Raw genomic sequence first — 57,671 nt, 5'->3', positions numbered from 1 at the left:
CTGAACTATGATGTTGGTAAAGGGAGGGAGGTGGATAAAGAGACTCAGTATCGCATTTCTGCTCATTATCCTGCTGCTGGTCGGGGCTTTGGCGGGTTTGTTGGGCACCACCAGTGGTCTACATTTTGTGATAAACAGTGCCGCACGTTGGGTTCCCGGGCTGGATATCGCCAGTGTCAGTGGGGGGTGGCGTGACCTCACCTTAAAAGGCATTCAATATCAAATGCCGGGTGTCACTGTTAAAGCAGGGCAGTTCCATCTTTCATTACAGCTCTCTTGTCTAAAACGCAGTGAGTTGTGCATTAATGCCCTGACGGCACAAGATATTGATGTGGTGGTGGATACCAACGCCATGCCGCCTGCGGCCCCTGCTCCTGCCAGTAGTGAACCGATGGGGGAACTTAGTACTCCGTACCCCATTACATTGCGTATGCTGTCGCTGAATAATGTCAAAGTCACTATTGATGACACCGCGATTTCACTGGATGAATTCCGCACTGGAGCACATTGGCAACAGCGCGCACTGGCACTAATGCCGACCAAAATCAGTGGGTTATTGATAGCTTTACCAAAAACGGTGCCAGCGATGGTGCCGGATGCGGCTAAACCTGCGGTTGAAACGGCTATCGCGGTAAAAGAAGCGGTTGAGCAACAGGCAGCCGCGCCATCAGAGCAGGAAGCTCCGCTAGGTGAAACGTTAAAAGCGCTGTTTGCTAAACCGTTACTGCCAGAATTGCCGGACTTCCGTTTGCCGCTGGATTTACAGATTAAAGAGATCTCAGGGCAACAACTCCGGCTTACAGGTGATACCGACGTACTTATCAGTAGTCTTTTGCTGCAAGCCAGCACGCAACAAAACCAAATAACACTGGATAAGCTGGAGATTAAATCGCCACAGGGTGGGCTGTCAGCACAGGGTGACGCCACGCTGGCCGATAAGTGGCCAGTGAGTATGGTCATCAATAGTGCGCTGAACATTGAGCCGTTGAAAGGCGAAAAAGTAAAATTAACTGTCGGTGGTGCGCTGCGTGAAAAACTCAACGTGGCACTCAATCTGTCAGGCCCGGTGAGCGCGCAACTGGATGCAGAAACTGCGCTGGCACAGGCTGGTTTGCCACTGGCGTTAACTCTACAAAGCAAGCAACTGCGTTGGCCGTTGAGTGGCGAACCTCAATATCAAATTAATAATCTTCGAATGCGCCTCAATGGGCAGGCGACAGATTACGCACTCTCGATCCGTTCTGATTTTAAAGGCACTGACCTGCCACCGGCAGTGTTCACTCTTGACGGTAAAGGGAGTGTTGAGCAATTCAATCTGACCCGTTTACGTCTGGCGGCATTGCAAGGTAACACTGACCTGACTGGCGTAGTGGATTGGAGTAAAGCAATCAGTTGGAACTCGGTATTAACCTTATCGGGTATTAACACCGCGAAGCAGTGGCCGGAGTGGCCAGCAAAACTGGATGGTAGAATTGTCACCCGTGGCAGTATCCACGGTGGTAGTTGGCAATTACAAGTACCGGAGCTGGCACTGGACGGGAATGTGAAACAAAACCGTGTGACGGCCCGTGGCTCCCTGACAGGGAATGCGGCAGGCCAGTGGCATATTCCGGGCATTAATCTGGCATTGGGCCGTAATAGGTTAGATGTGAGAGGCAACCTTAGTGACACCTGGCAGCTCGATGCCACTGTGGATGCGCCACAACTTGATGGTGCGTTACCGGGATTGGGAGGCGTGATGAAAGGGGCGCTGAAATTGCGCGGCAACCTTACAGCACCACAACTGCTAGTGGACCTCACCGCCAGCCGCCTGCAATGGCAGGAACTGACCATTAACCGGATTAAGATTGATGGCGACGTTCGCTCCACGGATCAGATTCAGGGTCAGTTGGCCGTTAGGGTTGAGCAACTCAAGCAAGCGGAGTTGGTTGTAAGTTTATTGACGCTAGATGCCCGAGGTAGCGAAAAACAGCATCAGGTGCGCCTGAATATACAAGGGGAACCAGTTTCCGGTCAGTTGGCGCTGGATGGGAGCTTCGATCGCCAACAAGAACGTTGGCGCGGTTCGCTTAATAACACGCGTTTCGATACGCCGGTAGGTGAATGGCGTTTAAGCCGTGCGATGGCATTGGATTACCAAAATAGCTTACAGCGGGTCACCATCGGACCCCACTGTTGGCTTAACCCAAATGCAGAACTTTGTGTTCCTCGGGCCATTGAAGCTGGCCCTAGTGGGCAGGCGAGTGTGGTTCTCAATCGCTTTGATTTAGCGATGATAAAACCATTCCTTGGGCCGGATACCACCATGAGTGGCGTGTTCACTGGCCGGGCCGATGTCAGTTGGACGGCCGGTGGTAACCTGCCAGATGTACGGGTATCGCTCAGTGGCAATGGGGTTAAAGTGCAGCAAGTAGTGCAAGGTAACCCGTTACCGATTGCTTTTGAAACGCTGAATCTCAATGGTGGCCTAACCAATGGGCAAGTGCGGGCTGATTGGTTGATTAAACTGGTGAATAACGGCCAGTTCTCCGGGCAGGTTCAGGTTGCTGATCCACAAGGGCGGCGCAATTTGTCCGGTAACATTGCTATCAGTAATATTTCTTTGGCAATGATTAACCCGATACTGAGTGATGGTGAAAAAGCCGCTGGCACATTAAACGCCAATCTGCGTTTAGGGGGGAATGCGAAGAGCCCGCTAGTCTTTGGTCGTTTGGCGCTGGATAATGTCGATGTTGATGGTAGCTGGATGCCATTTGATATTACCGAAGGGCGTCTGGTGATGAACTTCGACGGTATGACCTCAACATTGGAGGGGTTAATTCGGACTTCTCAAGGGCAGCTCAATCTCTCCGGTGATGCCGATTGGCGTGATATCAATGCCTGGCGTGCCCGAATCGCCGCAAAAGGCAATAAGTTGCGGGTTACGATCCCACCAATGGTACGGATTGATGTTTCACCGGACATTGTTTTTGAAGCGACACCGCAGTTGTTCACCCTCAATGGTTCGGTTGATATTCCATGGGCGCGGATAACGGTGCAGGAAGTGCCGGAAAATGCGGTGGGTGTCTCATCAGATGAGGTGATGCTCAATAACGATCTGAAACCTATCTCCCCACGGACGGCCAGTATTCCAATCAACAGTAATCTGGTGATTCGGGTAGGTAATGATGTGCGTCTGAATGCATTTGGTTTGAAAGCCCGTTTGCAAGGTAATTTGAAAATGATCCAGGATCAGCGCGGGCTGGGCTTGAACGGGCAAATTAATATTCCGTCGGGTAGCTTCCGTGCTTATGGTCAGGATTTAATTGTCAATAAAGGGATATTGCTGTTCTCCGGCCCGCCGGATCAACCGCTACTCAATATTGAAGCGATACGTAATCCAGATGCTACGGCAGACGGTGTTACTGCTGGTGTGCGGGTTACCGGGATGGCTGATGCTCCACGGCTAGAAGTGTTCTCGGATCCGGCTATGTCACAGCAGGAGGCGTTATCATACCTGTTGCGTGGTCAGGGGTTGAGTAATTCGGGGGCTGACAGTGGCATGATGACCTCAATGCTTATTGGCATGGGGGTTGCGCAGAGCGGTAAACTTGTGGGTAAAATCGGCGAGGCATTTGGTGTCAGTAATCTGGCACTAGATACGCAGGGAGTCGGTGATAGCTCACAAGTCGTGGTAAGTGGTTATGTCACTAAAGACCTGCAAGTAAAATACGGTGTGGGTATATTTGACTCGCTGGCGACGTTAACATTACGTTATCGATTGATGCCAAGGTTGTATCTGGAAGCGGTGTCTGGTATTGATCAGGCATTAGATGTGCTTTATCAGTTTGAGTTCTAACCATGCGAATTATTGTCTACGGTAGTTTACGGCGCAAGCAAGGTAATAGTCATTGGATGACGGACGCCCAGTGGTTGGGTGAACATGACCTTGAAGGCTTTGATATGTACAACTTAGGTCATTATCCGGCGGTTATCCCCGGAGACGGCACTGTGCATTGTGAGGTTTATCGGATTAACTCATCTATTATGAATGAGTTAGATGAACTTAAAAGTAATACTAAGGATTACCGACGCGAGCTGATTCAGACGCCTTATGGTAGCGCGTGGATATACCTTTATCGCTTACCGCTCGAAGGTGTGCCACGTATCTACAGTGGCGACTGGCTAAAACGCCATGAAGAGAGCGACAAGCCATAAAATTAAGCTGTTATTAGCAAAAAAAAACACCGCTCACAGGGCGGTGTTTTTACGTTTCGCGCTTAAAGCATCCTCAAGAGGCGCTTTTTGGCATGCGAAACGGGAAATTACTTCTTCGCACGTTCGAAAGAGGCCAGGATCTCGGCTTTAGCTGCGGCGGCATCTTCCCAACCATCCACTTTCACCCACTTGCCTGTTTCCAAGTCTTTGTAATGTTCAAAGAAATGTTTAATCTGCGCTTTCAGCAGTTCTGGCAGATCATTTACATCTTTAACGTGGTCGTATTCTTTGGTCAGTTTGCTGTGTGGAACCGCAACCAGCTTGGCATCTTCGCCCGCTTCGTCAGTCATTTTTAACACGCCAACCGGACGGCAACGAATCACGGAACCTGGTTGCAACGGATACGGTGTTGGCACTAGTACATCAACCGGGTCGCCATCTAATGACAGGGTGTTGTTGATATAACCGTAGTTACATGGATAGAACATGGCAGTAGACATGAAGCGGTCTACAAACAGCGAGCCAGTCTCTTTATCGATTTCATATTTGATCGGATCCGCATTCGCAGGGATTTCGATCACTACATAGATATCTTCTGGCAGGTCTTTACCTGCGGGTACTTGGTTCAAGCTCATGTCGGTTTCCTTTTATCAAACCAGAAATGGAGTGCTGGCTATTATAGCCAACTCTTTTGTGAATTCCCGCCCTTTTCACTGTCAGATAGCGGTGAGATTGCCTGAGTGAGGGCCATTTCAGTGAGATAAAATCCCGTCATTCGCTAAATGTATCTATTTTGAGCTGTTTTTCCGGTGAGAGTTCAAGCTGACATCTGTATAGCCGATAACTTAATCAAACAATAAGACCGTCCGCTGTAATGCTAACGCTTTGTAATCTTAACCATTTGCACATAACCGGAAAAAAACCGATGTTAAAAAAGATTACCATTAAGAATGGGCTTATTGCCCAGCTAAGCTTTATGTCGTTGATTTTATTAGTTGTCAGTGTTATCGGGATTAATTCAATTCAGGAAAGTTCGCGCTCGTTGCAAATAATAAATCAAATCCAGGGGGAGGAGCTGGGTCTCTATCTAATAGCTTTAATGCCACGTTAAGCGCCAGAACTGAAGCAGCTCTGGCGATCCATCAGTTAGAAATTGGTCTGATTGAGGAATCATTACAAACGGCAAAACAGGCTGAAGGTTCACTAGCATTATCGCAAAAAGAGATGGCACGTTTTGTCAGTGCGGTATCTGACCGGGGAGACGGGCAGGGATTGGCGATAAATATCCAGAAAAGTTATAAAAATTATATTGATAAGGGCGTAATACCCATGCTGACCGCGATCAAGGCGGGGTATGCTGACGAGTATTACGCTGTATTGGAAAAGAGTATTACCGACATTAGTAAAGCCTTTAACAATGATGTCACTGCTTTTCGCAGCTATGCACTGGATGCTGGTCAATTGCAAATCGCCAACGCAAACAATGCCGCCAAAATTAAACTGACGATCATTATAGCTGCAGGGGTGATCACGTTGATCTCTGCGGTACTGGCATGGTTTGCGCTCAAATACATTATTTTGCAGCCGTTGGTGCAATCAATTCATCAGTTGGAATATATAGCTGCTGGTGATTTAACTCACAGTATCAATAGTGAGGGCAACACTGAATTGGCCCGATTGGCAAAGGCGTTACAGACGATGCAGCAATCGCTGGTGGCGTCAGTGAGTAATGTACGGGATGTGGGTGGGCAGATTGGTATTGGCTCGCGGGAATTAGCTGTCGGTAACAGTCATTTGGCTGAACGTACAGAGGAGTCGGCGTCTTCTTTGGAACAGACTGCGGCCAGCATGGAGCAGTTGACCTCAACCGTAAAAATGAATGCTGAAAACTCGGATCAGGCTAATCGTTTGGCGATGAGTGTATCGGATATTGCCAATAAGGGCAGTGAGGCCGTGAGTCATGTGGTTGATAAGATGCAGGCAATTACCACTAGTTCGCGCCGTATCTCCGATATTATTGCCGTAATTGATGGCATTGCGTTTCAGACTAATATTCTGGCACTTAACGCTGCGGTTGAGGCCGCCAGAGCCGGTGAACAGGGGCGTGGTTTTGCTGTGGTTGCGGGTGAGGTACGTAATCTGGCACAACGCAGTGCGCAGTCGGCGAAAGAGATCAAAGATCTGATTGTTGAGTCGCAAAGTCGGGTGAAGGAGGGCGCAGACATGGCCGAATCGGCAGGGAAAACCATGCATGAGATCGCAGATGAAGTTAGCCGAGTAACGGCATTGATGCGTGAGATCTCAGCCGCAAGTTATGAACAAAGTAGCGGTATTGAGCAAGTGAATGTAGCTATTGCGCAAATGGATCAGGTTGCCCAGCAGAACGCCGCATTGGTTGAACAGGCCGCCGCAGCGACGCGATCATTAGAAGAGCAAGCCAATGCATTGTCAGCCAGCATGGCAGTGTTTAAATTGCACAATCATGAGTTGGCGGTTGGAGCATAAAAAAGCAGCGGCTTAGGGGCCGCTGCTCTCTTTTTTAACTGTATTTACCCAAATTACTTGGCTTCTTCATCCGGGAATTTGGCAATAAAACCTTCCGCATCTTCCACCATGGATTTGGTACCGACAAAGAAAGGTGCGCGCTGATGCAGTTTCTCTGGCACGATATCCAAAATGCGGTTCACCCCATCCGTCGCCTTACCACCGGCTTGTTCTGCCAAGAAGGCCATAGGGTTGCATTCGTACAGTAAACGCAGTTTCCCTTGTGGGTGGCTAGCGGTGCTTGGGTAAATATAAATACCGCCTTTCAACAAGTTACGATGGAAGTCGGCAACCAGTGAACCAATGTAGCGTGAGGTATACGGGCGCTTGGTGGCTTCGTCTTGCTCCTGGCAGTACTTGATGTATTTCTTCACACCCAATGGGAATTTAATGTAGTTCCCTTCGTTGATGGAATACATGCAACCGGTTGCGGGATAACGCACTTTTTCGCCGGATAAACAGAAAACGCCCAGCGACGGATCATAAGTGAAAGTATGGACACCGTAACCTGTGGTATAGACCAGCATCGTTGAAGAACCGTAGACGACATAACCTGCGGCAACTTGTTTAGTGCCAGGTTGCAGGAAGTCAGCTTCGGTAATCGGAGTACCAAATGGGGTAATGCGGCGATAGATGGAGAAAATAGTACCGACGGATACATTCACATCGATATTTGAAGAACCATCCAGCGGATCCATCAGAACGACATATTTGGCATTTTCTGCCCGGCCACCATCAAAGATAACAATATCATCTTCTTCTTCGGAGGCGATACCGGCAACTTCGCCACGCGCTTTTAGGGCCGCTTTTAATTTTTCATTGGCAAACAAGTCCAGTTTCATCTGGTCTTCGCCCTGAATATTGGAAACACCGCTGGCACCTAAAATATCAACCAGACCTGCTTTGTTGATATCGCGATGAATAATCTTCGCGCCGAGTTTGATTGCTGAAAGTAATGCAGTTAATTCGCCGGTGGCGTGAGAGAAGTCTAGCTGTTTCTCAACGATGAATTCGCCTAACGTTTTCATGACTCAATCCCTGGATCTACGGTTAAATATCGATTTATTAACAAACAACACACCTGATGGCAGCAGTGTAGCCCAAAGGTGAGAATGATTCATAGGCAATTCCATTTCTTCTCTTTGATTCTGAGCGGTAGAATGGTTACAAACTCGAAGCTTATTAATACGGAAAATTTATGCGCATTCACATATTAGGTATCTGCGGCACTTTTATGGGCGGCCTGGCAATGCTGGCCCGCTCATTAGGTCATGAAGTGACAGGAGCGGATGCTAACGTGTATCCACCAATGAGCACGTTGCTGGAGAATCAAGGGATCGATTTAATTCAGGGATATGATCCAGCTCAACTGAGTCCCACCCCGGATTTAGTGATCATTGGTAATGCCATGAGCCGTGGTAACCCTTGTGTTGAAGCAGTATTAGAGCAAGGCATCCCTTATGTTTCCGGCCCACAATGGTTACATGACCATGTATTGCCAGAGCGTTGGGTATTAGCGGTGGCGGGTACACACGGAAAAACCACCACTGCGGGTATGGTGACCTGGATTCTGGAAGCCTGTGGTTATGAACCGGGATTCGTCATTGGCGGAGTGCCGGGTAATTTTGATGTATCAGCACGTTTAGGTAATAGCCCATTCTTTGTCATTGAAGCTGATGAATATGATTGCGCCTTCTTTGATAAGCGCTCTAAGTTTGTTCACTACAGCCCAAGAACGCTGGTTATGAATAACCTTGAGTTCGATCATGCGGATATTTTTGACGATCTGAAAGCTATCCAGAAGCAATTCCATCATCTGGTACGTTTAGTGCCAGGGAAAGGGAAAATCATCGTGCCGGATAATGATAATCACCTGAAGCAAGTGATGGCGATGGGCTGCTGGAGTGAGCAAGAGTTGGTCGGCGAAACTGGCAGTTGGTCGGCGCGCAAAGTATCGACCGATGCCAGTGTTTATGAAGTGTTTCTTGATAATAAATTAGTGGGCGAGGTCAGTTGGTCACTGGTGGGTGAACACAATATGCATAACGGTTTGATGGCGATTGCCGCTGCCCGTCATGTCGGGGTTTTACCCGCCGATGCTTGCAAGGCACTGGGTGATTTTATTAATGCTCGTCGCCGGCTGGAATTGCGGGGTGAAGCTCATGGTGTCACGGTTTATGATGATTTTGCTCATCATCCTACCGCTATTCTTGCCACTCTGGCGGCACTGCGCAGTAAAGTGGGTGGGACTGCACGTATTCTGGCCGTTTTGGAGCCACGTTCTAACACCATGAAATTAGGGCTATGTAAAAATGAGTTGGCACCTTCATTAGGTCGTGCGGATGAAGTGTTTCTGTTCCAGCCGCAGCATATCCCTTGGCAGGTAGTGGAGGTGGCTGAAGCATGTATTCAGCCTGCGCATTGGAGTGCTGATATTGATGCGTTAGTCGATATGATCGTGAAAACAGCACAACTGGGCGATCACATTCTAGTGATGAGTAACGGTGGTTTTGGTGGGATTCATAACAAATTGCTGAGCGCTTTGGATAAAAAAGCGGAGCAATAAGCTCTATCGCAGGATTAAGTCGGATAAAAAAAGCCCCCGCGATAGCGGGGGTAAAGGGTTCGTCGGATAGACGAGGGATTATTCGGATGTGAGCTGACTTCAGCCAATACTTTGTTGCAATCAATACTCTATTCAATAAGCTAAAAATTAGTATTTATCTTTATTTTCAGTCTATTGAATAAATTATCAAGGTACGAAAGTATGCCCCTCTGAGCGGGGCATTTACTTTCACTGCTGGCGCTTAATCTTATTTGTAAATCTTAGCTGTGGCGTGCCAACCATTGTCTTGATGCATACCAATGATTTTGTATGCCGTAGCGCCTTCACTATCAGCTTTTTTCGCGATGGCCTGCTCAATATCAGAAGGAGCACCGGTAATCGCGCTCACACTGACTGCGCCTAAATCAGTCATTTTGCTTGCTTGGGCGGCATTGATTGATTCCGCAGCAGATGCGCCGAAAGCAACAACAGAAAGTAAACTCAGGGCTGCCAGAGTAGTTTTGATTTTCATGATTTTTCCTTAATCAGATTCAACAATCCAAAAGTACTTTTAATGATTCTGGTACTTTTAGTTTATTGTTTTTACTGTTTATTTAATTTTTTCGATTTGGGCTTCACGCCATTTTTGATCTATCTATTGCGAATTACTGGTAAATCTTGGCAGTGGCATGCCAGTTATTTTCTTCTCGCACTTCGATCACTTTGTAAGCTTTAGCGCCCATAGCATCAGCTTTATCAGACAGCGCCTGACGAATATCGGATGGTGCGCCGTTAAGGCCACTGACGGTAATGGTGCCCATTGGTTGTAATTTTTCAGCCTGACTCTCATTGATAGAATCCGCTGCAAAAACACCAAATGACAGTGCAGAGAGAATGCTGGCAGTTGCGATGGTAGTTTTAATATTCATGTTATTGCCTCTATTTATTCTTTATCACTTCGCATGAAGTGTGATTTACGTCACGAAAATGAGTATACATCTAGTAACTGAGAATATTAATAGCAAGCTAATAATATTTAAGGTCACTTTATCGCTAGTGACTACTTTTTAAGAACTAAAAGGAATAAAAAGTGATTAAAAAACAGCACGTTCAAGTAAAAACTTAATGTTTTCAATTGAGTAAGCGTTTTTGACTAAAAGTGCGTTAGTCAGTGGTAGGTTTGACTGTAAGGGAGAGATAAGCAGAATTATTTTGTGGTTTAGACCGAAATCAGTAGTTATATGCCCTGGTTAAAGGCTATGAAGGTATGATTAATCGGATAACGGTGACAGGGATACAGTGCGGCGCAGAAGGCCGCATCTATATACATCAGACATAAAGATGTGGAATTAAAGCTCTTGTTCGAATAGCCCAAGAATGGCTTCATGCAGTTGTTTAACCGTAAAACCTCTGGCAGGCGTTGTGAAAATGGTATCGTCACCAGCAATACTGCCTAAGATCCCTTCAGCCTTACCTAATGAATCCAGCAGGCGGGCGATCAGCTGTGCCGCACCAGGGCTGGTATTAATCACAACGACTGAATCATTATAATCGACATCCAAGACCAGATTTTTTAGTGGGCTACTGGTTGTTGGCACCCCCAATTCTGCGGGTAAGCAGTAAACCATCTCCATTTTGGCATTACGCGTTCTAACCGCACCGAATTTGGTTAGCATACGTGAAACTTTGGATTGGTTGATATTTTCGAAGCCTTCTTCCTGCAAGGCCAAAACGATCTCACCTTGAGAACTGAATTTCTCTTCTTTCAATAACGCTTTAAACGCTTTGATAAGATCTTCTTGTTTTGCGGGATTACGCATTTTCTGTGCCTTGATCAGTCAATAGTGAATAGGATTATTATGCATATAAATGAATTTTTATTCAACATGACTATGGAGTATTGGCGATAAAAGCACTGATATCAAGGTGTGGTGAAATTTTCACATCATCTTACTGTTACGATTATGCTAAATCAGTTTTTATCAACATTCGGCGCGAGTAACTAAAATGTTATTAAAATGATGTTGTTCTGATGTAACGGAAGGGTGTAATGTAACCGCCGATTAACCTGTCATGAATACTTCAGTAAATTTTAGAATAATGTGCGCTATATCATTAATGAATAAGCGATTTACTCTAAAATGCATACGTCTTATGCGCCTTTTTGATGCGTGATATCTCAATCTGACTGTTAATAGATTGTGTTTAAAATCACAATAAATTAAGGTGCCTAAATAGATGAATTCACGGCAAATTTAAATTAAATATAAAAAGGAGTATAGGATGAAAGTTGCAGTTCTCGGTGCCGCTGGTGGTATCGGCCAGGCCCTCGCTCTTCTACTCAAGACCCAGCTTCCTTCAGGTTCAGACCTCTCATTATATGATATCGCGCCAGTGACTCCCGGTGTTGCGGTTGACCTGAGCCATATCCCGACCGCTGTTAATATTAAAGGCTTCAGCGGCGAAGATGCTACCCCAGCCCTTAAAGGGGCCGATATTGTTCTGATTTCTGCGGGTGTTGCACGTAAACCGGGCATGGATCGTTCAGATCTGTTCAATGTTAATGCTGGCATCGTCCGTAATCTGGTTGAGCAAATCGCGCGTACTTGCCCGAAAGCATTAATCGGTATCATTACCAACCCAGTTAACACGACAGTAGCGATCGCCGCAGAAGTACTGAAAAAAGCCGGTGTTTACGACAAGAATAAATTATTTGGCATTACGACACTGGATACCATTCGCTCTAATACCTTTGTTGCTGAACTGAAAGGTAAGCAACCTCAAGATATCGAAGTGCCGGTTATCGGTGGCCACTCTGGTGTTACCATTTTGCCATTGTTGTCACAAATTCCAGGCATTAGCTTTACCGAGCAAGAAGTGGCTGACCTGACTAAACGTATCCAGAATGCGGGTACTGAAGTTGTTGAAGCAAAAGCCGGTGGCGGGTCAGCGACTCTATCTATGGGGCAGGCTGCGGCACGTTTTGGTCTTTCTCTGGTTCGTGCTCTACAAGGCGAAAGCAATGTTGTTGAATGTTCTTACGTTGAAGGCGACGGTAAATATGCCCGTTTCTTTGCTCAGCCAATCCTGTTAGGTAAAGAGGGTGTTGCTGAACGTAAAGACATTGGCAAATTGAGTGCGTTTGAACAGCAAGCGCTAGAAAGCATGCTTGATGTATTGCACAAAGATATTGAGTTGGGCGAGCAGTTCGTCAATAACAAGTAGTAGCAGGGGCTTAAAGCTGCCCCTGAGATAATATTATCAACCGCCGAAGCTATGCATCGGCGGTTTTTTTATGCCCGAAGAATAGCCGGCCGTATCCTCACTTTTCGGTCAAGAAGAACCCCTGTTTTCGGATCAAAATAGCGTGTTGGCCAAATTTCGGAAGGATGAATCTCTAAACATTCGGCAATCAACCATTCCCCCTTTGGCCAAGGACGAGTTAACGCATTGGCAAGAGTCGAGGAACTTAACCCTGCCTCACGAGAGAGGGCGGCTAAAGTTGTGCCTTTTTTACGTAGTGCGGCAATGATGTCTGCTGGGTGCCAATCAGATTTCCTTAAAATCATCTTTAATCCTTTTTTTTTCTAAGCAGCTGACGTGTTAGTGATATAAATAACAGTACATTGTTAATCGTACTGTGAACAGAAAGTGACCATTTAGAAAGTTCATACCATTTATTTTCTAAAAGATTTTAAATGTTTTCTAAATATTCCTTTTTTGTGTCACAACGCATATTAGGAAGCAACACCATGAAAAAAGAGTGGTTTGCCGCTAAGGAACTGGCAGGTCTTGAGGGATTACCCTCATCACCACAAGGCATTAACCTCATGGCGAAACGTGAGGGATGGGAACAGCGCCGTCGTCGTGGCGTTCAAGGGAAGGCGGTGGAGTATCATGTTGAAAGTTTACCTTCCACCATACTGAATTCATTACATTTAAGAGAAGAGCCGGCACAGTATACGCCAGCACGGCAAGACCCATTAGCCCTATGGATAGAGGCTTACTATCGTTTTACGGAGGTTGAACGGGAGCAGATTATTACCTTTATTTTTCGTGAAGGAGCTAAAAGCCTGATCGAGCAATTGAGAATCGATTAAGCCCGCCAGATGTGCACTTTGTGCCAGGAAATTGCTACAGCAGCTCATTGATAGAGAATTGATATGAAAAAACAATGGATTACCGCTGCTGAGCTTATTGGTATTGGCGGATTGCCTAACACGCCTGCAGGGGTTAATGGTCGAGCCAGAAAGGAAGGTTGGGAACGCAGACGTAAACTTGGGGTGCAGGGAAAGGCGGTAGAATACGCTATCGAGGGGCTACCATCTGATGTACTGTGTGTTTTACGCTTGAAAGAAACCCCCCCGGAATATGTTGTGCGGCGCAATGACCCATTGGCTATATGGATTGAAGCTTACAATCAACTCACTGATGCTGAGCGCTCGCGAGCTATTGCATTTTTGCTACGGGAAGGGGTAGGAACACTGATGAAACGTTTGGATTAATAGCAGAAAAGATAAACCCGGGCGGTAAAGCACGGGTTTCTTAATGATTTCTCAAAAGGCGCGTTGTACTGCAATGTGCGCTAAACCCTCAAGAGCCAGGCGGTATTCACTTTCAGGGAGAATCTGTAACGCAGCAATGGCTTTGTCGGCCTCTTCCTCTGCACGCCGACGGGTATAGTCAAGTGAGCCACACTGCTGCATTGCAGCCAATACGGGTTCGAGTAAATGGCGGCCATTGCCTTGTTCAATTGCTTGTCGAATCATGGCTGCTTGTTCCACGGTGCCATTACGCATGGCATGCAGTAGGGGCAATGTAGGTTTACCTTCATTGAGGTCGTCACCGGTATTCTTACCCAAAGTGGTGCCATCAGAGCTGTAATCGAGCAGGTCATCAATTAGCTGGAATGCAGTACCCAGATAACGGCCATAATTCTGTAACGCCAACTCCTGCGTTTCAGTGGCATCCGCCAGCACGGCCGCAGATTGTGAAGCTGCCTCAAACAAGCGAGCCGTTTTGCTGTAAATAACCTGCATATAGTTTTCTTCAGTGATGTCTGGGTTATTACAGTTCATTAACTGTAAGACTTCACCTTCAGCAATAACGTTTGTGGCTTCTGACATCAAAGTAAGAACGCGCAGTGATTCGAGGCCGGTCATCATCTGGAATGAGCGCGTATAGATATAGTCGCCCACCAATACACTGGCGGCATTACCAAATGCCGCATTAGCCGTCGCTTTACCACGGCGCATATCAGATTCATCGACCACATCATCATGCAGCAAGGTCGCTGTGTGGATAAATTCAATCAATGCCGCGACGGTGATATGCTTACTGCCCTGGTAGTGCAACGCACGGGCCACCAAAACGGCGATCATAGGGCGAATTCGTTTCCCGCCACCACTGATAATGTAATGGCCCAATTGATTGATGAGAACAACATCAGAGTTCAACTGGTCGAGAATTGTTGTGTTTACTGCCGCCATATCCGGCGCGGTTAACTCGATAATCTTTTCTAGGTTCATTGTTATATTCAGCTGTTTTTCTCTTTAACTGCGATGAGATTACCGCCCACATTATTACATGACGTTCCCTGAGACTATGATTGTACTTGAAAAATCCATCAAATAAACATGATGTAAGAAACTGTGCTTTTTTTCTTCGCTTGGGCTGATTATATACTTGTCATTCACTACATTTTTGCGTAGAATTCGCGCCCTATTGTGAATATTTATAGTGCGCTCTGGACTACAAAAGTGGAGTGCACGGAAAGCGGAGTTTTATATGTACGCGGTTTTCCAAAGTGGTGGTAAACAACACCGAGTAAGCGAAGGTCAAACCATTCGCCTGGAAAAGCTGGACATCGCAACTGGTGAAACTGTTGAGTTTGACCAAGTTCTGATGATTGCTAACGGTGAAGAAATCAATATCGGCGCTCCTTTAGTCGATGGTGGCAAGATCAAGGCTGAAGTAATTGCTCACGGTCGTGGCGAGAAGATTAAGATTGTTAAATTCCGTCGTCGTAAGCATTACCGTAAGCAGCAAGGTCATCGTCAGTGGTTCACTGATGTTAAAATCACCGGTATCAGCGCTTAAGATTTAGGAGAGCGGATAAATGGCACATAAAAAGGCTGGTGGCTCGACTCGTAACGGTCGTGACTCCGAAAGTAAACGTCTTGGCGTAAAACGTTTTGGCGGCGAAGCAGTTCTGGCAGGCAGCATCATCGTTCGTCAACGTGGAACTAAGTTCCATGCAGGCACCAACGTAGGTTGCGGTAAAGACCATACTCTGTTTGCTTTGGCTGACGGTAAAGTCAAGTTCGAAGTTAAAGGCCCGAAAAACCGTAAATTTATCAGCATCGAAGCTGTATAAGTTTTTCGCGTCCTGTAAATAGATGTAAGCCCTGCAATTTCGTTGCGGGGCTTTTTACATTTCAGGGTTAACCCCTTCGGTAAAAAATGGATACGAAGCAGCAGGCTGGTTTAGGTATTTTTTTGGCACTAACCACTGCCGTATTCTGGGGTGCCTTGCCGATCGCAATGAAGCAAGTGCTTGAGGTGATGGAGCCTTTTACCATTGTTTGGTATCGCTTCACGATGGCGGCTATCGGCTTGGGGATTATTCTGGCTTCGCGTCGTCAGCTACCCTCGCTTAAACTTTTTCGCCAACGTCGCTGGCTGGTATTACTGATAGTTGCGACGTGTGGCCTACTGGGGAATTTCATCTTCTTCAGTTCATCATTACAATATCTAAGTCCGACGGCATCCCAGGTTATCGGGCAATTATCACCAGTCGGTATGATGGTTGCCAGTGTGCTGATTTTAAAAGAGCGGATGCGCATTACCCAGGTTATTGGTGCGGGTATGCTGATTTGTGGCTTGTTGTTATTTTTTAATACCAGTCTGCATGAAATCTTTACCCGTTTGACTGATTATACGCTTGGCGTGGCATTGGGAGTCTGTGCAGCGGTTGTTTGGGTCAGCTATGGTGTCGCCCAGAAGGTGCTATTAAGGCGTATGGCATCGCAACAAATTCTATTATTGTTGTACACTTTATGTGCAATTGCATTATTCCCAATGGCGAAACCAGCCGTTATTTTTCAGCTAAATGGGTGGCAGTTTGCCTGTTTACTATTTTGTGGGGTTAATACCCTAGTGGGTTACGGTGCTTTGGCTGAGGCCATGGCGCGCTGGCAGGCAGCTCAGGTAAGCGCACTTGTCACATTGACACCGTTGTTTACCTTGTTTTTTTCAATTCTATTGGCGCTGGCCTGGCCAGAAATGTTTGCCGCACCGTCCCTCAATCTTGTGGGATACGCAGGCGCATTCGTGGTAGTGGCCGGCGCAATGTTTTCCGCAATTGGACATCGTTGGTGGCCACGTCGGACAGAAATAAACCTGGTTGCTCCGCAAAAGCAGCGGCCCGGTGAATGATTTACGGAGAAAGTAAATGAAGTTTGTTGATGAAGCTACGATTTTGGTTGTAGCCGGTGACGGTGGTAACGGTTGTGTCAGCTTCCGCCGCGAAAAATATATCCCTAATGGTGGCCCTGATGGTGGTGATGGTGGTGATGGCGGCGATATTTACCTGCTGGCCGATGAAAACCTTAACACGCTGATTGATTACCGTTTTGTGAAGTCTTTCCGTGCTGAACGTGGGCAGAATGGCCAGAGCCGTGACTGTACCGGCAAACGTGGTAAAGATATCACCATTAAAGTCCCGGTTGGTACCCGCGTACTGGATCAGGGAACGGGTGAGATTGTGGGTGATATGACCCGCCATGGTCAGGTTCTGATGGTCGCGAAAGGGGGGTTCCATGGGTTAGGGAACACTCGATTCAAATCATCGGTAAACCGTGCGCCACGCCAGAAAACCATGGGTACTGAAGGCGAAACACGTGAATTGATGCTTGAGTTGTTGCTGCTGGCTGATGTGGGGATGTTAGGTTTGCCAAACGCGGGTAAATCCACCTTTATTCGTGCGGTCTCTGCGGCTAAACCAAAAGTAGCCGATTATCCATTTACGACATTGATCCCAAGTCTGGGTGTTGTACGAATGGATCATGAGCAGAGCTTTGTGGTTGCCGATATTCCCGGTTTGATCGAAGGCGCATCAGACGGTGCTGGTCTGGGTATTCGCTTCCTGAAGCATCTGGAACGTTGTCGTGTACTGTTGCACTTGGTTGATCTGGCTCCGATCGATGAATCAGATCCGATTGAGAATGCCAAAGTCATCGTTAATGAGTTACAGCAATACAGCGAAAATCTTGCAGAGAAGCCACGCTGGCTTGTTTTCAATAAGATTGACCTGATAGGTACAGAAGAAGCTGAGGTTCGCGCTAAAGCCATTGTAGAAGCGCTGGGATGGGAAGATAAGTACTACATGATTTCCGCAGCAAATCGCGACAATGTAAACGCGCTGTGCTGGGATGTCATGAAATTCCTCAACACCCAACCTAAAGCTATGGCCATTGCAGAAAGTGCACCAGAAAAAGTTGAATTCATGTGGGATGATTATCACCGTGAACAACTGGCTGAAGTGGAAGCGGCAGCGGTAGAAGAAGATGACGACGATTGGGATGAGGAAGATGATGACGGCGTAGAGTTTATCTACGAACGTTAAATTTCCGGTTGTTGTGAGTCATAACGTTGTTATGAGTATAAATGAGGGCTGCCACTTCACCTGTGGCGGCCCTTTTATTTGAACACCTAATGGGCGACACTAGCTAAATGGAGGTAACGCCGTGCCATGGGTGACGGCAGGTATCCAGCATTGCGCCTGCAGTCCTGAACGGTCTGGGCGGTTCTCCAGTGTTAACCTGCCTTGGTGCAGTTGCACAATACGGATCACGATATTTAGCCCTAACCCACTGCCGCCATAGCGTTGATCCATACGACGAAACGCTTGAGTCAATTCACCCGCCTGTTCTGGTTTTATTCCCGGCCCTTCATCCATCACTTGCAGAATGGCACCCAAGTTTTCAGTAACGAGTTTGACTGAAATCTGGCTACCAACCGGGCTATAACGATGGGCATTTTCAACTAGATTTCGCAACATCAGGCGCAGCAGCGTGGCGTCACCTTCTGTCTTGGCATAAGGCGGGAATTCCCACTGGATAGTTTGTTGCCGAAGATCACACATTTCCTGTAATTCATCTTGCAGTGGCTGCACCACATTTTCAGTCCAATCAAGAGATTGATATAGGCCACTAGCAAAATTTTGGCCTGCTCTGGATAGTGTCAGTAACTGTTCAATAGTATGCATCAATAAGTCGATGCGACTAATCAATGATTTACTTTCAGTGATCCCTTGTTGTTCCATCAACTCAAGGTGCAGACGAATCCCGGCCAGAGGTGTGCGTAACTCATGTGCGGCATCGGCAGTGAACAGGCGTTCTTGCGCAATAGTATTAGAGAGCCGGAATAACAACTGGTTAAGTGTCGATGTTACAGAGACGATTTCTTGCATATCGCTCTTAACAATCACTGGGGTGAGATTATCGGCTGAACGTTCAGCCAGCTTTTTTTGCAATTGATCAAGTGGACGAATAATCCAACTGATCGCCCAGAAAGAGAGCAAAAGGGTGATGGCCATCATGATGAGCGACGGCGCAAGCAGTGATGCAATGGCTTCCGCTATTTCCGTATCAACCCGCTCATTACGCGCTTGTGCGCTAAGGGTTTCATCAACCAGGAAGCTGATTTGTTCCTGACTTTCATGCCATAACCAAAAGGCACTAATCAACTGGGTAACCAATAATATTAACGCCAGCATTAAAATCAGACGGCGTCGCATACTGATCATGATTGTGCCTCCAGACGATAGCCAATACCCCTTACGGTACGAATACGATCTTTGCCTAATTTGCGGCGAAGATTATGGATATGCACTTCTAGCGTGTTGGAGCCGAGATCATCATTCCAGGTATACAGATCCTGCTGTAATAACTCACGGTTAACGGTTTGGCCGGCCCGCATAATTAAGCGCGAGAGGATCGCAAACTCTTTGGGTGTGATTTCCAGCGGCTGATCCTGCAAACAGACTTGCTGTGTTGATAAGTTAAGGCTCAGGTCATCTTGTTGCACCAAATTGTCACTTTGCCCCTGATAACGACGAATCAATGCGCGAACGCGTGCCAGTAACTCGGCTAACGCGAAAGGTTTGATAAGGTAATCGTCAGCACCGGCATCCAGCCCGTCAACCCGATCTTCCAGTGCATCACGGGCGGTGAGGATAAGTACCGGTAAGGTGACATGCTGGCGCCGCCATTGACGCAACAACACGGCACCATCTTGATCCGGCAGGCCGAGATCGAGGATTACCATGCTGTACTGACTGGTGTGTAATAAACTGTGCGCTTCGGCTGCGGTACCGGCACAGTCACAGGCATAGCCCTGATTGGTCAGGGCCATAGCTATCCCGCGTTGCAGCAGTTCATCATCTTCAACAATCAGTAGTTTCATAATTTTTAATTATTCTGATAGATGTCTTTATACAGGCGGCTTTCGAAGCGAACCAAAGGTGCCCGACGATTTTTTTGATCTTCAGGTGGTACGGCGTAACCCGACAAGAATTGGACAAATGCCATGCGCTGCCCACTGGCGGTAGTAATAAATCCGGCCAGATTGTATACGCCTTGTAGTGCCCCGGTTTTGGCCGAAACTTTGCCATCAACACCCGCTTCATGCAGGCCACCACGATAACGTAATGTACCGTCATAGCCCGATAATGGCAGCATTGAGATAAAATTAAGTTCTTGATCATGTTGAGCTATATATTGCAAAGCTTGCATCATGGTTGCCGGCGAAATGAGATTATGACGTGACAAACCCGACCCATCCACGACAATACTGTTCCCCAGATCCACACCGGCCTTCTGGCGCAGAACCTGACGTACCGCATCGGCACCAGCGCGCCATGTGCCCGGTACACCAAATCGCTGATGACCAATGGTCCTGAACACGGTATCGGCAATCATGTTGTCAGACTTTTTCAACATGATTTTCAGTAAGTCATGTAACGGTGCTGACTGTGCTTGGGCTAGCACGGTGCCAGCGGCATTGGGGGTCGTCTGCCGACGTAGGCTGCCGTCAATCTGAATATCCGCTTTTTTTAGTTCATCTTTCAAGATGGCACCGGCATAGCTGGCACCATTTTGTACTGCAAAGGCCAGAGGCAGCGGTTCACTGCGTTGTGTCAGGCATCCGGTAAGCGTGAATCGGTTTAATTCGCCTGGAACGACATCTAACTCGCAATATTGCGCATCTGGTGAACCTTTAGCTAAAGTACGTACTTCACTGAACATCTGCACCGGATAATAGGATGCAACTCGGATAAATGCCATGTCGCCCGGATTAGGCGCGCTGTATAGTGAGACTGAAAAACAGTTACGATCGACAATGGCCGCCGCAGGTGGGGCACTAAAACATTGTGTCATATCGTTCCACGGCCAACCGGGTGCTTTGTCGTGGCTGGCAAAAACCGACGTATCAATGATCAAATCACCTGCAACTTGTTTTACACCGGCTTTTCTTAGCGTAGCCACCATATTACGCAACTGCTGGCGTGTTAAAGTGGGGTCACCGTCAAAACGTGCAATTAAATTGCCGCGCAACACACCGTCGGTGATCGGGCCGTGACTTTCTAGTGTGGTATTGAAGCGAAAATCAGGTCCAAGCTGTAGCAAAGCGGCCAATGCGGTCAGGACTTTTTGCGTACTGGCGGGTAAGGCCATCTGCTGAGCGTGATAGTCTATTGCTGGAGTCGTAGCCCCGATTTTTTGTACTACTAACGCAAGATTTGCCCCATCAGGCAGATACTGTGTGTAATTTTCGACCTGAGCCGCATTGGCGTTAGATATGCTGATATTGATCGCAATAGCACAGGCCAATCCACTGACAATTCGTGAAAAATGCATAATTTCGGTATAACTGCTGAATAACGTGTTGCCATACTACGGTGCAACGAGGGCGAAAGTAAACGATGACCCTAAAGGAACTCTACGTTAAAATGCATATCAAAATGCAGAATTGATCCTGACTTGGGGTTTTGGCTCCGGGGTGATTTTTTTTGTTTATCGCCTGGAGGCGGGTAGGCTATCAAACTAGCCGCATTTTCATTCGAAAACGTTAGGATGACGGTTTTTTGAACAGGATAGATTTAGAGGTATTTAAAAGATGAAACAGATTCCGATGACGGTAAATGGCGCAGAGAAACTGCGTGAAGAGCTGGATTTTTTAAAAGGCGTTCGTCGCCCTAAAATTATTGCTGATATCGCCACTGCCCGCGAACACGGTGACTTGAAAGAAAATGCGGAATATCATGCAGCCCGCGAGCAACAAGGGTTCTGTGAAGGCCGGATTCAAGAAATAGAAGCAAAACTCTCTAATGCGCAGGTGATTGATATCACCAGAATGCCTAATAATGGCCGCGTTATTTTTGGTGCCACGGTTCGTGTATTAAATGTGGATAGCGAAGAAGAGCAGCAATACCGGATTGTGGGTGATGATGAAGCGGATTTTAAACAAAATCTTATTTCGGTTAACTCACCTATCGCTCGTGGCCTGATTGGTAAGGAAGTTGATGACGTCGTTGTTATTCGAACTCCAGGCGGCGAAGTAGAATATGAAATTCTTAGCGTGGATTATGTGTAATACTTGTCCATCTGAGCAGCTATTACGCGTTATTTCTCAAAAATGAAGTTGTAAAGAAAAGTAAAAGGCCGCTTGCGGCCTTTTATCAGAACAAAGTGCATGGCACCTTTTCTCTAAAACAAGCGTCATTAACGCGGTAAAATAATTTTCCGCTCTTTCGCTGGGCGATAGAGCACTAAAATATTACCGATGATTTGGACGTTAACGGCACCGGTCTCACGCACGATGGCATCAGCAATTAGGGCTTTGGTTTCACGCTCTTCAGCAGTGATCTTCACCTTAATAAGTTCATGATGTTCCAGCGTTTGTTCGATTTCAGCCAGCACCCCTTCGGTTAACCCGTTATTGCCCAGCATGACTACTGGCTTTAATGGATGGGCCAGGCTTTTCAGGTGCTGTTTTTGTTTGTTATTCAGATTCATCGTCTTTTTTGCTTAAGTTGGGATTGAAAACGGTTCATTCTACCGCCATCTCATGTGTATCACCAAATCGGTCTACGTCGATGGGGAGTTTACGCGAGCTAAGCAACAGATGCGCGGGCTCTTAATTAAGATAGTTGGAAAAAGAGATGTCTAATAAAAAGCGTTCGGCTAGCTCTAGTCGCTGGTTACAAGAACACTTTAGCGATAAATATGTAATTCAGGCACAGAAAAAGGGGCTACGCTCTCGCGCCTGGTTTAAACTTGATGAAATACAACAGAACGATAAACTTTTTAAACCCGGTATGACAGTAGTCGATTTAGGCGCTGCACCCGGCGGTTGGTCCCAATATGCAGTAACCCAAATAGGCGGTAAAGGGCGGGTCATCGCATGTGATCTTCTACCAATGGATCCTATCGTTGGTGTCGATTTCCTTCAGGGCGATTTTCGTGATGAACTAGTCCTGAAAGCTTTACTTGAGCGTGTTGGGGATAAAAAAGTTCAGGTGGTCATGTGTGATATGGCCCCGAATATGAGTGGTACTCCGGCAGTCGATATACCTAAATCAATGTATCTGGTTGAATTAGCTTTAGATATGTGTCGTGATGTACTTGCGCCAGGCGGAAGTTTCCTGGTGAAGGTGTTTCAGGGAGATGGCTTTGATGAATACCTACGGGAAATTCGCTCCCTGTTTACGAAAGTTAAGATTCGTAAGCCAGACGCTTCTCGTGCGCGATCGCGTGAAGTGTACATTGTAGCGACAGGGCGGAAACTGTAGTACCCTAACGCTGTTTGTTAACACAGTTGTAATATGAGGTTAATCCCTTGAGTGACATGGCGAAAAACCTAATTCTCTGGTTAGTTATTGCAGTCGTACTGATGTCTGTATTCCAGAGCTTTGGACCCAGCGAATCGAATGGCCGTAAAGTGGATTACTCTACTTTCATGTCCGACGTAACCCAAGAACAGGTTCGTGAAGCGCGTATTAATGGGCGTGAAATTAACGTCAGTAAGAAAGATAACAGCAAATATACGACTTTCATTCCGGTCAACGATCCAAAGCTGTTAGATACCTTATTGACTAAAAATGTGAAAGTTGTTGGTGAGCCACCGGAAGAGCCGAGCTTGCTGGCCTCTATCTTTATTTCCTGGTTCCCAATGTTGTTGTTGATTGGGGTCTGGATCTTCTTTATGCGTCAAATGCAAGGTGGCGGCGGCAAAGGGGCGATGTCCTTTGGCAAGAGCAAAGCTCGCATGCTGACAGAAGATCAAATAAAAACCTCTTTTGCTGATGTGGCCGGTTGCGACGAAGCAAAAGAAGAAGTCAGTGAATTGGTTGACTATCTGCGTGAGCCAAGCCGCTTCCAGAAACTGGGCGGTAAGATTCCGAAAGGCGTATTGATGGTTGGTCCTCCAGGGACAGGTAAAACCTTGCTGGCGAAAGCCATTGCAGGTGAAGCTAAAGTGCCATTCTTCACTATTTCTGGTTCTGACTTCGTAGAAATGTTCGTTGGTGTGGGTGCATCCCGTGTCCGTGACATGTTTGAGCAGGCTAAAAAAGCCGCACCTTGTATCATCTTTATCGATGAAATCGATGCGGTAGGCCGTCAACGTGGCGCTGGTTTGGGTGGTGGTCATGACGAACGTGAACAGACACTGAACCAAATGCTGGTTGAAATGGATGGCTTTGAAGGCAATGAAGGCATCATCGTCATCGCAGCAACTAACCGTCCAGACGTTCTTGACCCGGCGTTACTGCGTCCAGGTCGTTTTGACCGTCAGGTTGTGGTTGGTTTACCTGATGTCCGTGGTCGTGAACAGATTCTTAAAGTTCATATGCGCCGCGTGCCATTAGATACCGATATCGATGCTTCAGTTATTGCACGTGGTACACCAGGCTTCTCTGGTGCTGACCTGGCTAACCTGGTCAACGAAGCCGCGTTGTTTGCTGCTCGTGGTAACAAGCGTGTTGTTTCGATGGCTGAGTTTGAGAAAGCGAAAGATAAAATTATGATGGGTGCGGAACGTCGCTCCATGGTAATGACAGAAGCACAAAAAGAATCAACGGCTTATCATGAAGCAGGCCATGCGATCATCGGTCGTCTGGTACCTGAACATGACCCAGTACATAAAGTGACCATTATTCCCCGTGGTCGTGCGTTGGGTGTAACATTCTTCCTGCCGGAAGGTGATGCTATCAGCGCTAGCCGTCAGAAACTGGAAAGCCAGATCTCTACCTTATACGGTGGTCGTCTTGCTGAAGAGATCATTTACGGGCCGGAAAAAGTCTCTACCGGTGCATCGAATGATATCAAAGTTGCCACGTCTATCGCGCGTAACATGGTGACGCAGTGGGGCTTCTCCGAAAAACTGGGGCCGTTGCTGTATGCTGAAGAAGAAGGCGAGGTATTCCTTGGCCGTTCTGTGGCAAAAGCCAAGCATATGTCTGATGAAACTGCGCGTATTATCGATCAGGAAGTTAAGTTACTTGTCGAGCGTAACTATCAGCGTGCACGTACATTGCTGATGGAAAATATGGATGTTCTGCATACCATGAAAGATGCTTTGATGAAGTATGAAACGATTGATGCACCGCAGATTGATGATTTGATGAATCGCAAAGAAGTTCGCCCGCCAGCGGGCTGGGATGATGCGACCAAGAATAAATCATCTGACAATGACAGCACACCAAAGGCACCAACGCCGGTTGATGAGCCAAATGTACCAACGCCAGGCAATTCAAATACCATGTCAGAACAGTTGGGCGATAAGTAAGTCAACTGTTGGCATCTATACTCTAAATAATTCGAGTTGCAGGAAGGCGGCAAGTGAATGAATCCCGATGAGTTGACGCCAGTCAATGATTCGGGTGAGAGAGAGCAGCTAACGCACATGCAGCTTGAAGTATACCGAGTATAAAGCGTTGTGATTAATATAAACCTCGGGCTTGCCTGGGGTTTTTCTTTTTCTAAGATATAAAATTGACGTGAACTGCCACTTTTAAGGTGCGATGACATGCATTTAACTGCCAGAGATCGGGTTCTGGATCTCTCTCTCCCACACGTTATGGGTATCTTGAATGTCACCCCGGATTCGTTTTCGGATGGTGGACATCACAATAATATTGATAAAGCATTACAGCATGCCCAATTGATGTTATCAGCAGGTGCTACGCTGATTGATATTGGTGGCGAGTCCACCCGCCCTGGTGCTGCACAAGTGAGTGAGCAGGAGGAGCTTGATCGGGTAGTGCCAGTTGTCGAGGCATTAGCCAAGCGCTTTGATACTTGGTTATCTGTAGATACCTCTAAAGCGGCGGTTATCACTGAATCTGCTCAAGCTGGTGCCCATCTGATTAATGATATCCGCTCATTACAAGAGCCAGGTGCGCTCGACGCTGCGGCAAAAACCGGTCTGCCGGTGTGCCTGATGCATATGCAGGGGCAACCGCAAAGTATGCAGCAGTCACCGCATTACGATGATTTACTGGCTGATGTAAACCAGTTCTTTGAATACCATATTGCTCGCTGTGTTGCGGCCGGTATCGCAAAAAGTAAATTGTTACTCGACCCAGGCTTCGGTTTCGGCAAAAATTTGGCGCATAATTACCAGTTATTGGCGCGACTGGCTGAACTGCATCATTTTGGGTTGCCATTGTTAGTGGGAATGTCGCGAAAATCGATGGTGGGTCAGCTATTACATGTTCCGCCACAACAGCGGGTCATCGGGAGTGTCGCTTGTGCTGTCATTGCCGCTATGCAAGGCGCACAGATTGTCCGAGTGCATGATGTCAAAGAAACTGTCGAGGCGATGCGTATCGTCGAGGCAACACTTTCAGCGAAGGGATAAATAAAAATTATGAGTAACCGTAAATACTTTGGTACAGATGGCATTCGCGGCAAAGTGGGTGAGAGTCCGATTACGCCTGATTTTGTATTAAAGCTCGGCTGGGCTGCCGGTAAGGTTCTGGCTCGACATGGTTCTCGTAAAATTATCATCGGTAAAGATACGCGTATTTCCGGCTACATGCTGGAATCGGCGCTGGAAGCCGGCTTGGCCGCCGCTGGGCTATCGGCATCATTTACCGGCCCGATGCCGACCCCTGCTGTTGCTTATCTGACCCGAACTTTCCGCGCTGAAGCGGGTATTGTTATTTCAGCGTCCCATAACCCTTTCGAAGATAATGGCATTAAATTCTTCTCAATTGATGGCACCAAACTGCCTGATGATGTGGAGGAGGCTATTGAAGCAGAAATGGAAAAACCATTAACCTGCGTTGAATCTGCCGAATTGGGTAAAGCTAACCGTATCGTGGATGCGGCCGGGCGCTACATTGAGTTCTGTAAAGGCACATTCCCGAGCGAACTTAGCCTGAAAGAGTTAAAAATTGTGGTCGATTGCGCCAATGGTGCCACCTATCACATCGCCCCAAGTGTATTACGTGAACTCGGGGCAAATGTTATCACCATCGGCTGTGAACCTGATGGCATGAATATCAATGAAGAATGTGGTGCCACGGATGTTCGCTTGCTGCAAGCGCGTGTGCTGGCTGAAGATGCACATGTTGGCCTGGCATTTGACGGTGATGGTGACCGCTTGATGATGGTTGACCATCTGGGCAACAAGGTTGATGGCGACCAGATTTTGTATATCATCGCGCGCGAAGGCTTGCGTCAGGGTCAACTGAAAGGCGGTGCGGTTGGTACGCTAATGAGTAACATGGGTTTACAGCTGGCTCTAAAAGAACTGGGTATTCCGTTTGTTCGTGCCAAAGTGGGTGACCGCTACGTACTGGAAGCCATGCAAGAGAAAGGCTGGCGCATTGGTGCTGAAAACTCAGGTCATGTAATTTTACTGGATAAAACTACCACCGGTGACGGCATTGTTGCTGGTTTGCAAGTGCTTACTGCTATGGTACGTAATCACATGAGCCTGCATGATTTATGCAGTGGCATGAAGCTATTGCCACAAATCCTGGTGAACGTACGTTTCTCTGGTGAACACAATCCTCTTAAATCTGAGGCAGTTGAAGAAGTGACTCGCCAGGTTGAAAAAGAATTGGGTGATCGTGGCCGCGTTCTGTTGCGTAAATCAGGTACCGAACCATTAATCCGCGTGATGGTTGAAGGTGATGCTGAAGAATCATTGATTGCTGAAATGGCAAACCGGATCGCAGATGCGGTGAAAGCGGCAGGTTAATGGTGTTTTTATGGGGGAGGGTGTGACTCTTTCCCCCATAAATTGCGCTGAAGTTGAATAACTTGACGCTTTTTTCTGCAAATGAACTCGTGTTGTGAAATTGCCCTTGCGTGTACTATGCGCTTTGGTTAGTATTCACACCCGCTTAAGTGGGTGAATAAGTCCCCGCTGATGGGTGAAAAGCATTTGGCATGCGGTGAATCCGCAAGGATACAGGTACAACTATGTACGAAGCTCTTCTGGTATTTTTCTTGCTGATTTCGATTGGGCTAGTTGCTCTGATCATGTTGCAGCAAGGTAAAGGCGCGGATATGGGAGCCTCATTCGGAGCAGGTGCGTCTGCAACTCTGTTCGGTTCGAATGGTTCCGGTAACTTTATGACTCGCATGACGGCTTTATTGGCGACGCTGTTCTTCGTCATTAGCTTGATTCTGGGCAATATGAGCACCAACCAGGGCCATACAGGCAGCGAGTGGGAAAACTTGGGTACGCCTGCAAAAACTGAGCAGACTACAGCTCCAGTAGCACCAACTAAGCCAAGTAGCGATATCCCGCAGTAATGTTTTGCCAGCAGTAAGTAGTAACGATAGAAAAAAGTTTTAAAATGGTTGTGACGACTTAAATAGTAAAAACAACCAGTTGAATCAGTGCCGGGGTGGTGGAATTGGTAGACACGCTACCTTGAGGTGGTAGTGCCCGATTGGGCTTACGGGTTCAAGTCCCGTCCTCGGTACCAAATCAGTCAGATAACTTGCTTTTTTGTCGTTATCAACGTAATATTTGCCACGTTTTCGGACGCGGGGTGGAGCAGCCTGGTAGCTCGTCGGGCTCATAACCCGAAGGTCGTCGGTTCAAATCCGGCCCCCGCAACCACTTTCCTAAAGTGTTTTTTTTCAAATGTTGTATTCGGTAGACCTCAGATACTTTCGATTTCAATTTGAAAAAAATACTTGTCAGAAAGTTGTACCGAAGCCGCTTTGCGGCAAACAGGGTCCAGTTGCATAAAGCCCCGAATTTCGGGGTTTTTTGTTATTTGACAGCAGAATCACTGGGCTATTAGGCCCTTTTTTTATGTCTTGGGGGTGGGCTTGTCCACATTAGAACAAAAGTTAACAGAGATAATTTCAGCACCGGTTGAGGCCTTAGGCTATGAATTAGTCGGCATCGAGTTCATCCGGGGGCGCCAATCGACGCTACGAATCTATATTGATAGTGACGACGGAATCACTGTTGATGCTTGTGCTGATGTCAGCCACCAGGTCAGCGCTGTATTGGACGTAGAAGATCCAATTACGGTCGCTTACAACTTAGAAGTTTCCTCTCCGGGCCTTGATCGCCCTATGTTCACCGCTGAACACTATACTCGTTACCTCGGTGAAGAAGTCACTTTGGTTTTGCGTATGGCAATGCAGAACCGCCGTAAATGGCAGGGCATTATTAAAGCCGTTGATGGTGAAATGATCACGGTTACTGTGGATGGAAAAGATGAAGTGTTCGCGCTGAGCAACATCCAGAAAGCGAACCTGGTACCCCACTTTTAAAGTTTGGATGAGGCAACTAGGATGAACAAAGAGATTCTGGCTGTTGTAGAAGCAGTTTCCAATGAGAAATCCCTTCCGCGCGAGAAGATTTTTGAGGCGTTGGAAACCGCTCTAGCGACAGCGACCAAGAAAAAATACGAACAAGAAATTGAAGTTCGCGTCAGCATCGACCGTAAAACCGGTGATTTCGACACTTTCCGCCGTTGGGTCGCAGTTGACGAAGTTACCATGCCAACGCGTGAAATCACGTTGGATGCGGCTCAATATGAAGATCCAACCCTCCAGTTGGGTGATTATGTCGAAGACCAGATTGAATCTGTTACTTTTGACCGTATCACAACCCAAACAGCTAAACAGGTCATCGTACAGAAAGTACGTGAAGCCGAACGTGCTATGGTGGTTGATCAGTTCCGTCAGTATCTGGGCGAAATTGTTACCGGTGTGGTGAAAAAAGTTAACCGTGACAGTATTGCACTGGATCTGGGTAACAATGCTGAAGCCGTTATTGGCCGTGAAGACATGCTACCGCGTGAAAACTTCCGTCCAGGCGACCGTATCCGTGGTGTTCTGTATGACGTGCGTCCAGAAGCTCGCGGTGCTCAGTTGTTTGTCAGCCGTTCACGTCCTGAAATGCTGATCGAACTGTTCCGTATTGAAGTGCCAGAAATTGGCGAAGAATTGATCGAAATTAAAGCTGCCGCCCGTGATCCTGGCTCGCGTGCTAAAATTGCGGTCAAAACCAACGACAAACGTATCGATCCAGTCGGTGCTTGTGTCGGTATGCGTGGTGCCCGAGTTCAGGCTGTTTCCAGCGAGCTTGGCGGCGAGCGCATTGATATTGTATTGTGGGATGATAATCCAGCCCAGTTTGTTATTAATGCCATGGCGCCAGCTGATGTTGCGTCTATTGTGGTTGATGAAGACAGACACACGATGGATGTTGCCGTTGAAGCCAGCAACTTGGCACAGGCAATTGGCCGTAACGGCCAGAACGTACGTTTAGCAGCACAACTGAGTGGCTGGGAACTGAACGTAATGACGGCGGACGATCTTCAGGCGAAGCATCAGGCCGAAGCTCATGCCGCTATTGATACCTTCACCAAATATCTTGATATCGATGAGGACTTTGCCACCATATTGGTAGAGGAAGGTTTCTCTTCTCTGGAAGAATTGGCTTACGTGCCAATGAAAGAACTTCTGGAAATCGACGGTCTTGACGAAGATACGGTTGAAGCGCTGCGTGATCGCGCCAAAGCTGCATTGACCACGCTGGCCCTGGCACAAGAAGAAAGTCTTGGCGACCAAAAACCCGCTGATGATCTGCTGAACCTGGCGGGTCTGGAACGTAGCATGGCATTCAAATTGGCTGCGCGCGGTGTGTGTACGCTGGAAGATCTTGCCGAGCAGGGTATCGACGATCTGGCAGATATTGAAGGGCTTAGCGATGAGCAAGCCGGCGAGCTGATTATGGCTGCACGTAATATCTGTTGGTTTGGCGATAACGCGTAATAAACTGTAGCAGGAAGGAACAGCATGACAGATGTAACCGTAAAATCGCTGGCAGCTGAGATTCAGACCCCAGTTGATCGCCTGGTACAGCAATTTGCTGATGCAGGGATCAAGAAGTCTGAAGTAGACTCAGTTACCCAGCAAGAAAAAGAAACATTGCTGGCGCACTTAAACCGTGAACACGGTAGTGCGCCTAATAAACTCACGTTGCAACGCAAAACGCGTAGCACCTTGAATATTCCGAGCACCGGCGGAAAAAGTAAATCGGTGCAAATCGAGGTCCGCAAGAAACGCACTTATGTAAATACGCCGGAAGCTGAACAAGCTAAAGCGGAAGAGCAGGCACAGCGTGAAGCGGAAGAGCAGGCACAACGTGAAGCGGAAGCAGCAGCGCAGAAAATCGCTGAAGAAAAAGCTAAACGTGCGGCCGAAGAACAAGCCAAACGTGAGGCCGCTGAAAAAGCTAAACGCCAAGCAGCGGAAAAAGAAAAAGTGACGAATCAACAAACCGACGAAAAAATCAAGCCAGCTCAGACCGATAAAGCACGCCGTGAAGCTGAAGCTGCCGAGCTGAAACGCTCAGTAGAAGAAGAAACACGCCGTAAGGTCGAGGAAGATGCTAAACGCGTTGCTGAGGAAGCCCGTAAAATGGCAGCCGAAAACGAAGGTAAATGGCCAGCACCTGTGGCTGAGCAGACTGAGTCTGCTGACTACCATGTAACCACCTCACAACATGCGCGCGCCGCGGAAGACGAAAACGACGCCAAAGTTGAAGGTGATCGCCGTAGCCGCACTCGTGGTGGTAAAGCAACTAAGCAGAAAAAAGGCAATAAACTCTCCGAGTCTAAAGCTGATCGTGAAGAAGCACGTGCTGTTGGCCGTAAAGGCAAACGTAAACCAAGCACACTGCAACAGAGCTTCAACAAGCCTGTTGTTGCGGTTAACCGCGATGTTGTGATTGGTGAGACTGTAACAGTTGCTGAACTGGCAAACAAAATGGCTGTTAAAGGCTCTCAGGTCATCAAAGCAATGATGAAACTGGGTGCTATGGCAACCATTAACCAGGTTATCGATCAAGAAACAGCACAGATGGTTGCTGAAGAGATGGGCCACAAAGTGATTCTGCGTCGTGAAAACGAACTGGAAGAAGCTTTGATGAGCGACCGTGATACTGGTGCTGAAGCCGCAGCCGAGCACCGCGCTCCGGTTGTGACCATCATGGGCCACGTTGACCACGGTAAAACCTCTCTGCTGGATTACATCCGCTCCACGAAAGTGGCGTCAGGTGAGGCCGGTGGTATTACACAGCACATCGGTGCTTATCACGTTGAAACTGAAAACGGCATGATCACCTTCCTGGATACCCCAGGACACGCCGCGTTTACTTCAATGCGTGCCCGTGGTGCTCAGGCGACTGATATCGTGGTGTTGGTTGTTGCAGCCGACGATGGCGTGATGCCACAGACTATCGAAGCTATTCAGCATGCCAAAGCGGCGAAAGTGCCGGTTGTGGTTGCAGTGAACAAAATCGATAAGCCAGAAGCTGATCCAGACCGCGTTAAAACCGAGCTGTCTCAGTACGGTGTCCAGCCAGAAGAGTGGGGCGGTGACTCTCAGTTCATCAACGTATCTGCGAAAGCTGGTATCGGTATTGATGAATTGTTGAACGCAATCCTGCTGCAAGCTGAAGTTCTGGAACTGAAAGCAGTTCGTACTGGCATGGCAAACGGTGTGGTTATCGAATCCTTCTTGGATAAAGGCCGGGGCCCTGTTGCTACCGTGCTGGTTCAGAAAGGTACCTTGAACAAAGGTGATATCGTACTGTGTGGCTTTGAGTATGGCCGTGTACGTGCGATGCGTGACGAGTTGGGCCGTGATATCACGTCTGCTGGTCCGTCTATTCCGGTTGAAATCCTGGGTCTGTCCAGTGTTCCTGCTGCCGGTGATGAAGTGACCGTGGTTCGTGATGAGAAGAAAGCTCGTGAAGTTGCACTGTACCGTCAGGGCAAATTCCGCGAAGTCAAACTGGCTCGTCAGCAGAAATCTAAGCTGGAAAACATGTTTGCTAACATGACCGAAGGCGAAGTTTCTGAACTGAACATCGTAATCAAGTCTGACGTACAGGGTTCTTGTGAAGCTATCTGTGATTCACTGGAAAATCTGTCTACCGATGAAGTGAAAGTGCGTATTGTTGGCTCAGGCGTTGGTGGTATCACCGAAACTGACGCAACACTGGCCGCAGCTTCTGGCGCAATCATCCTTGGCTTTAACGTTCGTGCTGATGCTTCAGCCCGTCGTGTCGTTGAAACTGAAGGTCTGGATCTACGTTACTACTCAGTAATTTATAGCCTGATCGACGAAGTCAAACAGGCGATGAGTGGTATGTTGGCACCTGAGTACAAACAACAAATCATTGGTCTGGCTGAAGTTCGTGATGTGTTTAAATCACCGAAATTTGGCGCCATTGCAGGTTGTATGGTTACTGAGGGTGTGATTAAGCGTAACAATCCAATCCGTGTTCTGCGTGACAACGTGGTTATCTATGAAGGCGAGCTGGAATCTCTGCGCCGCTTCAAAGATGACGTTAACGAAGTTCGTAATGGTATGGAGTGTGGTATCGGCGTTAAGAACTATAACGACGTCCGTACTGGTGATGTGATCGAAGTCTTCGAAATTATCGAAATCAAACGTACTATCGATTAATCGCCTCAGATCTGCTTATATCCATTTGGGGGGCCTTGGCCCCCCAATTTGTCTGGAGAATCCAAATGGCAAAAGAATTCAGCCGTTCTCAACGTGTTTCGCAGGAAATGCAAAAAGAGATCGCACTCATCTTACAACGCGAAATCAAAGACCCACGTGTTGGCATGGCTACCGTATCCGGTATCGAGCTGTCCCGTGATTTGGCTTACGCTAAAGTCTTTGTGACCTTCCTGAATGTGTTAACCGATAACGCAGACCCGGATACAGTTAAAAATGGCATTAAAGCACTGCAAGATGCCTCTGGTTATATCCGCACTCTGCTGGGTAAAGCGATGCGCTTGCGTATCGTACCGGAACTGACCTTCGCTTATGATAACTCATTGATTGAAGGCATGCGGATGTCTAACCTGGTGACTAACGTCATCAAAAATGATGTAGAACGTCAGGTTAATCCAGGTAACGACGAGGAGAAGTAATGGGGCGTCCACGTCGTCGCGGCCGTGACATTAACGGCGTTCTGTTATTGGATAAGCCGCTGGGCCTCTCCTCTAATGACGTTTTGCAGAAAGTAAAACGTCTCTTTAGCGCTAACCGCGCAGGCCATACCGGTGCACTCGATCCACTGGCGACCGGTATGTTGCCTATCTGTCTTGGTGAAGCGACCAAATTCTCTCAATTCTTGCTGGATTCTGATAAGCGCTACCTGGTGGTTGCCCGTTTGGGCCAGCGCACAGATACTTCGGATGCCGAAGGTGCGTTAATCAGTGAGCGTGAAGTTAACGTCACTCAGGCGCAGATGGATGCTGCTCTGGATAGTTTCCGCGGCGATAGCCAGCAGATACCTTCCATGTATTCGGCACTGAAGCATCAAGGTAAACCGTTGTATGAATATGCCCGGCAGGGGATTGAAGTAGAGCGCGACGCCCGTAGCATTACCGTGTATGAATTGCTGTTTATCCGCTGGGAAGGCAATGATCTTGAGCTGGAAATTCATTGCTCAAAAGGTACCTACATTCGCACTATTGTTGATGATTTGGGTGAATTATTAGGCTGTGGGGCACATGTTAGCTATCTGCGTCGTTTGCAAGTGGCCGCTTACCCAAGTGATCGCATGGTGACTTTAGAGCAGTTGACTGCCATAGTTGAAGTGGCACAGGCAGAAGAGCGCTCACCAAATCCAGAGCTGGATTTACTGTTGCTACCGATGGACAGTGCAGTATTAAACTTCCCTGAAGTCAATCTGTTACCTGCTGTTGCAGCCTATGTAAAGCAAGGGCAACCGGTGCATGTTGCTGGCGCGCCAAGCGAAGGTATGGTCCGTATCACTGAAGGCGAAGAGCGTAACTTCATTGGTATCGGCACTATCGCAGAGGATGGCCGTGTTGCACCCAAACGCCTGGTAGTAGAGGCGCAGGAAGATGCACTGTAGGCCATACTCTATATAATTCGAGTTGCAGGAAGGCGGCTACCTTGCGATTCCGCAGTGCAAAGAGTAGAATAGTGCGGCTTACATATTGGGTTGCTGAATTAGAGATCGGCGCCTGTTTTAATTTATCTATATATTTGGAGTTGTATCATGTCTCTAAGTGTTGAAGCGAAAGCTAAAATTGTTGCTGACTTCGGTCGCGGTACCAATGACACCGGTTCAAGCGAAGTTCAGGTTGCTCTGTTGACTGCTCAAATTAACCATTTGCAAGGTCACTTCTCCGAGCACAAAAAAGATCACCACAGCCGTCGTGGTCTGCTGCGTATGGTATCCACGCGTCGTAAGCTGCTGGACTACCTGAAGCGTGAAGATGTAGCACGTTATGCTTCCCTGATCGAGCGTCTGGGTCTGCGTCGCTAAGTCTGCGAGTTTCGGGAGAAAGGGGCCAAATTGGCCCCTTTTTTCTAAGAAGCAATGATAAAATACGTTAGTATATTGTTGTTGTTCTATAGGATTTGTCTACCCAATAGATTTCGAGATGTAGGAAGGCGGCAAGCGAAAGAGTCCCGATGAGCTTACATAAGTAAGTGATTCGGCTGATTGAACGCAGCCAACACAGCTACATATCGAAAGATGACGGGTATAAATAGGATCTTCCGGTGCAGAGGTTCGCGCGGCTAATGAGAGACTTTAACTCAATTAGAGTTAAGGATTGTCATTAGTCGCGAGGATGCAGTGTGAAGATATTAGTAACAGGTGGATGAGGTCGTCAATACGATCCGGCACCGCATAGTATAAGGATACTATTTTGCTGACTCCGATTATTCGTAAATTCCAGTACGGTCAACATACCGTTACCATTGAAACCGGTATGATGGCTCGCCAGGCAACGGCTGCTGTAATGGTAAGCATGGACGACACCGCAGTATTTGTGACTGTTGTTGGCCAAAAGAAAGCCAAGCCAGGTCAGAGCTTCTTCCCTCTGACCGTTAATTATCAGGAGCGTACTTACGCTGCTGGCCGTATCCCAGGTAGCTTCTTCCGTCGTGAAGGCCGCCCAAGTGAAGGCGAAACACTGACTTCACGTCTGATTGACCGTCCGATCCGCCCACTGTTCCCAGACAGCTTCTTGAACGAAGTGCAGGTGATTGCGACCGTTGTTTCTGTTAACCCACAAGTTAACCCAGACATCGTGGCACTGATTGGTGCCTCAGCGGTGCTGAGCCTGTCAGGTATTCCATTTAACGGCCCAATTGGTGCTGCTCGTGTTGGTTACATCAACGACCAGTATGTGCTGAACCCAACGACCGATGAGCTGAAAGAGAGCCGCTTGGATCTGGTTGTTGCCGGTACTGCTGACGCAGTATTGATGGTTGAATCAGAAGCACAGATTCTGTCTGAAGATCAAATGTTAGGCGCGGTCATCTTCGGCCACGAACAACAACAAGTTGTGATTGAGAATATCAACGCTCTGGTTGCTGAAGTTGGCAAACCTAAGTGGGATTGGCATGCAGAGCCAGTTAACGAAGCGCTGCACGCGCGTGTTGCTGAGCTGGCAGAAGCTCGTCTGGGTGATGCTTATCGTATCACTGAGAAACAAGAGCGCTATACTCAGGTTGATGCTATTAAAGCTGACGTCACTGAAGCGCTGTTGGCACAAGATGAATCTTTAGATGCTAGCGAGATTCATGACATTCTGGGCGATGTTGAGAAAAACGTCGTTCGTAGCCGCGTATTGCGTGGCGAGCCACGTATCGATGGCCGCGAAAAAGACATGATCCGTGGTCTGGATGTGCGTACTGGTGTATTGCCACGTACCCATGGTTCTGCGTTGTTCACCCGTGGTGAAACTCAGGCGCTGGTTACTGCAACACTGGGTACTGCCCGTGATGCGCAAAATATTGATGAGCTGATGGGTGAGCGTACTGACTCATTCCTGCTACACTATAATTTCCCTCCATATTGTGTTGGTGAAACAGGTATGGTTGGTTCACCTAAGCGTCGTGAGATTGGCCATGGCCGTCTGGCGAAACGTGGTGTACTGGCAGTAATGCCAAGCCCGAGCGAGTTCCCTTACACTGTTCGTGTGGTTTCTGAAATCACCGAGTCTAACGGTTCTTCCTCAATGGCTTCTGTTTGTGGTGCTTCTTTGGCCCTGATGGATGCAGGTGTGCCAATTAAAGCCGCTGTTGCGGGTATCGCGATGGGTCTGGTTAAAGAAGGCGAAAACTTTGTTGTTCTGTCTGATATTCTGGGTGACGAAGATCACTTGGGCGACATGGACTTTAAAGTGGCCGGTAGCCGTGACGGTATTACTGCACTGCAAATGGACATTAAAATTGAAGGTATTACCCGCGAAATCATGCAGGTGGCTCTGAACCAGGCCAAGGGTGCGCGTCTGCACATTCTGGGTGTTATGGAACAGGCTATCAGCACACCTCGTGGTGATATCTCTGAGTTTGCTCCACGTATCTACACCATGAAAATCAATCCTGAGAAAATCAAGGATGTGATCGGTAAAGGTGGTTCTGTGATTCGTGCGCTGACTGATGAAACTGGCACTACCATTGAAATCGAAGATGATGGCACCATTAAGATTGCAGCAACCGACGGCGATAAAGCGAAACACGCTATCCGTCGTATCGAAGAAATCACTGCTGAAATCGAAGTGGGCCGTATCTATGCGGGTAAAGTAACTCGTATCGTTGATTTCGGTGCATTTGTGGCAATCGGCGGCGGTAAAGAAGGTTTAGTTCATATTTCTCAAATCGCTGACAAGCGTGTAGAGAAAGTGACTGACTATCTGCAAATGGGCCAAGAAGTGCCAGTTAAAGTAATGGAAGTTGATCGCCAGGGCCGTATCCGCCTGAGCATCAAAGAAGCCACTACTCCTGACGCAGAAGCTCCGGCACCAGAAGCAGCAGAGTAATAAAGTATTCCATAGCTCCTTACCTCTGGTGAGGGGCTGTGTTATCTCGAGGGCAGGATGCTCTTGTGTTAAACAAATGGATGAAAGGATATTTATCCAATGTTTGTCTTCGGGAGTAGGAAATGAAGCCTTTCTTGCGCTGGTGTTACGTTGCGACAGCACTCATGCTGGCAGGATGCAGCAACCATGATTGGCGTAAAGACGAGGTGTTGGCTATCCCGTTGCAACCTACGTTGCAGCAGGAAGTGATTCTGGCTCGCATGGAACAAATCCTTGCAAGTCGGGCACTTACGGATGATGAGCGCGCGCAGCTTTTATATGAGCGCGGAGTGCTGTATGATAGCCTCGGGCTACGGGCACTAGCGCGAAATGATTTTTCGCAAGCGTTAGCTATTCGTCCTGATATGCCAGAAGTTTTTAACTATCTGGGCATTTATTTAACGCAGGCAGGCAATTTTGATGCTGCCTATGAAGCGTTTGATTCTGTACTAGAGCTTGATCCAACTTACAATTACGCGCGTTTAAACCGGGGTATCGCTCTGTATTATGGCGGTCGACTCCCGTTGGCGCAGGATGATCTGCAGGCGTTTTATCAAGACGATCCAAATGATCCCTTCCGTTCGTTATGGCTGTATCTGGTGGAAAGAGAAATCGATCCCAAGGCGGCTGCAGTAGCGTTACAACAGCGCTATGAAAAATCGGACAGAGGGCAATGGGGATGGAATATTGTCGAATTCTACTTGGGCACGATCAGCGAAAAAACGCTGATGGAAAGGCTCAAGTCAGATGCAATGGATAACACTTCGCTCGCTGAGCATCTCAGTGAAACTGACTTCTATTTAGGTAAACATTACCTAAGTCTGGGGGACAAGGACACCGCTTCGGCGCTGTTCAAACTGACGGTAGCTAACAACGTTCATAATTTTGTTGAGCACCGCTATGCATTGTTGGAATTGGCGCTTTTGGGCCAAGAACAAGACGACCTATCGGAATCGGACCAGCAATAGCTGACGAACAACTATTAGCCTGACTACCTTGGTTTTTACCAATGTTAATCACCCTAACAGGTGATGGCCTTTTTGTTCGTTTTATAATCTAATTTGAGCCGGTTCACACTTTTCAATGAAAATGACTGAAAATTTTCTCGACGAGTTATGTAGACTGGCTGCCATTATTAATGAGGCACGTGTACATGACTACTGAGCTTGAAACCTCTTTTGCTGATCTGGGGCTATCTGCTCCTATTCTTTCTGCTCTGACTGATCTTGGTTATGAAAAACCATCTCCTATCCAGTTGGAATGTATCCCACACCTGTTAAACGGCCGTGATGTTCTCGGCATGGCGCAAACAGGCAGTGGTAAAACAGCCGCGTTTGGTTTGCCGCTGTTACACAATATTAAAGCTGAGCTGAAAGCTCCACAGGTTCTGGTGCTGGCACCAACCCGTGAGTTGGCTATTCAGGTCGCACAGGCATTGTCTGATTTCTCTAAACACATTAATGGCGTCAACGTTGTAGCCCTTTACGGCGGCCAGCGTTATGACGTTCAATTACGCGCTTTGCGCCAGGGGCCACAAATTGTTGTTGGTACCCCAGGTCGTCTGTTAGACCACCTGAAACGCGGTACTCTTAACCTGTCCAACCTGAGCGGTTTAGTGTTGGATGAAGCAGATGAAATGCTGCGTATGGGCTTTATCGAAGACGTCGAAAACATTCTGGCGCAGATGCCGGCTGAACATCAGACCGCACTGTTCTCTGCGACTATGCCAGATGCGATCCGTCGTATTACCCGTAAATTTATGAAAGATCCACAGGAAGTCCGCATTCAGTCTAGCGTGACTACCCGCCCTGACATCAGCCAGAGCTTCTGGAGAGTGGGTGGCGGCTATCGCAAAAACGAAGCACTGGTACGTTTCCTGGAATCTGAAGACTTCGATGCAGCTATTATCTTCGTGCGTACCAAAAATGGCACACTGGAAGTGGCTGAAGCCTTGGAAAGTAGCGGTTATAACTGCGCTGCCTTGAACGGTGACATGAACCAGTCTTTACGTGAGCAGACACTGAACCGCCTGAAAGATGGCCGTCTGGATATTCTGATTGCAACTGACGTTGCGGCACGTGGTTTGGATGTTGACCGTATCAGCTTGGTCGTAAACTATGATATCCCTATGGATTCAGAGTCTTACGTTCACCGTATCGGCCGTACTGGTCGCGCCGGTCGTGCTGGTCGTGCGTTGCTGTTCGTTGAGAACCGTGAACGCCGTCTGTTGCAAAACATTGAACGCACCATGAAACTGACTATTCCAGAAGTTCAGTTGCCAAACCCCGAATTGTTGGGTGAACGTCGTTTAGCTCAGTTTGCTGCTAAAGTTGGCCAACAGCTGGAAAGCAGTGATTTGGACCTGTACCGTGCATTGCTGGCTAAGCTGCAACCAGAAGAAGAGTTTGATCTCGAAACCCTGGCTGCTGCACTGCTGAAAATGGCACAGGGCGAACGTCCTCTGATTCTGCCACCAGAAGCTCCGCGTCGTCCGCAGCGTGAATTCAATTCCCGTGATGACCGTGGTAGCGATCGTGGCCGTGATCGTGGTGACAGTCGTCGTGAGCCTCGCCCTGACAGCCGCGCTGACAGCCGTGATGGTGGTGAGCGTCCAGCACGTCGCGAACGTCGTGATGTTGGTGAGATGGAACTGTACCGCATTGAAGTGGGCCGTGATGATGGTGTTGAAGTTCGTCATATCGTTGGCGCGATTGCTAACGAAGGCGACATCAGCAGCCGTTACATTGGTAATATCAAGCTGTTTGCTTCGCATTCAACTATCGAGTTGCCAAAAGGCATGCCGGGCGAAATGTTATCTCACTTCACCCGTACCCGTATCCTGAACAAACCGCTGAACATGCAGTTGTTGGGTGATGCGCAGCCACATGAACGCCGTGAGCGTCCTGCTGGTGGTGCTGGTGCCGGTGGTGAGCGTCGTGGTGGTGGTGGCCGTTCATTCGGTGGCGAACGTCGTGATGGCGCAGCAGGTGCTCCTCCTCGTCGTTCATTCGGTAGTGACCGTGCTCCAGCCGGTGGTGGCGAACAACGTCGTGGCAACCGTGATGGTCAGCGCTCAGCAGCTCCGCGTCGTGAAGATGCGCCAGCGCCAGCAGCAGCACCTACTCGCCGTCGTTTTGGTGACGCATAAGTCTTAATCATTTCTGATGATTAAAAATAAAAACCAGCCCTTGGGCTGGTTTTTTTATGTCTATAATTTTGCTTCAGTTGGCGGGTTATAGGTGCTCAACAGCTTGTAACTCTGGCTGTAATCCGGCAACTATTTCAAATGAATATAGTCGTGCCTGATGGTCGAAAATCTGGCCATTCACCATCAATTCGTCAGCCTGGGTCTCCCGCAGTAATGACTGAAGCCCATGCCGCACTTTACTTTTATCACCAATAATAGATAGGCGTAGCGCCTGATCGACACCAAATTGTTCGGCGGGTGAGCAGATATTATCCATGTTTTCTACTGGTGGCGGTAGTTGACCTGGCGTGCCGCGGCGTAAATTGACAAATTGCTGCTGCATGGAGGTAAACAGGAAATGGGCATCGCGCTCGCTATCTGCGGCCACCACGTTCACACAAACGATAGCATAGGGTTTTGGCCATTGAATGGACGGCTTGAAGTTTTCCCGATAGAGCTTGAGCGCCTGGAATAACATATCTGGTGCGAAATGTGAGGCGAAGGCGAACGGCAGGCCCATGGCCGCAGCCAATTGAGCGCTATACAGGCTGGACCCCAGTAGCCACAATGGAACATGCAAACCCTGCCCAGGCACGGCTTGTACCGCTTGCCCCGGTTGTACTTCAGCAAAGTAGTTTTGCAGTTCGCCAACATCGGCGGGGAAGTTATCCACTTCACCGGACAGATGGCGGCGTAGTGCCATCATGGTGCGTTGGTCACTGCCGGGAGCACGGCCAAGGCCGAGATCGATACGGTCTGGGTAGAGAGAGGCGAGGGTACCAAACTGTTCTGCAATCACCAGTGGTGAGTGGTTAGGTAGCATGACGCCGCCGGAGCCGACACGGATGCTCTTGGTACCTCCGGCAATATAGCCAATCAGTACTGAGGTCGCCGCGCTGGCAATACCTGTCATGTTATGATGCTCAGCGAGCCAATAGCGGTGATATCCCCACTTTTCAGCATGTTGAGCCAGACTCAGCGAAGCATGAAAAGCCTCTCGTGGTGTCTTGCCTTGCGCTATCGGCGATAAATCAAGCACTGAAAGCGGAACTGTCTTTTTGTCAGTCATAGAATCGTCCATCTTAACCTTATGTCGAGTCGCTTGAAGGGCGAACGCACTAATTTATTAATCCAAACAGGGGGCTAGCCGCATTAATACGCACATAAGAAGCCACATACAGTGCGCGACTATCACCTATAAAAGCATAATCTAAATCGTGGTTTGGCAAGGGGGAATAAATGCGGCGGCAAAAGGATGATTGAAGCGATGAAAAAGAGAACGCCATGGACCCTACGATTCGTGGTAGTAGCTATATCGAGTGACTGGGTAAGAATGCCTGCGCATAGAGTGATACGGGCGTAGTGCTACGCCCGATGGGTTCTTATGACACCAATTCCAGCCCCGCGAGACGCCGCCAGTAGCCGTTACAGTCGGCTTTATCGGTCAAGATGAGTGGGCTCAATCCCTGCTCATTAGCCCGGAACTGCTCGATAACTGTCAGCGTATCTAGACCTTGCGGAGAGAGTCGCACGATATCCACTAATCCTTGCATGGAAATCAGTTCATTACCGAGGTTATAGCAGTAGCCACTTTGGGTTTGAATACCGTTTAGGATGAATACCTGTTGGTCTTCTTGTGATAATACCGGCCGCCCTTGTGGGTAGTTGATGCAGCAGGTTTCACACTCATCTTTGGCTCGGTCTTCTGAGCGCGCGGTGAAGCAACGGGCAGAATAAGCCAGCGGCAGGTGGCCGTAGCTCAATACTTCTACCTCAAACTGATTGCGGAACCCCAGCTCTTCGCACTGTTGCAGCACATTAACCAGCCAGTCACGTGATAGCTCAACCGGCATACACCAACGCATCATGCCCTGACGGTGTAAAATTCGCAGAGTATAAGCGTTGTAGCAATTCAGGGCATGGCCGGCAACAAAGGGTAAGCCACGTTCAGCGGCCATATTCACCGCCCCCAGGTCATTGGCTTCCAGCAAAAACTCACCGTTTTCCACATAACGCTTTAATTCATTCAACTCTGACGGTGCTTGCAGCAGCGCCAGTGTGGAAATTACCACCTGTTTGCCACTGGCAGCCACTTCTTTAGCTAGTGCCAACCAGTCACCCACCTTCATTTCACGGCGTTTGGTACAGACATTCTCACCGAGATAAATAATGTCGGCGCTGCTGTTGGCCGCAGCCTGGTAAAAGGTTTCGATATCAGTTTTTGGCCAGTAATAGAGTACTGCGCCTAAGGCGTACTTCATGTTTCCTCCGGCTACTGCCACTTACGATGATAAGCACCCAATGTAGTTTGAGTACCTTCGGACATTGCGCCCAGTTGTTCCATCCATTCCGCTTTGGCGACAAACTGCGAGGGGTTGGCCTGATAGCGGTCAATCGCCTGTCGCCAGACCTTGGCAACCTGGCTGACATAAGCTGGACTGCGTTGGCGGCCTTCAATTTTCACTGACGCAATGTTGGCAGCAAACAGCTCCGGTAATAACTCAAGCGTATTCAAACTGGTTGGCTCTTCCAACGCATGATAGCGCTGACCGTCCACCCGATAACGGCCTTTGCACAGGGTGGGATAACCGGCATTCTCATTATCTTCATAACGGTCGATCAGCACTTCATTAAGGCGAGACTCCATCCCCTGTGGGGTTTGCTGCCAGCGAACAAAGCGCGCTGGAGAGCAGGCTCCGACCGTATTGGGTGATTCACCGGTCAAATAGGAAGAAAGGTAGCAACGCCCTTCAGCCATAATGCATAAGCTGCCAAAGGCAAATACCTCCAGTGGCACCGGGCTGGTACGCGACAGTTGTTTCACCTGATGCATTGACAGTACGCGTGGTAAAACCACTCGCGCCACATCGAAATGACGTTGATAAAAGCGGATAGCTTCATCATTGGTAGCCGACGCCTGTACCGATACATGGCGCTCAACCTCCGGGTAACGTTCGGCGGCATATTCCAGCATGGCCAAATCAGCCAGGATCAGGGCATCCGCCCCAAGCTGTGCCGCCATATCCACCGCCCGCTGCCAGCGGGAATAACCGTCAGGGTGGGCGAAGGTGTTAATGGCGATATGCAGTTTACGTTTGCGGCTATGAACGTAATTGACCGCTTCCTGCAACTTTTTATCGGTGAAATTGAGGCCAGCGAAATGGCGGGCGTTGGTATCATCTTTCAAGCCAATATAAACCGCGTCGGCACCATTATCGATGGCGGCCTTTAATGCGGGTAAGTTGCCGGCAGGACAAAGCAGCTCCATAGAGTTTTCCTGAATGAGTCAACGGCTCGCCTTGCTGAGGTTACCGCTGGCAATTATTGTTCCCCATCCGAAGATGATATTCGTGGCGATGAAAATTTTATCGAGTGGCGATTCTAGTTAACCTGCTCCACCCGGACCTTGATTTAAGGCAGTTTCTTTGGCATTGGTGTCATTCTTCTGATATTTAGCAATACTTTCAGCGATAACTTGGTGCAAAATTTATCGATATAACGCGCTTTCCGGTTTTGCTAATGTGGCAAAATAGAACTTTATTTTATGCAGATTGATACCCAAAGTAATTGGAATTGCAGGTAGCCAACACCCCTGCGGCTTCAAGTACAAAGGGGATATCACCAAAAAGGAGTCTGCCTGTGTTGGGAGAACTACGAGCACGTCTGGTGCGTCAAGGGCCGGCGCTACTGCGGGGTCCGTTAAAATTGACCCCCTTTGCCTTAAAACGTCAGGTAATAGAGCAAGTGCTGGGGTGGCAACTTCGTCAGGCTCTGCTGGACGGAGAACTGGAATTTTTGGACTCCCGCTGGTTAAAGATTGAAGTGCGAGACCTCGCATTGCAATGGTTTATGACAGTAGAACACGGTAGGCTGGTCGTAAGCCAACAGGCTGAAGCTGATGTGAGCTTTAGCGGTGATGCCAACGATCTAATTTTGATCGCTGCCCGTAAAGAAGATCCGGATACGCTGTTTTTCCAGCGCCGGTTACGAATTGAAGGGGATACCGAATTGGGTCTGTATGTCAAAAATCTAATGGATGCCATTGAGTTGGAGTCCATGCCAACACTACTGCGTGTTGGCCTGCAACAACTGGCTGAATTTATCGAGGCAGGTCAGCAAGAGGGTGCGGCGAGTGCTTCCCGTACATTAGCATCGTGCTGATCCGGGTTGAAATTCCGGTGGATGCGCCGGGGATCGACGCCCTGTTGCGTCAAGCCTTCAAGCAAGATGCAGAAGCCGAGCTGGTACAGCAACTGCGTGAAGATGGCTTATTGACGTTGGGTATCGTGGCAACTGACGATGAAGGCGGTGTGGTTGGTTATGCTGCATTCAGCCCGGTTGAGGTGGGGGGTGAAGACCGTCAATGGGTCGCACTGGCACCACTGGCCGTGGAGGAGGGGTTGCGCCGCCAGGGTTTGGCTGAAAAACTGGTCTACGAAGGGCTAGACTCTCTGAATGAGTTTGGCTATGCCGCTGTCGTGGTGCTAGGCTCTCCAGCCTATTATCAGCGTTTCGGTTTTGTACCAGCGGCTCGTCATCAATTGACCTGCCGTTGGCCCAGTACTGAAGAGGCTTTTCAGGTTTATGCGTTGGCGGAAGATGCACTGGCGGGTGCTGATGGTGAAGTGGTGTTCTCTGCCCCGTTTAATCGCTTTTAACGCCAGGTAACGATAGCAACGAAGAAGGCTGGCTAATTACCAGCTTTTCTTTTTGCTGCTTATTGAGTTGCTTCACCCGATATTCTAACTTCAATGCTGTCGATCTATCCCCTGCCTCACACTGAAATACCAAGGTTAACTCACCTTTCCCTCGCAGCGCTTTCGCGCCTTTCCCTACCTGATGTTGGGCCAATCGCCGTGTTACATCTGTGGTGATACCGGTATAGAGCATGCCAGTGGGGGTGCGCAGTAGATAGAGATACCATAGGCTGTCCGACATAATTTTATTCCAGTCCGGGGGTAGCGGTGCGGAACATTATTACCGGAATCAGCTGCGGTATCCTGATTTTTTTATCGACTGGCACCTGATTGGTTAAATATGCGGGGGAAGTGACCTTCCACCCGCAGGGTTATGGCTAGTTATTTGGTTTTTGCTGCAAACTCAAAGCGTGGTGAAACCAAACCGTACAGTGTCCAACCAAGGAAGGTAACAATCGCACCCCATGTCATGGCTTCTTGCCCTGAGCTGTAAAGCGCATAGAAGCTATACATCGCACCAATGAAGGCAATGATATTGGCTTTACGCGCTTTGGCTGGTGGCACATTGGCGGTTTTCTGGATAATGACCAGCGCTGCCATCGACAGAATATAAGGGATAATATTGGTGACTACCGCCAGATTGACCAGCACGTTGAACTGTTTGTTCAGTGACGGGCTAATGGTCATCAGGGACAGCACACTCTGGATGACAACAATGGTCAGCATCCCTTTGATGGGTGCATCGGCTTTACTGACTTTTGAGAAAATTTTCGGGAAGAAGCCTTCATCAGCAGAGGATTTGAATACCTGAGCGATGGTGAACTGCCAACCCAGTAATGAACCCACGCAGGACATGATCATCAATGCCATGATGATTTTACCGACCGCAGGGGTGAACATATAAGCGAACGCCAGGCCAAACGGCGCTGTAGAGTTAGCCAAATCCATATTTGGTACGATACCGGCAATCACGTTGGTTGAGATGATATAGATAACCGCTGCACCTAAAGTCCCACCGAGTACGGCGATCGGAACGTTACGTTCAGGGTTTTCGACAGCATCAGTATTGGCACAAGCAGATTCCAGACCAAGGAAGGCCCACAGCGTCATTGAGATAGAAGAGCCGATGGCTTCAAAAGTGGGAACTGCATGTGGGTTCCAGGCCGCCATATAGGCTGAACCACTAAACCAGAACCAACCAACGATTGAGATACCGACCACTGGGATAATAACCCCCCAGATAGTAACACTACTGATCTGCCCGGTAATGCGCGCGCCACCAAAGTTAGCAACCGTTGCCAGCCACAGTACGCCAATAGTTGCAATACAAATACCCAGTGGTGTTAGTGTCGCTCCCAACAATTCAGTGCCGTAACCTACTGCTGAGATTGCAATGGCGATATTGGCAATCAACAGTGAAGCACCATAGGTGTAGTTCGCCATAAAGTTGCCAGATTTGCCGAACGCATATTCAGCATAGCCGCCCATACCACCGGATTTACGGCTGAACATCCCACATTGGGCGAAGGCATAGGCCAGTGCCATTGAACCTATTGCGGTGACTAACCATGAGACGATAGAGATTGTCCCGACTTCGGCGAGTTTGGTTGGCAGCATAATTATTCCTGACCCCATCATATTGACGGCGGTTAGAATTGTTAGCTGTACTACTCCCATCTTATTATTTGTTTTACTCATTTTTATTATCTCTTTTTTAATTTCAGAGACTGCAGGAATAATTTATTCCCGCAGGTTTGAGTTATTGGTGTCGTCAAATCCCTTTTTATTTGAAATTATAGCCTTGTTGGCGATTATCATTACTCGGTCCATCCTACTTGGACCACGCAAATAGAGTTGTCACCCGAATCACTTAATGTTAACCAGTGATTCGGGATTATTTCGTTTGCCGCCAGGCTGTAACGCCAACTAAATTGGGTATAAATTTATTATTGTTAACTTATTGCTTCATCATATAACCGTATGCACGGTTCCAACCATCTTCGTCGACTTGTAAATAAACGCCTTGTAACTCAGGCGCAAACCCTGGAAGTAAATTAATACTTTCTTCTAATGCCAGGAAATAACGCTGTGCAGCCCCCCCCCAAACTTCACCAGGGACTACACACAATACTCCCGGTGGGTAAGGAAGCGCACCTTCAGCAGCAATTCGACCTTCGGCTTTACACAATGGTACTAATTCGGCATGACCACGGACGAATTCAATATTGGCATCCTGTGGATTCATCATAACTTTAGGGAAATACTGTTTGCGGAACATCTCTTTCTGTAGCTGTTTAACATCATAGCTGACATAAAGGTCATGCATTTCCTGACATAATTTGCCAATAGTATAACCTTTGTAACGTGCTTCATTATTACGATACACAGTAGGTAATACATCGCTTAACATTGCATCTTCTTCGATGAAACGTTCAAAACGGGCAATTTGTGCGACCAGGTGCTGCATTTTCGCCAAGTCTTCTGCTGGCGTTAATAAGAATAGGATCGAGTTGAGGTCACATTTTTCTGGCACGATACCATTTTCGCGCAGGAAGTTAGCCAGAATGGTTGCTGGGATCCCTGATGCTGTATATTCACCAGTATTAGTATCAATACCCGGAGTGGTTAATAATAGTTTGCATGGGTCAACAAAATATTGTGACTCTTCATAACCTTCAAATGCATGCCATTTTTCGCCAGGAATAAAGTTAAAGAAGCGTAAGTCTTGTGCCATGGCATCGGTGTCATATTGCTGCCACAGTTTGCCATCAACTTCTACCGGTACAAAAGGCTTAATCATATTACAGGTATTCAAGATCATTTTACGTGCTTCAATACCGGTCTTAACACAATCAAGCCACATGCGTTGACCACTTTTGCCTTCATGCATTTTTGCGTTAACATCTAAAGCAGCAAACAATGGATAGAATGGGCTGGTGGAGGCGTGTAGCATAAAGGCGTTATTAAAGCGTTTATGATTGCAGTAACGATCCTGACCTTTAATATGTTTATCTTTTTTATGAATCTGCGACGTTTGTGAGAAACCGGCTTGTTGTTTATGTACTGATTGAGTAACGATAATGCCCGGATCATTTTCATTCAGTTCAAGTAATAATGGTGAACAATCTTTCATCATTGGAATGAATTGTTCGTAACCTACCCAAGCAGAGTCGAACAGAATATAGTCACAAAGGTGGCCAATTTTATCCACAACCTGACGAGCGTTATAGATGGTGCCGTCATAAGTACCCAGTTGGATGATAGCCAGACGGAATGGGCGCGCTTCGTTAGCACGATCAGGTGCTACGCTACGGATTTGTTCACGCAGGTATTTTTCTTCAAAACAGTGGGCATCAATACCACCAATAAAGCCAAATGGGTTACGGGCAGTTTCCAGATATACCGGTGTTGCACCGGCCTGAATCAGCGCACCATGATGGTTGGATTTATGGTTATTACGGTCAAACAGCACCAGGTCACCACGCGCTAACAGCGCATTGGTAGCGACTTTATTAGAAGCAGAAGTGCCGTTCAGTACGAAATAAGTTTTATCGGCGTTAAATACTTTTGCTGCATGTTTTTGAGCATCACAAGGTGCGCCTTCATGAATAAGCAAATCACCTAATTTTACGTCGGCATTACACATATCAGAGCGGAAAATAGTTTCGCCGTAGAAGTCAAAAAATTGGCGGCCCGCTGGGTGTTTACGGAAGAATTGACCACCCTGATGACCAGGGCAAGCAAAGGTAGAATTACCCATCTCCACGTATTTCTTTAATGTACTAAAGAACGGTGGCAGCAGCTCTTTTTCATATTTTTCTGCGGCTGATTCCAGTTGTTTACCATAAAAATCAGTATTGTCACCACACAGTTCAAATACCCCATTTAAAGAGGGTAATACATCGGTATTCAACTCTTCTTCACAGCAGACAGCGGCAAAAATTGGAATCTCTAAACCCAACTCATGAATGCTATCAATTACACCATTATTAATGTCCTGAACTGAAAGCACCACGGCTGCAATATCAGTAAAATCGGTATGTAAAACATCTACGACTTCGCGCTGTGATTCAAAGCAAGGTATTGCCGATAAACTTGCCGCGATATTTAATTTTTTCATCATAAATTCTCTTTTATTTTAAGAGGCTATTTTACTTGTCACTTTGAGGTTGAGCAGTGCTCGAAATCCTCACGTAGCCATGATTTATAAGGTCATGGTGTACGCTCCGGTTTCCATGCGCTGGTCGCACTAAAATTGCCTGTGACAATTACGCCTACATTATTTGTTGGTTTATTTAAGTTAATTTCCATTAAATTTTTGGTATAGCAGTCCATATCAATGAAATAATATTCATTAATAGTCTTGGCTGCTTTCTGCGTAACACCGTGACTGAATTTCAGACGCAGTGATCCTCTGGTCATTTAGCATTAATGACAAAGGTGACAGTAAATTTTACAGGATAGCTATGTTTCTGCTGAAAGATGAATAACACAGGCTGAGTATCGATTGGTTAATAAAAACCCACAATCAGATAAACGTATAAATATAACCGAGTGTTAGTCTCTTCGGAGAAAGCAGACAATAGTTAACTCAACGTAAAGGTCGTAAACACTTTTCGCATTTGTTAAATATTGTGCATAGACAATGACTATCCAATAAAAGTGGATGTCATCGCAGGGAGGATGTTATCTATAGTGATAATAAGAAAAGTTAAAATAACTACGATGTGCCGGCATCATTAAATGCGTTGTTCGCCTTATATGCGCCATTTTTTTGTTGTTATTTTCCATTTACGTAAGGTCTCTATTTTTTAATCAAGGTTTACGAGCAATGAACTGATGGTGGCTATTTTAGTCATAACACTTATTCATTCTGTGACTCAAATCATGTTTTCTACCGATTTTAAAAGGTGATATGACTAAAAAATGAATAAATTATCGATTTTATTCATTTTAAACGTTATTTATTCAAAACTGTACTGTATGTTATGCAAAACAGTAAGGTTATATTTAACACGACGGATACATTGGCAGGCTTATTATTATCCAATATTAGCAATGAGAGCGGGTTCTTAATAGTTTTTGTATTTTATTTGTTAATCCATAATTATTTGTTACATCCAAATTTATACGTAAAATCTGCATATAAATTCATATGTACCTTATGCGGTAAATGTTAGCTAAATCACGTTATTAGGCTGTTTCTCGGCTAAGACTCTATTATTAGGAAGGATATGCTGGCAATGATCCCCTGCTCAGAGATAAGTATGGGGAAGGAGGGGCAATGGCTGCCCCGACACGAATAAGTTTAACTGAATAGCGGTAGGTCGGTGCGGGTAGCGGGGATTTTTATCTGTATAACCTGCTGTTGACGGGTCAATTTGAGCGACAATATCTGCCCATCATTCTCTACCTGGAGGTGTAGTAACGGATCATGGGTGTTCATATCAAAAACACATGTCACCTGAGCCTCCGGTTGACGATTACGCAAAATCAGGTAGCTGATATCACGTACTGACGGATTTGCCGGTGCCAGTCCTTGGAATAGTGTGGCATCGGCCGCCAGCCAAAGTGATAGCGGGTGTGCTGCTGTTTGATAGCAACACTGGATAACACCATTGAGTGGCTGGGCAGTAACCTGATGCAAATAGTGCATGGGGCCACTGTCATTGAAGACTGAATTCTCACCCATCAATTCTGTTGCTACTCCGTCGATATGCAGTGTCCAATCCCATTGTTGTTGATGTGGATTAGCGATATTACTGATATCAATGATGGCATCTTCCAGCCACAAAATACGGCGACGGAATTTTACGTCGCGATAGGATTCGCTGTCCCACTGAATCCGGGTATGGCTATCCAACTCGGGTGCTGTTTCTCCCCAATCAACCTCTGTATCCAGCCAACTAAAGTTAGCCGATTGATGCCAGTGATGGATAACCGGCACTGCTGGCGGTTGATTTGTTTGGTTAATACTGAGCGTATTGTGAGTTGCACTATTTTTGTAGTAGCCATAATGCAGTTGCGCACCGTAACCCGTGGTGCCTAAATCCGGCAGGATCTCGTGCCCTTGCTCAAACAGAATTAAATTTAGCCGATCATAATGATCATGTTCACCACCATATGGGCTGTGTTTTACCAGCAAAGCGCGCCCTGCTTGTGGCTGACGTAAAATTGTTAGCCCGCAATCCGGTGCATGCAGTGTGTCTGTCGGTATGACATCAATCATTTGTGGTGGCAATTCTTCAACACCGTACAGCAGGGCATCCAGATTTAAGCGCGGCTGTTGGCGATAAATATGTTGCAAGGCAGCGGCATATTCATCATTGCCATAAGTTTTAAAAGCAAATTCATATAAATGAGCGTGGTTGAGCTGCTCTTGCCCAGCGGTGCAATCGTTAATTCGTGGAAATGTCCCGTCTGGCATTAACAGTTGAAGCGGGAAACTGAGCATATTGCGGTAATAGGGCAGGGCAAGTAGGCTATAGCGGCTACCTGCAGCCAGCTTTTCAAATGACCAGAAGCCTTGCAGTGCATAAAAGTGATAATGCACTGAGCCTTCAAACCACAATCCTTCACTGAACAGCCCATGCTCCAACTGATAACGCAGGCCATAATCTGCGTTGACGGCAAACTCAATATAGTGCTCTTCTGCCAGAATCAGGCCGATCACGGCGATCGCACTGCTGATTTTAACTTCATGGTTATGTAATTGGCGGGTACGGTGTTGCATCAGGAAATCTGCGCCTTCGCGCAATAAACGCCCGGCGATGCAGTCGCGCTGCTCCTGACTGAGGGCATCGGAGATAAAATCATAACCCAAAGCAAAATCGAGCAGGCAATTGGCCTCACACAGGGTTTGTGCATTGGCCTTACCCGGCCCGTTGTACGGAATACCGCCGTGAACTTCATAATCAGGGTAGTGACGGGCATAATTAATCAGAATGTCCCGCACTTTATTGAAGTAACACACCTCCCCAGTTAACTGCCAAAGCAGACCTAGCTGATTACAGGCTTTGGCATTCAGGCCATTAAGCGCCCGCCACCAGGCACCGTCATAGGGTTCGCCACTGAATAACTGAGAGTCAACCGGGCAACGATGCTGAGTGGGTGAGTCGCGATCCCACTCCAGCCGCACACCGTGATCCGGGCAATAATAGTAATGATTCCAGGTGGCGATACCGGTGGCAGGAACCCGTGTTGCCGAGTCCAAAACCACCCGATTATCCGCAATCAGCGTGGCAATAATCTCCGGCTGTTGCACTCTATTTCCCTGTTGTCGTACAACCCGCTGGCGGATTTTAGCCATCTGCCGATCCGTAAACTGCTTCATATCTGGTGTGTCCTCGACGAGAGTTATTTTTGCGCGATCAGGGGTTGTGTGATCGGATAAAGCAGGATTTCGACGGCATCTGGGTATTTTGCTATCAGATATTGTGCTTTCTGCTGGAACTCACCGTCAGCAGGGTAAGCTCGGGCGGCGGTTATCATATTGATCAAGGCTTTCTTATCTTGTAGGCCATCCAAGTCTTTATACGGCCAGGCTTGGTCGCTATTGATAAAACCTGCCACATATTGATAGCCTTTTTTCAGGCTGTGCTCGTCCAGAGAAAAGTTCCAGATATCTTTGTCTGCAACCTCACCCAACCGGCCTAGCTTGTTGTAGGCTTCTAAATGAAAATTACTGTAATGCCAAGGACGAGTACGTTCCAACTCGGCATTTTGTCGGCCCTGCATATCAAAATGCGAGGGGATTCGACGGAGTTGAGTTATCTCCAGGCGCTTTTGAGCGGCGGCTTTTTGGTCGCTAAATAGAGCAAAGGAGGCGGCCTGCATATCAAAATAGGTGCCGTGATTATTATGCCAATTGTCTTCTTCGAAACCGTTCTGGCTGGTAGTCATCCATTGGTAAAAGTCTTTATACCAAAGTTTGATTGCTTGATAGTCGGTATCATTAAGTACATTGGCTGGTCTTATCAATTCGACAGCATCAATCACATCGACCAGTGCCCGGCTATCGATCAAACCAATCCCGCGCCCTTCATTGATACCCGGAATGGCTTGGGCATATTGTAGATTCGGGTTCATTCGGGTGTTTGGATTGACAAACCAGTTAGCCAATTGATCCCGTGCTTTCTCGGCGTACTCGGGCTTACCGGTAAAGCTATAAGCCAATGCCAAATAATAGACATCTTCGCTTAGGCTGTTCATGCGTTTTTTATCGGTGGCGTCACTATTGGCGTCTGGATTTGTTTCGCCGTCTTTACGCAAATAAGGCATGCCGTCTTTCTTGCTTGGGTCTGGCCACCAATAAGGCGGGAAGCTGTAATAGTCGTGTTTATCGCCACTGGCGGCCGACAGACTTTTATCCATAACGGAGTACAGTGGTTTTTTTAGTGCTTTATCTGCCTTATCTATCAGATTCTTATACGATTTTTCATATAACGGATTGTTTTGTTTAACCTGAGCGATGCTGTAGTTTATATCATCCATTTTTAATAGTAATGGGTAGCTTTCCGCAGCATAAATAAAAGGGGAAGACCCCAAAAGCATAGCCAGTAATAGGTTTTTATTACCTGAAATTTTCATCACTACTCTCCTTTTTCTTTATGATTTACATTATTAAAAATAAAGAATTCTGATTGCTTTAATTGCTTTACTTATTGTTTTAAAATAGAAATTTAACCTTATTAAAATAAAGTAATTAAATGTATTGGCACTCTTTAAATAAAAAATAACACTGTTTAATTTCAGATGGATTTGAATTCTATGGGAAAGTTTTTGGGCTTTTGTGATCCAAGTCTATATTATAAATTATCTGTAAATAAATAATTTAAATTGTGATGAATATCAAATTAAATCTTAGTTTTAGACGTTTTTTAGCCAATTTTAATAATTGCTTGGTTTTTTTAATTTTTAAAATGAAGATTTTAATTTATTGTTTTATATGATTTACTTTGTTTTTATTCATTTTTTGTTGATTTTTTTAATGTGATCTCAAGCAGAAATATTTAAATGGAATTAAGTTTTGTTTTTTATGGTGTAGTTTTTTGTTTTTCTCTGGGTTCTAATGTTATCGAGTGTTTCGTGATTTTATTCTGTTATTTAATCTTCTGGGTAAATTCATAAAAATTAGATTTCAACGAGGCGATGAGATGAAGACAAAAATGATAATGTCACAAGTAAAAATAAAATCCTTGCTGTTATTAACTTATTTAGCCATGGGGATCCCTTCTCTTCACGCTGCAGAAACATTGCAAGTGTGGATCCGCGCCAGTAATGATTCCAAGAATATTTATAAAAAAGAAGCCGACACTTTTGAGAAGAAAACCGGTATCAAGATTGAATATTTCAATGCGACGACTGATTTTGAACAGCGTCTGGCACGGGCCGCAGCGGGTAATGCGCTGCCGGACCTGATTTTCAACGATGCTGTGGCTATTGGGCAGTTTGTCCAGCTTGGTATTGTCGAACCGATTGAACCGAAAAATATCATTGGCGGAGAAGATATCTTCGATACCGCCTGGAAAAGTGCCCAATATATTGATGGTAAATATTATGGGGTGCCTACTTCAGCTCAGACCTTCGCCCTGTTTGTACGTAAAGACTGGCGAGAGAAACTGGGATTAGAACAGCCTAAAAACTGGCAGGATATCAGTACATTAGCGAAGGCGTTTACTTTTAATGACCCGGACGGCAACGGTAAGAACGATACCTATGGCTTTATTCTACCGGCTTCAACCACCCGTGGTTACGCCAGTTGGTTTATCAGTTCTTATCTTTGGCAGGCCGGCGGTGATTTTATTCGCCCAACCAGTGAAGGTAAATTTAAAGCATCGTTAGAAGAGCCAGCAGCGACTGAAACGCTGAGTTTCATGCGTGGCATGGTATGTGACAAAACGGTACAGCCGGGGGCTATCAATGCCACTACCGCAGATGCCATTCCATCATTCCGTTCCGGTCAAAGCGGCATGTTCTTCTCCGGCCCATATCACATTGCTTTGTTTGATAAAGATCCCGGTAAAGAGGCTTTTGAAGTGATCCCACCGCCGGCCGGAGCAAAAGGGCAGGCAACACTGGCTGAAGGCACCACCGTATTTTTGATGAAAAGCAGTCAGAAAAAAGAAGCCGCTCAGAAATTCATAGAATTCATGATCTCACCTGAAGGGCAACAAATCGGCATGGGAATGGGCAGCAACAATATGCCGGTCGTGCGCTTGTCGATTAATAAGCAAGTTGATACTAAAGCGGTTTATAACGATCCGCGCTGGGCAATGTTTGCTGACTTATATGCCGAACATGGCCGCTATATCCCACAAGTGCCTAACTGGACGCCTATTCGTCAGGTCACTGCTGAAGGTTTCAACCGCATCTTAGCCAACTGTGACAGTGATATCCCTGCTGAATTAAAAGCCGTGAATCAGAAAGTGAACGATGAATTGGCTAAACAGAATGTCTTAGGGCTGTGAGTGAAACATGATAACGCTAACCCCCCGACTAAAACGTAATCTGGTTCCGTGGCTGTTCCTGGCTCCGGCACTGGTCATCTTCACCTGGTTTAAATTCATTCCAATGCTGCAAGGGCTAGTGATGAGTTTTTACAAGGTTAACTTTAACCAGCCAAATGAGTGGGTCGGGTTTGACAACTTCTCCCGCGCGATGGGTGATGAAGCGCTGCACTCTGCGGTGTTCAACACCCTGTTATATGTGGTGGTCACCATGGTGGTGGCCGCTTTTATCGCCTTCTTTTTAGCCATGTTATTGGAAGGCCCGGCACGGCATCTGCGCTTTATCCGCACCGCTATTTTCCTGCCGGCGGTAACCAGTGCGGCTATCGTCGCCGAAATGTGGCGAATTCTGTTTAACCCGACCAGTAATGGTGTGGTGAACCATGTTCTGTCATGGTTCAGCATTGAAGCGCAGGGGTTTTTGGCAGATACCGATCAGGCGCTGTGGACTGTAATGATGCTGCATATCTGGAAAGCAGTGCCTTACAACATGGTTATCTTTATTGCCGGGCTGGTAGGCATTAGCCGTGATTTGTACGACGCCTCGAATGTGGATGGTGCCAACTGGTGGAATCGCCTACGTTACGTCACCTTACCGGGCATGATCCCAGCACTTTCAGTGGTACTGATGCTGTCGTTTATCCGTGGTTTTCGGGTGTTTGCCGAAGTGTATGCCACCACTGGCGGTGGTCCATCGAATGCAACGGAAATGATAATGACCCATATCTACAAGCTGGGCTTTGAGCAGTTTGATTATGGTTATGCCTCTGCGGTGTCCTTCCTGCTATTCGCGTTCACTGTGATATTGACGATTTGTCACCTCACATTGAAAAAGCGCATCGCCCGTTACTAACCCGAGCCGGAGACTGGTCATGAAAACTAAAAGTTGGAACAGTATCGGCCGCTGGATAATTTATGGTCTGTTACTGATTGTATTTGTTGGCCCGTACTGGGGCATTATTGCTACCGCATTCAGCGGTGCGCCAGTTAAACCCGGTGAGCTGTTGGCATGGCCAAATCAGTTCTCGTGGGACAACTTTATTTTTGCCTGGATGGATATCGGCGTCTGGCAATATCTGCTGAACTCGATCATCGTGGTGTTCTTTGGCACGGTTCTACAGGTGTCAGTCAGTGCACTGGCGGCTTATGCGTTGGCGCGTAAAAAGTTTGTCGGAGTCTCTCTGACCAGCTTGATCATCCTGTCGACCATGATGCTGCCGGAAGAGGTGATCGCTATTCCGCTCTATATGATCATTAACTGGCAACTGCCAATTATCGATTCCTCGTTGTACAACAGCTATTTGGGCATGATCCTACCGGTGGTTGGCTGGGCCTTCTCAATCTTTGTTTTGACTGAGTTTATGGCTGCTATCCCAAAAGAGTTGGAAGAGGCGGCACGCATTGATGGTGCCAGCGAATGGCAAATTTTCTTCCATGTGATCCTGCCACTGGTTAAACCGGCTTTGGGTACGGTAGTTACCTTCGGATTTATCATGATTTGGGATCAATATCTGTTGCCGCTGATTGTCGTTAATCAGGACAGTTTGAATACCATTCCGGTGATCCTCGG

52 protein-coding genes, 2 tRNA genes and 1 pseudogene (2 of these 55 cut by a window edge) are annotated in these 57,671 nt (G+C 47.4%); 35 read left to right on the top strand and 20 right to left on the bottom strand.

Annotation, left to right across the window (positions count from 1 at the left end):
• The 3 genes in view from A6J66_014380 to A6J66_014370 are tightly spaced (at most 47 nt apart) and all read left to right on the top strand, a layout consistent with a single transcriptional unit that may run on beyond the window.
• Positions 1-11, top strand: partial view of a hypothetical protein gene (locus A6J66_014380; protein PNM25264.1) — the 3' end only. Its footprint begins 1,726 nt before the window's first position; the window shows 11 of its 1,737 coding nt (coding positions 1,727-1,737); the start codon falls outside the window, past its left edge; its stop codon occupies positions 9-11.
• 47 nt (positions 12-58) lie between these two features.
• Complete coding sequence (locus A6J66_014375; protein PNM27021.1) at positions 59-3,838, top strand: translocation/assembly module TamB; 3,780 nt, start codon at positions 59-61, stop codon at positions 3,836-3,838.
• A 2-nt stretch (positions 3,839-3,840) separates the two neighbouring features.
• Positions 3,841-4,197 (top strand): gamma-glutamylcyclotransferase, encoded by a 357-nt coding sequence (locus A6J66_014370; GenBank protein PNM25263.1) that lies wholly within the window; start codon positions 3,841-3,843, stop codon positions 4,195-4,197.
• Between the two features lie 107 nt (positions 4,198-4,304).
• On the opposite strand, the gene A6J66_014365 is transcribed toward A6J66_014370, so the two are convergent.
• Positions 4,305-4,832, bottom strand: a complete 528-nt coding sequence (locus A6J66_014365; GenBank protein PNM25262.1) for an inorganic diphosphatase — start codon at positions 4,830-4,832, stop codon at positions 4,305-4,307.
• Positions 4,833-5,122: 290 nt separating this feature from the next.
• Between A6J66_014365 and A6J66_014360 the strand changes: the two are divergent.
• A pseudogene (locus A6J66_014360) lies at positions 5,123-6,702 on the top strand (methyl-accepting chemotaxis protein).
• Positions 6,703-6,755: 53 nt separating this feature from the next.
• Here A6J66_014360 and A6J66_014355 read toward each other — a convergent pair.
• Positions 6,756-7,769 (bottom strand): class 1 fructose-bisphosphatase, encoded by a 1,014-nt coding sequence (locus A6J66_014355; protein ID PNM25261.1) that lies wholly within the window; start codon positions 7,767-7,769, stop codon positions 6,756-6,758.
• A 170-nt stretch (positions 7,770-7,939) separates the two neighbouring features.
• Here A6J66_014355 and mpl point away from each other — a divergent pair, with 170 nt between their 5' ends.
• Complete coding sequence (mpl, locus tag A6J66_014350; GenBank protein PNM25260.1) at positions 7,940-9,307, top strand: UDP-N-acetylmuramate:L-alanyl-gamma-D-glutamyl-meso-diaminopimelate ligase; 1,368 nt, start codon at positions 7,940-7,942, stop codon at positions 9,305-9,307.
• Between the two features lie 247 nt (positions 9,308-9,554).
• Here the strand turns inward: mpl and A6J66_014345 are convergent, their stop codons facing one another.
• The 3 genes from A6J66_014345 to A6J66_014335 form a co-directional block, all read right to left on the bottom strand.
• Entirely contained in the window at positions 9,555-9,818 is a 264-nt protein-coding gene (locus A6J66_014345; protein PNM25259.1) for a DUF1471 domain-containing protein, read from the bottom strand.
• A 133-nt stretch (positions 9,819-9,951) separates the two neighbouring features.
• Positions 9,952-10,215, bottom strand: a complete 264-nt coding sequence (locus A6J66_014340) for a DUF1471 domain-containing protein (GenBank protein PNM25258.1) — start codon at positions 10,213-10,215, stop codon at positions 9,952-9,954.
• A 420-nt stretch (positions 10,216-10,635) separates the two neighbouring features.
• Entirely contained in the window at positions 10,636-11,106 is a 471-nt protein-coding gene (locus A6J66_014335; protein ID PNM25257.1) for a transcriptional regulator ArgR, read from the bottom strand.
• 463 nt (positions 11,107-11,569) lie between these two features.
• Between A6J66_014335 and A6J66_014330 the strand changes: the two genes are divergently transcribed.
• Positions 11,570-12,511 carry a malate dehydrogenase gene (locus A6J66_014330; GenBank protein PNM25256.1) on the top strand — a complete coding sequence of 314 codons (942 nt, stop codon included), beginning with the start codon at positions 11,570-11,572 and terminating at the stop codon, positions 12,509-12,511.
• A 68-nt stretch (positions 12,512-12,579) separates the two neighbouring features.
• On the opposite strand, the gene A6J66_014325 is transcribed toward A6J66_014330, so the two are convergent.
• A complete protein-coding gene (locus tag A6J66_014325; protein ID PNM25255.1) occupies positions 12,580-12,855 on the bottom strand; it encodes a transcriptional regulator in 276 nt (91 codons plus the stop codon).
• A gap of 129 nt (positions 12,856-12,984) precedes the next feature.
• On the opposite strand from A6J66_014325, the gene A6J66_014320 reads away from it, so the two are divergent.
• Positions 12,985-13,386 carry a DNA-binding protein gene (locus tag A6J66_014320; GenBank protein PNM25254.1) on the top strand — a complete coding sequence of 134 codons (402 nt, stop codon included), beginning with the start codon at positions 12,985-12,987 and terminating at the stop codon, positions 13,384-13,386.
• Positions 13,387-13,449: 63 nt separating this feature from the next.
• Positions 13,450-13,791, top strand: coding sequence for a DNA-binding protein (locus tag A6J66_014315; protein ID PNM25253.1), 342 nt, complete (start codon positions 13,450-13,452; stop codon positions 13,789-13,791).
• Between the two features lie 51 nt (positions 13,792-13,842).
• On the opposite strand, the gene A6J66_014310 is transcribed toward A6J66_014315, so the two are convergent.
• On the bottom strand, positions 13,843-14,814 hold the full coding sequence (locus A6J66_014310) for an octaprenyl diphosphate synthase (GenBank protein PNM25252.1): 972 nt from the start codon (positions 14,812-14,814) through the stop codon (positions 13,843-13,845).
• A gap of 259 nt (positions 14,815-15,073) precedes the next feature.
• Here A6J66_014310 and rplU point away from each other — a divergent pair, with 259 nt between their 5' ends.
• The 4 genes from rplU to obgE all read left to right on the top strand — a co-directional run bounded on the left by rplU (position 15,074) and on the right by obgE (position 17,912).
• Positions 15,074-15,385, top strand: a complete 312-nt coding sequence (gene rplU / locus A6J66_014305; protein ID PNM25251.1) for a 50S ribosomal protein L21 — start codon at positions 15,074-15,076, stop codon at positions 15,383-15,385.
• Between the two features lie 19 nt (positions 15,386-15,404).
• Positions 15,405-15,662, top strand: coding sequence for a 50S ribosomal protein L27 (gene rpmA / locus A6J66_014300; protein ID PNM25250.1), 258 nt, complete (start codon positions 15,405-15,407; stop codon positions 15,660-15,662).
• A gap of 86 nt (positions 15,663-15,748) precedes the next feature.
• Positions 15,749-16,723: an EamA family transporter gene (locus tag A6J66_014295; protein PNM25249.1), complete on the top strand. Its 975-nt coding sequence runs from the start codon at positions 15,749-15,751 to the stop codon at positions 16,721-16,723.
• Positions 16,724-16,739: 16 nt separating this feature from the next.
• A complete protein-coding gene (gene obgE / locus A6J66_014290) occupies positions 16,740-17,912 on the top strand; it encodes an Obg family GTPase CgtA (protein PNM25248.1) in 1,173 nt (390 codons plus the stop codon).
• Between the two features lie 99 nt (positions 17,913-18,011).
• Here obgE and A6J66_014285 read toward each other — a convergent pair whose 3' ends face one another.
• The 3 genes from A6J66_014285 to A6J66_014275 are packed head-to-tail and all read right to left on the bottom strand — an operon-like array spanning position 18,012 to position 21,207.
• Positions 18,012-19,094: a two-component system sensor histidine kinase BasS gene (locus A6J66_014285; protein ID PNM25247.1), complete on the bottom strand. Its 1,083-nt coding sequence runs from the start codon at positions 19,092-19,094 to the stop codon at positions 18,012-18,014.
• Positions 19,091-19,753, bottom strand: a complete 663-nt coding sequence (locus A6J66_014280) for a two-component system response regulator BasR (protein PNM25246.1) — start codon at positions 19,751-19,753, stop codon at positions 19,091-19,093. The genes A6J66_014285 and A6J66_014280 overlap by 4 nt, the downstream gene beginning before the upstream one ends.
• A 5-nt stretch (positions 19,754-19,758) precedes the next feature.
• Positions 19,759-21,207: a serine-type D-Ala-D-Ala carboxypeptidase gene (locus tag A6J66_014275; protein ID PNM25245.1), complete on the bottom strand. Its 1,449-nt coding sequence runs from the start codon at positions 21,205-21,207 to the stop codon at positions 19,759-19,761.
• A gap of 259 nt (positions 21,208-21,466) precedes the next feature.
• Here A6J66_014275 and A6J66_014270 point away from each other — a divergent pair, with 259 nt between their 5' ends.
• The gene (locus tag A6J66_014270; GenBank protein PNM25244.1) at positions 21,467-21,943 is read left to right on the top strand and encodes a transcription elongation factor GreA; all 477 of its coding nucleotides are present in this window, start codon (positions 21,467-21,469) and stop codon (positions 21,941-21,943) included.
• Positions 21,944-22,071: 128 nt separating this feature from the next.
• On the opposite strand, the gene A6J66_014265 is transcribed toward A6J66_014270, so the two are convergent.
• Positions 22,072-22,365: a ribosome assembly RNA-binding protein YhbY gene (locus A6J66_014265; GenBank protein PNM25243.1), complete on the bottom strand. Its 294-nt coding sequence runs from the start codon at positions 22,363-22,365 to the stop codon at positions 22,072-22,074.
• Between the two features lie 146 nt (positions 22,366-22,511).
• Here A6J66_014265 and A6J66_014260 point away from each other — a divergent pair, with 146 nt between their 5' ends.
• The 17 genes from A6J66_014260 to A6J66_014180 all read left to right on the top strand — a co-directional run bounded on the left by A6J66_014260 (position 22,512) and on the right by A6J66_014180 (position 40,857).
• Entirely contained in the window at positions 22,512-23,141 is a 630-nt protein-coding gene (locus A6J66_014260; GenBank protein ID PNM25242.1) for a 23S rRNA (uridine(2552)-2'-O)-methyltransferase RlmE, read from the top strand.
• A 56-nt stretch (positions 23,142-23,197) separates the two neighbouring features.
• Complete coding sequence (locus A6J66_014255; protein ID PNM25241.1) at positions 23,198-25,138, top strand: ATP-dependent zinc metalloprotease FtsH; 1,941 nt, start codon at positions 23,198-23,200, stop codon at positions 25,136-25,138.
• A gap of 240 nt (positions 25,139-25,378) precedes the next feature.
• Positions 25,379-26,212: a dihydropteroate synthase gene (locus A6J66_014250; GenBank protein PNM25240.1), complete on the top strand. Its 834-nt coding sequence runs from the start codon at positions 25,379-25,381 to the stop codon at positions 26,210-26,212.
• A 9-nt stretch (positions 26,213-26,221) separates the two neighbouring features.
• Positions 26,222-27,562, top strand: a complete 1,341-nt coding sequence (locus A6J66_014245; protein ID PNM25239.1) for a phosphoglucosamine mutase — start codon at positions 26,222-26,224, stop codon at positions 27,560-27,562.
• A gap of 224 nt (positions 27,563-27,786) precedes the next feature.
• The gene (locus tag A6J66_014240; GenBank protein ID PNM25238.1) at positions 27,787-28,122 is read left to right on the top strand and encodes a preprotein translocase subunit SecG; all 336 of its coding nucleotides are present in this window, start codon (positions 27,787-27,789) and stop codon (positions 28,120-28,122) included.
• Between the two features lie 89 nt (positions 28,123-28,211).
• Positions 28,212-28,298: transfer RNA gene (locus tag A6J66_014235), tRNA-Leu, on the top strand.
• Between the two features lie 60 nt (positions 28,299-28,358).
• A tRNA-Met gene (locus A6J66_014230) sits at positions 28,359-28,435 on the top strand.
• Positions 28,436-28,650: 215 nt separating this feature from the next.
• Positions 28,651-29,103 carry a ribosome maturation factor gene (locus A6J66_014225; GenBank protein ID PNM25237.1) on the top strand — a complete coding sequence of 151 codons (453 nt, stop codon included), beginning with the start codon at positions 28,651-28,653 and terminating at the stop codon, positions 29,101-29,103.
• Between the two features lie 21 nt (positions 29,104-29,124).
• Positions 29,125-30,612: a transcription termination/antitermination protein NusA gene (gene nusA / locus A6J66_014220; protein ID PNM25236.1), complete on the top strand. Its 1,488-nt coding sequence runs from the start codon at positions 29,125-29,127 to the stop codon at positions 30,610-30,612.
• Positions 30,613-30,636: 24 nt separating this feature from the next.
• Positions 30,637-33,315: a translation initiation factor IF-2 gene (locus tag A6J66_014215; protein PNM25235.1), complete on the top strand. Its 2,679-nt coding sequence runs from the start codon at positions 30,637-30,639 to the stop codon at positions 33,313-33,315.
• Between the two features lie 65 nt (positions 33,316-33,380).
• Entirely contained in the window at positions 33,381-33,791 is a 411-nt protein-coding gene (locus A6J66_014210; GenBank protein ID PNM25234.1) for a 30S ribosome-binding factor RbfA, read from the top strand.
• Entirely contained in the window at positions 33,791-34,744 is a 954-nt protein-coding gene (locus A6J66_014205; GenBank protein PNM25233.1) for a tRNA pseudouridine(55) synthase TruB, read from the top strand. The genes A6J66_014210 and A6J66_014205 overlap by 1 nt, the downstream gene beginning before the upstream one ends.
• Positions 34,745-34,891: 147 nt before the next feature.
• Positions 34,892-35,161 carry a 30S ribosomal protein S15 gene (locus A6J66_014200; GenBank protein PNM25232.1) on the top strand — a complete coding sequence of 90 codons (270 nt, stop codon included), beginning with the start codon at positions 34,892-34,894 and terminating at the stop codon, positions 35,159-35,161.
• Positions 35,162-35,549: 388 nt separating this feature from the next.
• Positions 35,550-37,670, top strand: a complete 2,121-nt coding sequence (pnp, locus tag A6J66_014195) for a polyribonucleotide nucleotidyltransferase (GenBank protein PNM25231.1) — start codon at positions 35,550-35,552, stop codon at positions 37,668-37,670.
• A gap of 122 nt (positions 37,671-37,792) precedes the next feature.
• Positions 37,793-38,677 (top strand): lipoprotein NlpI, encoded by an 885-nt coding sequence (locus tag A6J66_014190; protein PNM25230.1) that lies wholly within the window; start codon positions 37,793-37,795, stop codon positions 38,675-38,677.
• 115 nt (positions 38,678-38,792) lie between these two features.
• Positions 38,793-38,873, top strand: coding sequence for a protein YrbN (yrbN, locus tag A6J66_014185; GenBank protein ID PNM25229.1), 81 nt, complete (start codon positions 38,793-38,795; stop codon positions 38,871-38,873).
• On the top strand, positions 38,863-40,857 hold the full coding sequence (locus A6J66_014180; GenBank protein PNM25228.1) for a DEAD/DEAH family ATP-dependent RNA helicase: 1,995 nt from the start codon (positions 38,863-38,865) through the stop codon (positions 40,855-40,857). Before yrbN ends, A6J66_014180 begins: the two co-directional genes overlap by 11 nt.
• Positions 40,858-40,942: 85 nt before the next feature.
• On the opposite strand, the gene A6J66_014175 is transcribed toward A6J66_014180, so the two are convergent.
• The 3 genes from A6J66_014175 to A6J66_014165 form a co-directional block, all read right to left on the bottom strand.
• Entirely contained in the window at positions 40,943-41,965 is a 1,023-nt protein-coding gene (locus A6J66_014175; GenBank protein PNM25227.1) for an MsnO8 family LLM class oxidoreductase, read from the bottom strand.
• Between the two features lie 313 nt (positions 41,966-42,278).
• The gene (locus A6J66_014170; GenBank protein PNM25226.1) at positions 42,279-43,157 is read right to left on the bottom strand and encodes a U32 family peptidase; all 879 of its coding nucleotides are present in this window, start codon (positions 43,155-43,157) and stop codon (positions 42,279-42,281) included.
• A gap of 11 nt (positions 43,158-43,168) precedes the next feature.
• Entirely contained in the window at positions 43,169-44,164 is a 996-nt protein-coding gene (locus A6J66_014165) for a U32 family peptidase (protein ID PNM25225.1), read from the bottom strand.
• Between the two features lie 371 nt (positions 44,165-44,535).
• On the opposite strand from A6J66_014165, the gene A6J66_014160 reads away from it, so the two are divergent.
• Together A6J66_014160 and A6J66_014155 are read left to right on the top strand one after the other, a co-directional pair.
• Positions 44,536-45,057, top strand: coding sequence for an SCP2 domain-containing protein (locus tag A6J66_014160; GenBank protein PNM25224.1), 522 nt, complete (start codon positions 44,536-44,538; stop codon positions 45,055-45,057).
• The gene (locus tag A6J66_014155; GenBank protein PNM25223.1) at positions 45,051-45,554 is read left to right on the top strand and encodes an N-acetyltransferase; all 504 of its coding nucleotides are present in this window, start codon (positions 45,051-45,053) and stop codon (positions 45,552-45,554) included. The genes A6J66_014160 and A6J66_014155 overlap by 7 nt, the downstream gene beginning before the upstream one ends.
• Here A6J66_014155 and A6J66_014150 read toward each other — a convergent pair.
• The 6 genes from A6J66_014150 to A6J66_014125 form a co-directional block, all read right to left on the bottom strand.
• The gene (locus A6J66_014150; GenBank protein PNM25222.1) at positions 45,541-45,834 is read right to left on the bottom strand and encodes a GIY-YIG nuclease family protein; all 294 of its coding nucleotides are present in this window, start codon (positions 45,832-45,834) and stop codon (positions 45,541-45,543) included. The two genes, A6J66_014155 and A6J66_014150, sit on opposite strands and share 14 nt — an antisense overlap.
• Positions 45,835-45,974: 140 nt before the next feature.
• Complete coding sequence (locus tag A6J66_014145) at positions 45,975-47,291, bottom strand: putrescine-ornithine antiporter (GenBank protein PNM25221.1); 1,317 nt, start codon at positions 47,289-47,291, stop codon at positions 45,975-45,977.
• A 259-nt stretch (positions 47,292-47,550) separates the two neighbouring features.
• Positions 47,551-49,713 (bottom strand): ornithine decarboxylase SpeF, encoded by a 2,163-nt coding sequence (gene speF, locus A6J66_014140; GenBank protein ID PNM27020.1) that lies wholly within the window; start codon positions 49,711-49,713, stop codon positions 47,551-47,553.
• Between the two features lie 92 nt (positions 49,714-49,805).
• The gene (locus A6J66_014135; GenBank protein ID PNM25220.1) at positions 49,806-50,015 is read right to left on the bottom strand and encodes a hypothetical protein; all 210 of its coding nucleotides are present in this window, start codon (positions 50,013-50,015) and stop codon (positions 49,806-49,808) included.
• A gap of 886 nt (positions 50,016-50,901) precedes the next feature.
• A complete protein-coding gene (locus tag A6J66_014130) occupies positions 50,902-52,926 on the bottom strand; it encodes an alginate lyase (protein ID PNM25219.1) in 2,025 nt (674 codons plus the stop codon).
• A 23-nt stretch (positions 52,927-52,949) separates the two neighbouring features.
• Positions 52,950-54,182, bottom strand: a complete 1,233-nt coding sequence (locus A6J66_014125) for an alginate lyase (GenBank protein PNM25218.1) — start codon at positions 54,180-54,182, stop codon at positions 52,950-52,952.
• 566 nt (positions 54,183-54,748) lie between these two features.
• Here A6J66_014125 and A6J66_014120 point away from each other — a divergent pair.
• The 3 genes in view from A6J66_014120 to A6J66_014110 are tightly spaced (at most 19 nt apart) and all read left to right on the top strand, a layout consistent with a single transcriptional unit that may run on beyond the window.
• Positions 54,749-56,062: a sugar ABC transporter substrate-binding protein gene (locus tag A6J66_014120; protein ID PNM25217.1), complete on the top strand. Its 1,314-nt coding sequence runs from the start codon at positions 54,749-54,751 to the stop codon at positions 56,060-56,062.
• 7 nt (positions 56,063-56,069) lie between these two features.
• Complete coding sequence (locus A6J66_014115) at positions 56,070-56,954, top strand: sugar ABC transporter permease (GenBank protein ID PNM25216.1); 885 nt, start codon at positions 56,070-56,072, stop codon at positions 56,952-56,954.
• A gap of 19 nt (positions 56,955-56,973) precedes the next feature.
• A protein-coding gene (locus A6J66_014110) for a carbohydrate ABC transporter permease (GenBank protein PNM25215.1) crosses the window boundary here: on the top strand, positions 56,974-57,671 show its 5' portion. Its footprint extends 142 nt past the window's final position; the window shows 698 of its 840 coding nt (coding positions 1-698); it begins with the start codon at positions 56,974-56,976; the stop codon falls past the right edge of the window.

Origin of the sequence: Yersinia enterocolitica, from assembly GCA_002082245.2 — a bacterium.
Classification (GTDB): Bacteria; Pseudomonadota; Gammaproteobacteria; order Enterobacterales; family Enterobacteriaceae; genus Yersinia; species Yersinia enterocolitica_E.
This window is presented reverse-complemented; position numbering and strand designations above follow the sequence as displayed.

Bases quoted from the DNA above. Each gene is read 5' to 3' on its own strand.
- A6J66_014325 (PNM25255.1), bottom strand. From the start codon at position 12,855: ATGATTTTAAGGAAATCTGATTGGCACCCAGCAGACATCATTGCCGCA.
- A6J66_014260 (PNM25242.1), top strand. From the start codon at position 22,512: ATGTCTAATAAAAAGCGTTCGGCTAGCTCTAGTCGCTGGTTACAAGAA.
- A6J66_014210 (PNM25234.1), top strand. From the start codon at position 33,381: ATGGCAAAAGAATTCAGCCGTTCTCAACGTGTTTCGCAGGAAATGCAA.
- A6J66_014150 (PNM25222.1), bottom strand. From the start codon at position 45,834: ATGTCGGACAGCCTATGGTATCTCTATCTACTGCGCACCCCCACTGGC.
- A6J66_014170 (PNM25226.1), bottom strand. From the start codon at position 43,157: ATGAAGTACGCCTTAGGCGCAGTACTCTATTACTGGCCAAAAACTGAT.
- A6J66_014280 (PNM25246.1), bottom strand. From the start codon at position 19,753: ATGAAACTACTGATTGTTGAAGATGATGAACTGCTGCAACGCGGGATA.
- A6J66_014215 (PNM25235.1), top strand. From the start codon at position 30,637: ATGACAGATGTAACCGTAAAATCGCTGGCAGCTGAGATTCAGACCCCA.
- A6J66_014120 (PNM25217.1), top strand. From the start codon at position 54,749: ATGAAGACAAAAATGATAATGTCACAAGTAAAAATAAAATCCTTGCTG.
- A6J66_014310 (PNM25252.1), bottom strand. From the start codon at position 14,814: ATGAACCTAGAAAAGATTATCGAGTTAACCGCGCCGGATATGGCGGCA.
- A6J66_014130 (PNM25219.1), bottom strand. From the start codon at position 52,926: ATGAAGCAGTTTACGGATCGGCAGATGGCTAAAATCCGCCAGCGGGTT.
- A6J66_014250 (PNM25240.1), top strand. From the start codon at position 25,379: ATGCATTTAACTGCCAGAGATCGGGTTCTGGATCTCTCTCTCCCACAC.
- A6J66_014205 (PNM25233.1), top strand. From the start codon at position 33,791: ATGGGGCGTCCACGTCGTCGCGGCCGTGACATTAACGGCGTTCTGTTA.
- rpmA (PNM25250.1), top strand. From the start codon at position 15,405: ATGGCACATAAAAAGGCTGGTGGCTCGACTCGTAACGGTCGTGACTCC.
- A6J66_014345 (PNM25259.1), bottom strand. From the start codon at position 9,818: ATGAAAATCAAAACTACTCTGGCAGCCCTGAGTTTACTTTCTGTTGTT.
- A6J66_014285 (PNM25247.1), bottom strand. From the start codon at position 19,094: ATGATCAGTATGCGACGCCGTCTGATTTTAATGCTGGCGTTAATATTA.
- A6J66_014200 (PNM25232.1), top strand. From the start codon at position 34,892: ATGTCTCTAAGTGTTGAAGCGAAAGCTAAAATTGTTGCTGACTTCGGT.
- A6J66_014135 (PNM25220.1), bottom strand. From the start codon at position 50,015: ATGACCAGAGGATCACTGCGTCTGAAATTCAGTCACGGTGTTACGCAG.
- A6J66_014335 (PNM25257.1), bottom strand. From the start codon at position 11,106: ATGCGTAATCCCGCAAAACAAGAAGATCTTATCAAAGCGTTTAAAGCG.
- obgE (PNM25248.1), top strand. From the start codon at position 16,740: ATGAAGTTTGTTGATGAAGCTACGATTTTGGTTGTAGCCGGTGACGGT.
- A6J66_014340 (PNM25258.1), bottom strand. From the start codon at position 10,215: ATGAATATTAAAACTACCATCGCAACTGCCAGCATTCTCTCTGCACTG.
- A6J66_014270 (PNM25244.1), top strand. From the start codon at position 21,467: ATGAAACAGATTCCGATGACGGTAAATGGCGCAGAGAAACTGCGTGAA.
- A6J66_014115 (PNM25216.1), top strand. From the start codon at position 56,070: ATGATAACGCTAACCCCCCGACTAAAACGTAATCTGGTTCCGTGGCTG.
- A6J66_014295 (PNM25249.1), top strand. From the start codon at position 15,749: ATGGATACGAAGCAGCAGGCTGGTTTAGGTATTTTTTTGGCACTAACC.
- A6J66_014255 (PNM25241.1), top strand. From the start codon at position 23,198: ATGGCGAAAAACCTAATTCTCTGGTTAGTTATTGCAGTCGTACTGATG.
- A6J66_014315 (PNM25253.1), top strand. From the start codon at position 13,450: ATGAAAAAACAATGGATTACCGCTGCTGAGCTTATTGGTATTGGCGGA.
- rplU (PNM25251.1), top strand. From the start codon at position 15,074: ATGTACGCGGTTTTCCAAAGTGGTGGTAAACAACACCGAGTAAGCGAA.
- A6J66_014365 (PNM25262.1), bottom strand. From the start codon at position 4,832: ATGAGCTTGAACCAAGTACCCGCAGGTAAAGACCTGCCAGAAGATATC.
- nusA (PNM25236.1), top strand. From the start codon at position 29,125: ATGAACAAAGAGATTCTGGCTGTTGTAGAAGCAGTTTCCAATGAGAAA.
- A6J66_014355 (PNM25261.1), bottom strand. From the start codon at position 7,769: ATGAAAACGTTAGGCGAATTCATCGTTGAGAAACAGCTAGACTTCTCT.
- speF (PNM27020.1), bottom strand. From the start codon at position 49,713: ATGAAAAAATTAAATATCGCGGCAAGTTTATCGGCAATACCTTGCTTT.
- A6J66_014330 (PNM25256.1), top strand. From the start codon at position 11,570: ATGAAAGTTGCAGTTCTCGGTGCCGCTGGTGGTATCGGCCAGGCCCTC.
- A6J66_014370 (PNM25263.1), top strand. From the start codon at position 3,841: ATGCGAATTATTGTCTACGGTAGTTTACGGCGCAAGCAAGGTAATAGT.
- A6J66_014240 (PNM25238.1), top strand. From the start codon at position 27,787: ATGTACGAAGCTCTTCTGGTATTTTTCTTGCTGATTTCGATTGGGCTA.
- A6J66_014125 (PNM25218.1), bottom strand. From the start codon at position 54,182: ATGAAAATTTCAGGTAATAAAAACCTATTACTGGCTATGCTTTTGGGG.
- A6J66_014320 (PNM25254.1), top strand. From the start codon at position 12,985: ATGTTTTCTAAATATTCCTTTTTTGTGTCACAACGCATATTAGGAAGC.
- A6J66_014145 (PNM25221.1), bottom strand. From the start codon at position 47,291: ATGAGTAAAACAAATAATAAGATGGGAGTAGTACAGCTAACAATTCTA.
- A6J66_014245 (PNM25239.1), top strand. From the start codon at position 26,222: ATGAGTAACCGTAAATACTTTGGTACAGATGGCATTCGCGGCAAAGTG.
- yrbN (PNM25229.1), top strand. From the start codon at position 38,793: ATGAAAATGACTGAAAATTTTCTCGACGAGTTATGTAGACTGGCTGCC.
- A6J66_014265 (PNM25243.1), bottom strand. From the start codon at position 22,365: ATGAATCTGAATAACAAACAAAAACAGCACCTGAAAAGCCTGGCCCAT.
- A6J66_014165 (PNM25225.1), bottom strand. From the start codon at position 44,164: ATGGAGCTGCTTTGTCCTGCCGGCAACTTACCCGCATTAAAGGCCGCC.
- A6J66_014190 (PNM25230.1), top strand. From the start codon at position 37,793: ATGAAGCCTTTCTTGCGCTGGTGTTACGTTGCGACAGCACTCATGCTG.
- A6J66_014180 (PNM25228.1), top strand. From the start codon at position 38,863: ATGACTACTGAGCTTGAAACCTCTTTTGCTGATCTGGGGCTATCTGCT.
- A6J66_014275 (PNM25245.1), bottom strand. From the start codon at position 21,207: ATGCATTTTTCACGAATTGTCAGTGGATTGGCCTGTGCTATTGCGATC.
- mpl (PNM25260.1), top strand. From the start codon at position 7,940: ATGCGCATTCACATATTAGGTATCTGCGGCACTTTTATGGGCGGCCTG.
- A6J66_014175 (PNM25227.1), bottom strand. From the start codon at position 41,965: ATGACTGACAAAAAGACAGTTCCGCTTTCAGTGCTTGATTTATCGCCG.